The organism is Pedobacter sp. NEAU-ZC8 (assembly GCF_059278965.1).
In genome coordinates this window covers 1-57671 of sequence record NZ_JCAJXC010000018.1, presented here as the reverse complement: position 1 = coordinate 57671, position 57671 = coordinate 1, and the positions used below count along the sequence as shown (strand labels likewise).

The following is a 57671-nucleotide window of genomic DNA, read 5'->3' as shown; positions in this document are numbered from 1 at the left end:
TCTCGGGCCTGCATGGGATCGCCCCGAAAAGAGAACGCCTCATCCGCCCCTTACTGTTCCTCAGCAGGGAAGATATCGAAACCTTGATCGAGAAAGAAAACATCGACTACGTCGAAGATAGCTCGAACCTTTCGGATCATTATGCCCGGAATAAGATCCGGCTGCATGTTATCCCGCAGCTAAAAGCCATTAACCCAGGGCTGGAACAAACCTTCGCACAGAACATCCAACGCTTCCAGGAAGCAGAAATGATCATCCAGCAAACCGTGCTTTCGCTCAGGAGCATGTTGCTTGAAGAAACCCCAATCGGCCTTTCCATACAAATCGATGCCATCAGAACCCTGAATCCACAAAAGCTGCTTTGTTACGAGCTGTTGAAGCCCTACAACTTCAACGAGTCCTTAACGTTGGAACTACTTGCCGCCCTGGATAAACAAACCGGTACTTCTTTTTACAGCAGTACCCACCGGATCACGCTGGACCGACATCGATTGATCATCACGCCGATAGCGGCGAAACAAACAGGCTCGGAAGGGGAACAAGGATCCGGCATCAACCAGATCATCCACCCGGCAAGCCGGCAAATTGACCTGCCCAATCATGTACTGAACATCCGCTATGCGGAGGGGAACAGCTACAACATCGACGGCAATGCCTATGTAGATCATGAGCTGCTGATCTATCCCCTGATACTCCGAACCCGCCATCCAGGGGATGTATTCGTCCCACTCGGTATGAAAACCCATAAAAAGCTGAGCGACTTTTTCATCGATGAGAAGGTGCCTTTGCCGGAGAAAGACAAGATCCCGCTGCTGATCAATGGTAATGGCGACATCATTTGGGTGGCTGGCATGCGACAGGACAATAGATATAAAGTCACTGCGACAACAAAAAAAGTCGCTATATTCGAACTGAAATTAAAGTAATGAGTAACCAAAAATACGCTTATCTAGAGAAACAGTATATCGGCAGAGATTACATCCGGATCTGTATCCGCCTGCTACTTGCCGCATTTTGTTTCGCGGCATACGTTTACGAGCGTGACCGCGACAATACGCAGGATCTCTTTCTGGTGGTTGGTTTTGGTATCATCGGGATCTCTATCCTCTTGCTGTTCTTAATTCATTACAAGACCATCATCGTTAATAAAAGCCTCATCCTGGACGGCTTATGGACCGCCAAAATGGTCAAGATCGATCTCAACAGCATCGTAAGTGTTCGCAAAGACCAGTACAACAATTTCTTCTTCAACAATCCGGTGTACAACCTGCATCGCAAAGGCAGCATTCGCTTTTATTCTTCCGGCCGCGATGCCGTAGTACTTACCGATCGTGACGGGCTGGAATACTACATCGGTACCCAGCGCCCCAATGAAATGTACCTCGTCATCAAAGACGAGATGAGCAAGTAGGCGCAACAAAAAGAAATTGCATTTGTTTAACACTATAATCACTTTAAGTCGTGTTCTTTGCGCCACATAAAAATCATTAATGAACCTTCATGAGTATGCTGCTTAATGCGATACATACGCTCCAGATCGTGTCATTATATAATACAAATATTCGCTAATGAAAATAGGTATTGTTTGTTACCCAACCTTTGGTGGGAGTGGCGTCGTTGCCACAGAACTCGGTAAAGCGCTTGCCGATGAGGGCCATCAAGTTCACTTTATCACATACAGTCAGCCAGCAAGGCTTGATTTCTTTTCCGCCAACCTTTTCTATCATGAAGTATCTGTAAGGGATTACCCGCTGTTCGACTATGCGCCTTATGAATCTGCGCTTGCAAGCAAGTTGGTGGATGTGGTGCGTTTTGAAAAACTCGACCTGCTGCATGTACATTATGCCATTCCGCATGCTTCGGCAGCTTTTATGGCCAAGCAGATCCTGGCAAGTTATGGCATTGCCATTCCAGTGGTTACTACGCTGCACGGTACCGATATCACGCTGGTGGGTAAAGACCCAACCTATAAACCAGTGGTTACCTTCTCCATTAACCAATCTGATGGAATCACTACCGTGTCGCAGGACCTTAAAGAGGATACTTTAAAACACTTTGACATCAAAAAGGAAATCAAGGTTATTCCCAACTTCATCGATTTCAACCGCTTCAGTTTAAAGCCTAAAGATCACTTCAAAAAGGCAATTGCGCCAAACAATGAGCGCATCCTGATCCATACTTCAAACTTCCGAAAAGTAAAACGGACCTTTGACGTAATCAAGATGTTCCATAAAATCCAGCAGACCATTCCTTCAAAGTTACTGATGGTGGGTGACGGACCGGAACGTGCTTACAATGAGCAATTATGCCGTGATCTGGGCATTACCGAACATGTACGTTTTCTCGGAAAGCAGGATGCGGTAGAGGAAATCCTTGCCGTATCAGACCTGTTCCTCATGCCTTCAGAGTCGGAAAGCTTCGGACTGGCAGCACTAGAGGCCATGGCTTGTGGCGTACCGATCATTACCACCAATGCAGGCGGTTTGCCGGAACTTAACGTAAACGGTTTCTGCGGTTACATGAGTAACGTTGGTGATGTGGAAGATATGGCGGCGAATGCGATAAAGATCCTCGAAGATGATGCCGTACTGCAAAGCTTTAAAGAAAACGCGTACAAACGTGCGCATGACTTCGATCTGAAGAAAGTCCTGCCAATATACATTGGTTATTATACCGATGTAATTCAGAAGGCATAATAAATTAAATTGGCTTATTTAACAGGCGCGAATACCAGGCATACTGGCGCGCCTAATTCAATCCGTTTACCGGTGTCTGTCAAGGCACCGGTTTCTTTGTTGATCTTAAAGATCACCACGTCATTGGTGTATTGATGTGCAACAAGCAGGAAATTGCCGGAAGGGTCGATGGCAAAGTTCCGTGGACCTTTGCCCAGTGTCGGTACTTCTGTTTTCTTGACCAGCTTACCGTTCGATTGTACCGCAAACCTGGTGATGCTATTCGCGTTTCCACGGTTCGTCGCATACAAGAACTTGCCATCAGGCGTCAAGTGGATGTCTGCAGCGCCGCTTTGCTCTTTAAAGTCCTTGCCAAAAATTGCAGTCTCCTGTAGCAGGGTAAGCTTACCATCGTTATAGCTGTAAGCATAAACCAGGCCGCCCATCTCTGTCAGCAGGTAGGCGAACTTACCATCCTTACTAAACGTAATGTGTCTGGGGCCGGTTCCAGCCTTAACGGCTACGCTGTCATGTGCAACAAGCACGTTACTGCCTTCAGTAGGTTGATATTTGTAAATGTAAATTTTATCGGTGCCCAGGTCGTTGGAGATGATGTATTTCTTATCCGGGCTAAACCGGACCTGATGTACATGCGGACCTTCTTGCCGGCTCTTGTCTACGCTGCCACCGCTATGCTGGATGATCTGCTTAGGCCCGCTCACGGCACCTGAACTGTCCAGCCCGAAAACGGAGATACTTCCCCCCGAATAATTCGCGGTAAGTACATTTACATCATCTGCAATAACAAAGCAAGGATCTGCACCCTTGGTAGCAAGCTTATTCAACGGTTCCAGGCTGCCTTTTACCGGGTCAAAGCTAAAAGCACTAACACTGCTGTTTGCGCCATCCTCATTCACTGCATAAACAAAGGCGTTGTCTTTGCTTACCGCCAGGTAACTTGGATTGATCACATTCTTGGTGATGCTTTTAGCTCTGAATGCCGCGGTTTTAGTATTAAAGTCGTAAACATAGATCCCTTCACTCTTACCGGTATTGGTGTATGTGCCAATCAATAGATTATATTCCGTGCTTTGTGCTTTTGAATGCAGGCTGCAGAATAAAAACGGCAGGAGGAAAAGACTTTTTTTCATGTTACTATTTTATTAAATGTTTGATCTGGATCAGCTCATGCTCTTCCAGGTAGCGCCATCTGCCACGCGGAAGGTCTTTCTTGGTCAAGTTGCCATAAACCACACGGTCTAATTTAACAACTTCATAACCCAGATGTTCAAAAATTCTTCTTACAATGCGATTTTTTCCGCTGTGTATCTGAATTCCAACCTCACGTTTTGAGCCGCCAGTTACGTAAGATACGTTATCTGGTTTAATCAATCCATCTTCAAGCTCTAATCCAAACTGAATTTTGTTCAGGTCACCCTGACTTAAACTCTTGTCTAGTTCTACATGGTAGATTTTGGTGATGCCGTTTCTTGGATGCGAAAGTTTATCGGCAAGATCACCATCGTTGGTCATCAGCAATAGACCTGTCGTATTACGATCCAATCGGCCAACCGGGTAGATGCGCTCACGACTTGCTTTTTCAACAAGCTGCATTACGGTCTTGCGTTCCTGTGGATCATCTGTTGTGGTGATGTAGTCTTTTGGTTTATTCAACAATACGTAAGTTTTCTTCTCACGTTTCAGTAATTCACCGTTGTATCTTACTTCATCCTTTGCTGGATCGATCTTGTGGCCAAGTTCTGAAATGGCAACACCATTGACCGAAACTACGCCTGCAGCGATCAGCTCATCCGCTTTACGACGGGAGCAAATGCCAGAGTTGGCGATGTAACGGTTTAAACGGATCAATCCATCATCTGCTTTCTTCGGCTGATCTTTCCTTACACGCATCACCGGGCGATCTGAAGAGAAGCTTGGCCTGTATTCGCCAGCCTCTGAATCACGCTTACGGAATGGTCTGTTGTCGGTGGTTCTTGAAGCGCCACCTTTGCGGTCTTCAAATTTTCTTGCCGGCTGATCGCCTTTAGCACCGAACTGATCTTTTTTGATATAGCTGCGGCCCTTGCTTTCGCCAGCATCTCTACCTTCTTTGTTTTCGAAAGGTCTTTTGCCTTTATAACCTGTACCAGTTTCCGGGCGACTAGCACCTGGTCTTCCAGCACCGCTAAATTTATTTTCTCTTGGTTCTCTATCCCCGAATGATCTCGGTTCTTTATCTTCGAAATTACGTTTTCCTTTGTAAGTGCTACCAGCTTCCGGGCGACTCGCTCCACGGTATGTTCCGGTATTTTCCGCACGACCCGTAGAATTACGGCCTGCTCCACTAAACTTGTCAGCTCTTGCTTCTTTATCGGCGAAAGGTTTTTTGCCTTGATATCCGCCTTCTTTTCCTTCTTTGTCGGCAAAAGTCCGTTTGCCTTTGTAGGTACTTTCAGTTCCGGCGGGGCGCCTGTTCGAACTGTTCCGGTTACCTGGGGTGGACTTGTCATCCCGACTGTTCCTGTTGTTGTTTTTCATCATAAGACTGTGTTAACTGCATATTTAATGCGAGCGCAAATTTAAGAAAAATCGCCGATTCTAGCTTGCTTATTTTCAGCCGGATGAAGATATTTAAAATCGTATCTGATGGCCGTTTAAAGCCCGCTTTTGGAAGGTAATTCTGTAAAAGCTTGATAATTAGATCAATATAACTTATATTTGTCGCCGCTCTTATTTGTTAACCTAAAAAAGGAGGAAAATGATAAGGAAACACATAATAACATGTACGGTAATTTTAACATTACTGGTTATGGCAAAAGTGTTAGTTCTCAAACTGCCCCAGACAAAAAAAACGAGTGCTGAAGAAGCACAAACATTAGCGAAAAATACGGTAGTAGCACCGGTTGTTACACCAGTTCTTAAAGAAGAAAAGCCTTTAAAACCGAAGGCGAAACTAAACTTTGCAAAGGAAACACTTCCAGTGGCGGATGCCCGGGTGAAGCGGAAAATGAAACGTTACCTTGCATCTTACAGTTATGGGAAAACGCAGACCAATCGTCTGCATAGAAAGGCTGCCGAATGGTTCCCGGTGATCGAGCCGATCTTGAAAGCTCATGGCATTCCAAATGATTTCAAATACATGCCCCTGGTAGAGTCCGGATTCAGGGACGGGACCTCTCCAAAAGGTGCTTCAGGCTACTGGCAGTTCATGCCTGGTACGGCAAGAAGTTATGGCCTGAAGGTAAACGGTAGGATCGATGAGCGTAAGAACCTACGTAAATCAACCATCGCCGCATGTAAATACCTCAATGATCTTTATGATGTATTCGGCAGCTGGACCCTTGTTGCTGCAGCATACAATGTTGGTGACAACCACATGAAAAAACAGATCAACCGGCAGAAACAGGATAACTATTATAAAATGAAACTGAACCGTGAAACCGGCAGTTACGTTTATAAACTGATTTCTATGAAGGAGATCGTTAAAAATCCTTCCAAGCACGGATACAAAGAATCCAAGACATTACTTGCTTACAACGCGGAGTAAGCGGAATCAAGCTGCAACAACACGAGTTTGCATTGATTTACCTTAAATTTGCCGGATTTATCCGGCTTTTTTGTGGCTGCAAATTTGCTAAACCTACATAAAGGCTCTACTAGCGCTTAATTTTGAATATGAGTAAAAACAATGTTGATCTCGGCGAACAAAAAGATGTTGAAGTTTACGGCGCCCGGGTACATAATCTAAAAGATATAGACGTTTCCTTCCCAAGGAATAAGATGGTGGTAATCACCGGTTTAAGTGGGAGTGGGAAGTCGTCCCTGGCATTCGATACCATCTATGCTGAAGGTCAGCGCCGATATATGGAAACATTCACCGCTTATTCCCGCCAGTTTATGGGGGGTATGGAGCGCCCGGATGTGGACAAAGTGTCAGGGCTGAGCCCTGTAATTGCGATCGAGCAAAAGACCACCAGTAAAAATCCTAGATCTACCGTCGGTACCATCACCGAAATATACGATTTCATGCGTCTGCTTTTTGCCCGTGCGGCAGAAGCGTTCTCCTACAATACTGGTGAACGGATGGAGCGCATGACCGACGATCAGATCCTCAATGCCATATATAATAAGTACACCGATATTCCGGTGAACATCCTTGCGCCAGTAGTGAAAGGTCGTAAGGGGCATTACCGCGAACTCTTCGAGCAGATCCGTAAACAAGGTTATACGAAGGTGCGCGTAGATGGCGAGATCAAGGACATCGGATTGAAGATGCAGGTAGACCGCTACAAGATCCACGACATTGAGGTCGTGATCGACAGGCTGATCGTAGACCGCAAGGATCAGAAGCGTCTGCAGGATTCTATCGCTACAGCGATGAAGATGGGCAAGGGGGTGATCAAGATCAGCGACAAGGACGACAATGTATCGCATTTCAGTAAGTTCCTGATGTGTCCGACTACAGGCATCTCTTACGATGAACCACAGCCAAACAGTTTCTCTTTCAACTCGCCATATGGTGCCTGTGAGCGTTGCGACGGGCTTGGTTACATCTTTATCGTAGATAAGGAATCGGTGATGCCGAATCCGAAGCTGAGCATCATCAACGGTGGACTGGCGCCGCTTGGAGAGTACCGCGACATCTGGATGTTCCAGGTGCTTAAGGCACTGGCCAAGAAGTATAGCTTTTCGCTGTCTACACCAATTGAAAAGCTGAGTGAAGAAGCGATAAACCTAATCTTAAACGGTACACCGGAATTGCTTTCCGTAGCCGTAGAATATAATAAGTGGAATGTTCAGAATTATCAGGTAACGTTTGATGGTATCATCAAGCTACTTGAAGAGCAGCAGGAGAAAAAATCTGCCGGCTCCACAGATGATCTGGAAGCATTCCGCAAGCTGCATACCTGTCCTGTTTGTAACGGCGCGAGGCTGAAAAAAGAAAGCCTGCATTTTAAGATTGACGGCAAGAACATTTTTGAGCTTTCCGAGATGGATATCCTCAGCTTACGGGGCTGGTATGAAGATCTGGAAAGTCGCTTAAACGAGCGTCAGAATACCATTGCACGCGAGATCTTGAAGGAGATCCGTGCAAGACTGGGCTTTTTAAGTGATGTAGGTTTAAACTACCTTTCCCTGGATCGTACTGCAAGAACCCTGTCCGGGGGAGAAGCGCAGCGGATCCGTTTGGCCACACAAATTGGATCACAGCTGATGAATGTCATGTACATTCTGGATGAGCCAAGTATTGGCCTGCACCAACGTGACAACGAGCGGCTGATCAATGCACTTAAGAACCTTCGTGACCTGGGCAATACTGTATTGGTTGTAGAACATGATAAAGACATGATCCTGGAAGCGGACCACGTGATCGACGTTGGCCCGGCTGCCGGTTTACATGGCGGGCGGATCGTTGCCGAGGGTACACCTGCGGAGATCCTGAAATCAGACACTTTAACCGCTGCCTACCTGAACGGTCGCAAAGCGATCGAGGTTCCTAAGAAAAGACGGAAAGGGAATGGGCACAAAGTTTCCATCATCAAAGCAAGCGGTCATAACCTGAAAGATGTTTCTGTAGACTTCCCATTGGGTAAGCTGATTGCCGTAACCGGCGTATCCGGGAGTGGTAAATCCAGTTTAATCACGGAGACTTTATACCCGATCTTAAATCATCATTTCTTCCGCGCCAAGAAACATCCACTGCCATACGAGAAAATTACCGGCTTAAAGGACATTGATAAGGTAATTGAGATTGATCAGGCGCCAATCGGGCGTACGCCGCGTTCTAATCCCTCAACTTATACCGGTGTGTTTTCAGACATCCGCAACCTGTACGTACAGCTGCCGGAAGCAAAGATCCGCGGTTATAAACCCGGACGGTTCTCCTTCAACGTTAAAGGCGGTCGTTGTGAGACCTGTCAGGGTGCAGGTATGAAAGTCATTGAGATGAACTTTTTGCCTGATGTATCTGTTCCATGTGAAGAATGTGGTGGTAGAAGGTACAACCGCGAAACGCTGGAAGTGCGCTACCGAGGAAAGTCCATCAGTGATGTGCTTGATATGAGCATCGAGGATGCCTGTACTTTCTTCGAAAACATGCCTGCGATCTACCGTAAGATCAAAACCTTGAAAGATGTTGGCTTAGGCTACATCACCCTGGGACAATCCTCAACGACTTTATCCGGAGGAGAGGCACAAAGGGTGAAGCTGGCGACAGAACTTTCTAAGAAAGATACTGGCAGTACGTTTTACATTCTTGATGAGCCGACTACAGGTCTGCATTTTGAAGATATCAACGTATTGTTGGGCGTATTACAAGAACTGGTGGATAAAGGCAATACGGTGCTGGTTATTGAACATAACCTGGACGTGGTGAAAGTTGCCGACTGGGTGATTGACCTAGGAGAAGAAGGTGGTGCAGGTGGCGGTCGGATCCTCTTTGAGGGCACACCAGAAGGACTGATTCAAAATCCAATAAGTTTAACAGGTAAATTCCTAAAAAAAGAAATGGAGGGCTAACATGTACCACAAGATCCTGAGCAATTATCTCCCTGATACCTCCGCACCAGCTGCGGTAACCGTAGGGGAAGGGCTGACCAGCACAGCCGTATACAAGTTAGTGACTGTTCAGGATGTAAAAAGGTTACTGAAACCCCGGAAATCCTTTAGTCACAAAGGCAGCTATGGCCATGCACTACTCATTGCCGGGCAGGAGCAGACCATGGGCGCTGCATTGCTCTGCGCTACAGGATGTTTATATGCTGGCGCAGGACTAACTACTGCGTCTATTCCTGCTTCGGGTTTAACGGCGCTGAATACCGCTTTACCCGAAGTCATGTATTTAAGTCGTGAAGCCCTGGAAGACGCCTCCAAGCTGGAAAAGTTCAACAGCATTGCGGTAGGGCCAGGGCTTGGCAAAGATGAACCTGTTGCGGCCTTACTGGAAGCAGCGTTTGCCAGGAACAAACCCCTGGTGATTGATGCGGATGCCATCAATTTGATCGCAAAAGATCCCGAGCAACTGAGCAGTGTTCCTGCAGGTTCCGTGCTTACACCACATGTAAAGGAATTTGATGGCTTGTTCGGGGAACATCACACCTGGTTCCATCGGATACAAACCGGCAGGGAGATGGCTAAAAAGCACCAGATCGTGATTGTGCTCAAAAACGAGTATACCTTTATTATAGATCAGCGTTCCAATGTGTTCATTAATCAAACCGGAAATTCGGCGATGGCGCAAGGCGGTATGGGAGATGTATTAACGGGTGTTATCGCTGCCTTAATTGCACAAGGTTATTCCAGTGCAGATGCTGCGGTGTTAGCCGTAAATGTGCATGGCAGTTCAGGAGATGCGCTTGCGGCAACACGTTTTGTGGTCACCGCTAGCCAGGTCGCGAAACATATCCCGGAAATAATAAAGAACCTGCTTAAATAGATACCCCGGCAAATACAACCATGTTTTCCATGGTTGGGTTCACACTGCCACCACGTTTTTCAAGGGTTACGGCAAAGGCCTCTGCTTTGCCGACTTCTTTCATTTTAAGCAGCAGTTGTGCACTGTCGGTCTTCATGTCAAAAACGCCCAGATCTACAGGCTTTCCAGCCACTATCGCCCATAATTGGTATTGATGCGCCTGATCGTGTTCCGGCAGCTTCATCCTGGATTTATCAAGCACAACATCCTGACTCTTTTTATTCCAGTACACCATCATTTTCGAAGCAGGGGAGGTCTTGGTGCCAGCAAGTGGAACAATAGCCCAGTTGGGATCGTCGACCATATCTGCCACAGTTTTTAGTTCGGCATTGGTCTGCTTCATCACATTCATGCTGGAGGCATAGCGGTCCTTTTCCGTCCTCAAGGCGATGATTTGTTGCTCAGCCTGGTTCAGCTTGGAATGCGCGTTGATTAGAGCAATTCCACTGACAACAAGGAGGGCCACACATGCCGCTAGGGCATACTGTAGCGGTTTGTTGGATTGCTTTACCACAGCGACCGGAGCTGGGGGCTGGATGGTAAAAGAAGTTTGTTGTACAGGGTTCAGTTTAGTTTCGAGCGCTGCATACAAGTCCTGGCGCGGTTCAACAGCATTATCCAGCGCATAACGTTCCAGTGCGATCTCAATCGCCTCCAACTCCCGCCTGATCTCAGGGGAAGCCGCAGCCCGCCTCTCAACTTCCAGCATTTCAGGTGCAGAGAGCTGCCCCAGAACGTAGAGTTCAAGGATTCCGGATTCGATATATGCGCTACTGTCTTCCAAAATTAAACTGCTTTCTTAATTCTATAATTGCCATTCTGATCCTGGTCTTCACCGTACCCAGCGGGAGGTTTAAGGCCTCTGCCGCTTCGGCATGGGTAAATCCACTATAATACACCATCTCCAGCACGCTGGAAAGTTCAGGTTTTAGGCCTGATACCAGATCGCGCAATCCCAATAGTTCAATGTTAATGATTTGTTTTTTTTGATTGTCAATAACAGCTACGTTATTTTCAATGTCCTGGTTTTTTCCTTCATTTTTAAAATCTTTGGAACGTAGCTTATCAATAGCCAGGTTCCGGGCAATGTTCATCATCCAGGTAAACAGACGCCCTTTCGTAGCATCATATTTATCGGAAGCATGCCAGATCTTAAGGAAGGTTTCTTGCAGCAGGTCTTCTGCCAACTCCGTATGTTGGGTAATTCTTAGGATAACACCAAGCAAGGCAGCACCATACATATCGTACAAAGCACGCATGGCAATGATGTCACGGCGCTTCAGGGCCTCAACAAGTGCTTCTTCTGATAGTTTAAGTTTCTGTGGAGTTGTCAAGGTTGCTTGGAATACCTGATCAACAACAAGAAGGTTAAGCTTTTGTTTTAAAAGTCAAACAGGTGTTTTTCTGCATGATAAGAAGAACGTACCAATGGTCCGCTTTCCACATACTTCAGGCCTTTTGCCAATCCTACCTCTTTATATTTCGCAAACTGGTCCGGGTGGATCCAATCTACCACTGGGTGGTGATTTCTGGTTGGTTGTAAATACTGACCCAAAGTAAGGATGTGTACGCCGTTAGCAACAAGATCATCCATCGCTTCATAGATGTCTTCCTCAGTTTCGCCAAGACCCAGCATGATACCGGTTTTGGTTCTTAACCCGAATTCGGAGATTCTGCGTAAACATTCCAGGCTTCTGTCGTATTTGGCCTGGATGCGAACTTGTTTAGTTAACCTTCTAACGGTTTCCACGTTGTGCGACATCACTTCCGGGCGTTCTTCAAGCACACGGTACAGGTTGTCCCAAATGCCTCTGAAATCAGGAATTAAGGTTTCTAAGGTGGTCTGTGGACTTTCCCTGCGGATGGCTTTCAATGTTTCTGCCCAGATGATGGAACCACCATCTTTTAGGTCGTCACGGTCTACGGAGGTGATTACGCAGTGTTTTACCTGCATCAGCTTCACGGATTCCGCTACGCGATCTGGTTCGCCAAGATCTACGGCCAATGGACGGCCTGTAGCAACGGCACAGAAAGAGCATGATCTGGTACAGATATTACCCAGGATCATGAAGGTTGCAGTTCCGGCACCCCAGCACTCACCCATATTAGGGCAATTTCCACTCTCACAAATGGTATGTAGCTTATGTGTGTCAACCAGACTGCGGACTTGCGCATATTCTTTACCTACTGGAAGTTTAACTCTTAGCCAGTCAGGTTTACGTTGTACGGGATTCGCTGAAACAACCGGAAGTTCAATCATAATACAAAGTTAAGCAATAGGTTTGAATAGTTATATAAGTGGAGATTTTGAATGTAATTGGAGCGTAATAAGAATGAAGGAGGGCTTTAACCTTAAAGGCCTTTAAACCGGGTCTTAGACGTGTATTGTTCGCCTCGAGCCGAACAATAGGCGAACAATAGGCGGTCAAGAGGCGAAGAAGAGCCGGTGAAGATCAGAAATCAATAGCGACATGATCTCACCGCCGATCAATAGTAAGCGGGTACCGCCGCCCCCGCCAGCTGAGCCTGCACCAAGCTCGGAGCTCAGGTTTCCACCGCCCATTGTGAAGCCAAACAAGAAAGAAGTTCCGCCTCCACCACCAACCTGTTGAGCCAAGTACCGCACTGCCGGCTTCAAAGCAAGCGGAGCAAGGCTAATGCTGAAGTATTAAGTAAGATGATTTTTGACTGATGATATTTGCCATACTGGAGTTATAATAATTTTTTAACAGCTACCTTCGTGATAGCAGGATCAAGCTTGCTATACCGGTAAATCAATCATTATACGCATAACATTATACAAATAGCATCAACATGAATTTTCTTAAAAGCCTAATACTGAATACCATGCTTCTGCTATGTTTTGGTACAGCAGCCATTGCACAGCAGCAAGCCTCATCAACCTCTTTTATCATACCTGACCGACGTGACGTATCCTTGTATCAGGTTAATACACGCGCCTTCAGTGCAGCGGGTGACCTCAAAAGTGTAACTGCCAGACTTGACTCCATAAAGAACCTTGGAATAAATGTAATTTACCTGATGCCATTGTATCCAGTGGGTAGAGAGAATTCGGTAAATTCTCCTTACTGCATCCGCGATTACACCGCTATTGCGGAAGAATTCGGAAATATAGAAGATCTGAAGACCTTAGTTAACACAGCACATCAAAAGCAGATCGGTGTACTTATGGACTGGGTTGCCAATCATACTGCCTTTGATCATGCCTGGACAAAAAACAAATCCTGGTACAAGCAGGATTCCACTGGTAAAATTATTAGCCCTCCGGGAACGGGTTGGAATGATGTAGCCCAACTTAACTTCGACAATAAAGACATGAGAGTAGCAATGATAGCGTCTATGAAATTCTGGCTTAACAATGCCAATATAGATGGATTCAGGTGTGATTATTCCGATGGTCCACCATATGACTTCTGGAAGGAGGCTGTTGGAAGTCTAAGAGCTGCTGCTGGAAAAAGAAAGCTCTTGATGTTGTCTGAAGGTACGCGTACAGACCATTTTAAAGCAGGGTTTGATTACAACTTTGGTTTTCGCTTCTTCGAAAATCTTAAGAATATTTACGAGCATGGCAAGTCGGTACGCTCTATCGATAGCTTGAACGCTGCAGATCTAAAAGATGCATTACCGGGACAACAGTATGTAAGGTACACCAGCAATCATGATGTAAACAGTTCCGATGGTACCTCCTTGGAGCTTTTCGGTGGCAGGGATGGAGAATTGGCTGCATTCGTGGTGGCTTCCTGCATGCAAAGTATTCCGATGCTCTATAATGGACAGGAAGTTGGAACACCAAAACGTATCTCTTTTCCATTCACAACGAGTAAAATTGACTGGAACATCAATCCGGAACATACATCTGCATATAAGAAGATTATTAATTTTAGAAATAGTAATGAGATCATTAGACGCGGACAGCTAAAATCGTTTAGTGATAAGGACGTCTGTGTGTTTACTAAGCAACTTTATGGCAAAACGGTACTCGTGATTGCCAATTTAAGAAACAAAGCACTTAGCTATAGCCTTCAACCTGTTTTAGCCAAGCACTGGAAAGATGCATTCAGCGGGAAGAAGCAAACGCTCGCCACATCAGTTTCACTTGCTCCATACCAGTATATGATTCTTACAAGCCTATAGTCTGAAGCCCCACAAAACTTCAGCAAACAGCCTTACCACTATTTAGCCAAATTAGTTGCTTAGCGATAATTGCTTCTATTTAAGTCTATTCGAAATCTCATCCAAGTTAACGAGATCCAGATATTGATCTGGCAATATTGAACTTGAGGAATACGTAATTGTAGTAATCAGATTGCCATCTAGATCACAAAAGACTTCAACAAAAAACTGATCCACTAAAAATAGTATAGCAGTTTCTTCCTCGCTAGTGGCAATGTAATAAGCAGTCGATAATAGTTTAATCCTATCCTGCTCGGGTAAAGCTATAAATTCAAAATCTGTCATTGGTTTGAAAATCTATTGCAATGCAAGTTACTGGTAGATAGCTTTTTACACAAGCGTTCATCTTCCTGTTTAATTAATATAGATACTAGAATTCCATTTAATGTACAGGTAGTTTACGTCAGTAAATCTTCTAAAATCATGAGGTTATTACTTCTGCTCTGGTACTTTCACAACAAATATCTCAGCAGGCAGGTCGGTATCTACGGGAAATTTCAAAAATGGTAAGGTCGTGGAAACCAGGTCAACAGGCGACTGTTAGATTCGTATATAACTTGAAGAAAATGATTGAAGAGCATAAGATTTCCAGACGAAAAGCGATTACCGGACTGGGCGCTGGTATTGCAGTGGCAGCGGTTTCACCTGCCTTGGCTGTTAATGGTAGTTCAGCAGCGCGGTCTTTCAGCTTGACACTTGATGATCCTCGCGGCAAATATCCAAAGCCTCCGTTCAAAGCGCAGTTACAACCCTGGCCAGGGCTTGCCAGTAAAATGGACCCTGTACCCGACCATGGGGAAAAAACCTACCAAGGATCAGGAAGATTAAAGGGTAGAAAAGCACTGATTACCGGGGGCGATTCTGGCATGGGCCGGGCGACAGCAATCGCTTATGCAAGGGAAGGTGCCGACGTGGCAATAAACTATTTGCCTGACGAAGAACCCGATGCAAAGGAAGTTATAGCCTTAATCAAGGCCGAGGGAAGAAAAGCGATAGCTATCCCTGGAGATCTGCGGGAGGAGGCATTCTGCGAGCGACTGGTCTCTGAAGCAGTAAAGGGCTTGGGTGGATTAGACATCCTGGTGAGTAATGCGGCACGGCAGCAAAGTCGACCTTCGATCCTGGACATTTCCACCGAAGAGTTTGATTGGACCATTAAGACGAACATTTATGCGCCATTTTGGATCATTAAGGCAGCATTGCCTCACCTGCAACCGGGATCAGCGATCATTGCAACCACCTCTGTACAGGCTCAGGATCCATCTGCAGATCTCTACGATTATGCCCAGACCAAAGCGGCCACAACTAGCTTTGTAAGATCACTCGCTAAACAGCTTGCTTCAAAGGGCATTCGTGTAAATGGTGTTGCCCCCGGGCCAATATGGACGCCCTTGCAGGTAAGTGGAGGTGCAACGCAGGAAAAACTTAAAAGCTTTGGTGGAGATGCCCCTCTTGGAAGACCAGGTCAGCCGGCAGAACTGGGATCAATTTATGTACAACTTGCTGCAGCTGATGCCAGCTATGCTACTGGTCAGATCTATGGGGCAGCGGGTGGAGGCGGCCAGCCTTAAAATAAATAGCGATGGAAAATCAACAAGCCCTCAACTTACAACGCCACATTTTGCTGTTCGCCATATGTATACTCGCGGTGATCTTTTTTTTCATTTTATGGCTGCGGTTGAAAAACTGGAGCGCTGGAGAGCAGCTTTTAACTTGGTCGGATTCATCTTTACGATACGCACGCTGAAGCAGTCTAGCTATGGCGGTTAGAAATGATAGCGCAGGGTTTTTTGCCGATCAAAAAACAATGCATAAAAGATATTTTGGGATATCACGAATGAAAAACAGGTATTGACTCTTGCCTGCAATATGCGGAAGTATGTAATCACTGTGCAAGTTCCTGGAACAACAAGATATTAGGATGATGGCAAAGTGCATAGAAATGTATATGCAATGTGCAGCAATCAGCTGAGCATGCGCCTAGTTGATGCGATTAAAAGGCGACGATGCTAAAGTTATTAAATTTATGCTTAACGCTCTCTGCCCTATTTTTGAAAGTGCTCCGGAGATATCGTTAGCTACCTCCTCTGCGGCTTAAACAGAACCATTAACCCGTTAAAATACATTGATTTTGATGGATATCTAAACTGAACGCTACTTTATGCGTGCATATCTGTGTTGATAAGAGAAATCCTCATGAGAAAGCGTTGATTTTTCCTAGCTTTACTATTGAATAGTTAAATTATCTCAATGAAGGAGTTAGAACGATTAAAAGCTGTAAATAGGTTAATATCTGTGAAAAGAATAGAAGTACGCTCACCCGTATGACTTTGAATGAGTTAGAAAAGAAACTACCCGAACAAGACTTTTTGAGAGTTCACAAATCCTATGTGATTGCCTAGCCAAAATTGAGAAAGACCGAATAATGATTGACCGAGTTAAAATTCTTTTGTCAAGACTATACAGGGAAGTTTTACTTAAAGTCTGTACCAAGTAGCTAACGATTAATAACCAGGTTGTTTGTTGAAATCAAACAACCTGGCATACTTGAGATTCCGAGATATGTAAAATTGAATTTGATCAATAAAACCAAAATTTACTGCAATAGAATTTAGCGATTCTCATATGCCGCCGCAGCGTAACTATTTACCACCCGCTGTGTCGGTACCCCTGGTCTTAAGTAGGGATAAGATGATACTGATGGCGATGATAAGCCCTATCGTAATCAAAGAAATGAACGTCGGGATTTTGAATATATCCACCAGGACCATTTTCAACCCCACAAACAGGAGTATAGCGGCCAATCCGGTAGAAAGATATATAAAGCGGTGAACGACGTGCGCAAGGGCGAAATAAAGAGATCGAAGGCCCAGAATAGCAAAAACGTTTGAAGTATAAACAATAAAGTGATCTTGTGTAATGGCCAATATTGCTGGAATACTGTCGACAGCAAAAATCAGGTCCGTAGTCTCAATAACGATCAGTACTAGAAAGAGCGGCGTGGCAGAGCGCTTTCCATTATTCCTGACGAAAAACTTGCCGCCCTCCATATGATTCGTTATTGGCATTACCTTCCGGACATATTTTATCAGCGGGTTATTTTCCGGCTCCATTTGTTTGTCCTTTTCAGTCAACATTTTGTACCCGGTGTATATTAGAAAAATGCCAAAAACATAGATCGTCCAATGAAACTTCTCGATCATTGCCACTCCTGCAAAAATGAAAATGACACGCATGACCAGGGCGCCCAGAATACCCCAGAACAGCACTTTATGCTGGTATATCGATGGCACCTTAAAATAGCCAAATACCAGTACGAAGACAAAAATGTTATCTATACTTAGTGATTTTTCTATAACGTAGCCAGTCAGGAATTCTATTGCTTTAGGTTCACCAAACCAGTAATAAATAAGGCAATTGAAAATCAGTGCAAGGCAGATCCAAACACCTGACCATATTAATGCCTCTTTTACGGACACGACATGCGCCTTCCGGTTAAAAACACCTAAGTCGAGGGCCAACATGAGGAGAACGAAAACATTAAAACCTATCCAAAATGTGATGCTAACTTCCATAATTACAATGTCTATAGTAAAAACAATGCCGTGTTTTTTTGTGCAATATTAAATCGCAAGTTATTAATTTATTACGGCACCTTTCTTCAAATACTTCTGACTTACCCCTTTGAGCAAGTATCTAAATTGCTAAATATGTACTATGATGCCTTAAATGAAAGAGAATTTTCTTTTTGAAGGGTGTTTATTGTAGAACCAGTATATGTTAGGAAGTGTTCTGTGCGACAATCAGTTAGTACGACTCAGATAATCAATCATAGGTTACATCATGATGTCAGGAGAAAAAGAGTATAGTATATTTAATCTGGGATTGGAATATTAACCTACTGAGAGGAGGTTATTCATTCAGGTGATGATTTTCTAATCATACAAGATGAAAGTACGGCGATATTCGCGAAAAAAGGATAACTAGCTCAGCTCAGAAGGCGCCTTACCAAATTTAACTTTGAAGGAATGGGAGAAGTGCGCCAAGCTTTCAAATCCCAGATCTAGATAGATTGCCGAGGGTTTTTGGTGCTTGGTTTCGATAAGATGCCGTGCTACTTTCAGCCGCTTGTCCTGTAGCCAACGCCGTGGCGGTGAACCAAAGGTCTTCTAAAAGTCTCGTTTGAAACTCGCCAGGCTTCGGCCAGTCAGCTGTGCAAATTTCTCGACGGGGATGTTGAAATGAAAATTACTGAGCATGAACTTTTCCAAGTCAATTTTGTAGGGCTCTGAAAAGTCGAATAAGAAGTTACGCAATTCTGGGACAGCATGAAGGAGTAGTTTAACGCCTTCTTTAACTTTCAGGATGCCCATTTCGTCTGTCATTTCAGCGCCCGATTTACGTGCGTAAGGAACAATGGATTGAAAGTACCCCCGCAGGAACTCGTTGGATGGAATCAGCATATTTGGCGGACCGACATACTTCCGGTCCGCTTCAAGTTTTTCTTCTAACACGATCTTGCGCAGGAGTTCCTCCTGCAGGGATATCACAATGGTCTCATAATGTCCGCCAGGGACCGGTGTTTTCCTGAGCGTACCTACCTGGTTTTTCCCGACCAACAGCATGTCTCCGGCCGTCATCGACAGTGTTTGCTCAAAGGTTTCGATGGTAAATTGTCCGGATACCTGTAAGATCAACGTGGGGTCTTTCCAAAAGCATACTTTCTCCCTTCGCTCGGCAGAAAGGTAGGAATAGAAGATTACGCCTGGAAGGATTTCCTGTGGACTGTTCATTTAGCGTTGTAAGTAGGTTCCGCCTAATATAGCACCTGAAGCAAAAGTAGTATTTAGCAAGCTCATTTCTTCCGGTGTAAATACGATTTCCATCGCCTGGATGTTTTCTGGTAAACGTGACCTGCGGCTCATGCTTACTAATGGCATAATCTGATCACCTTGTTCTTTTACCCAGGCAATTGCGAGCTGCGTAGGCGTATAACCTTTATTGATTGCTATTTGCTTTAACACTTCAACCTTTTCCAAATTATGAACCAGGTTCTCTCCTTGAAAGCGGGAGAAATGATTCCGGTAATCGTTTTCTGCAAGTGGTGCTTTCAGCTCGCCGGTTAACAACCCTTCGGCGGTATTCGCAAAAGCAACAATGCCAATCCCTAGTTCTTTTGCCGTCGGCTGTAACTCGCTTTCAATTTGACGCTCGGCTAGTGAATAGCCAATCTCTAATGCGCTTATAGGATGCACTTCATTAGCCCGGCGAAGTTGCTGGGCAGTTATTTCCGACACCCCGATGTAGCGCAGTTTTCCTTCCTTTTTCAGATCAGCGATGGTTCCAATAATGTCTTCTATGGGCACACTGTTATCCATCCGGCTGGGTTGGTAGAGGTCGAGTGTCTCAATCCCCAGACGGGTTAGGGAGTAGTTAATGAAATTCTTAATGGCAACAGGGCGCAGATCCAATCCAATCCACTGCCCGTTGTGAAAGATGGCGCCAAACTTTACGCTGATGAAAGCATCGTCACGCCTTTCTTTGATTGCTTTGCCAATCATCATTTCATTATGACCAGCACCGTAAAAGTCTCCGGTGTTCAAAAAATTGATCCCGTTGTCTAAGGCTTCATGGATGGTTGCGATACTTTCGGCTTCATCAGGCGTAGAACCGCCCCAGATTGAAGACATCCGCATACAGCCCAAACCTAGTTTGGAAACGGAGGGGCCATTCTGGCCCAACTGAATTTTATCTATTGTTTTCATATCATAAAGATCACGATTGCAATAGGGCAGGGGTTTCCTCAGCGGCTCAGAAAATTTGCTTGTACGGCTCAACTTTAATAATGTCAGCTGCAATGCTGGAACGCAAAGCCTTTAAGTTAATACAGACTGTAGGTCTACTTAATATGTCTTGGTTAGTATTGTCGGAAACAGCCAAACCATTTTCAGACATCAAATAAATGAAAAAAAAACTACCATTTATGAATTGCTATGCCATACTTCATGTGGGCATGATCCCAATACTATTACTCACAGGAACAAACTCCGCAAGTTCCCACCCCATGCGGCTAAACGCCTCGATAGTATCATCCAATATGAGGCTGGTGCAGGTTAGCGGAACGGTAAGCGATAAAAACGGCCAACCTATACCAGGTGTTTCTATCCGCGTGAAAGGTGGAACCGGTGGTGCCGTAACAGATGTAAACGGACGTTTTACGCTCAATGTTTCCGATAAGAATGTTGTGCTTCTGGTTAGCTATGTTGGTTATAAAACTGAAGAAGTTTCTTTGAATGGAAGAGAAAATGTGAGGATTACACTTGGAGAAGAGGATAATCAGTTAACTGAAGTTGTCGTTACCGCACTAGGCATTTCTCGTGAAAAGAAATCGCTTGGATATGCTGCTCAGGAGATTAAAGGTGATGAGCTCGACAAAGTACGGGAAACGAACTTTTCCAGCGGACTCGCGGGTAAGATTGCAGGTTTGACTGTAATGGCCAGTCCCTCTGGCGTGGGAGGTTCAGCTCGAGTAACCATCCGGGGAGATAAATCTTTAAACATCAATAACAATCAGCCGCTTTATGTAATTGATGGAATTCCGATCAGTAACGAAAATTATGGATCTTCTGGTAACAGTTACCAGGAAGTTGATTACGGAAATGGGGCTTCGTTGGTGAATCCCGATGATGTGGAGTCTGTTAACGTTTTAAAAGGTGCTAATGCGGCAGCATTATACGGATCGAGGGCTGCGAACGGCGTTATACTGATTACCACCAAGAGTGGTAAAGCCTCCAAAGGTGTAGGCGTTAGTGTAAACTCAGGTTTTAGCATGGAATCTCCTTTGGTCTTACCGAAATTTCAAAAAAAATATGGACAGGGGAATGATGGTGAGTTTGCATTTGTTGACGGACTAGGCTCCGGACTGAGGGACGGTGTGGATGAAAGCTGGGGACCGGCCTTCAACGGGCAGCTTATCCCACAATTTGATTCGCCTACTACTAATGGCTTTCGAGGTGGCGATATTTATTTGATCAATGATGGAACACCAGGATCTGCAGCAAACATGGCGGCTCGTGGTGAGATTATTCCTACAACCTGGACCAATAAATTCGACCTGCGGGATTTTTATGAAACTGGCATTACCTTGAATAATAATATAGCGCTAACTGGGGCAAATGATAAAGGAAACTTTAGACTTTCTTACACGAATTTATATCAAACTGGGATAGTACCCAACACGGATCTGAAGCGCAATACCATTGCATTGAATTCTGATTACAAACTGACACCGAAACTTAGTGTAAAGGCTGGTGTGAATTACATTCTGAACGATAGTGACAATAGGCCGAGCATTAGTTATGGTACGGAGAACATCATCTATTTGCTTAATAACTGGATGGGCCAGCAGGTAGACCTAAAATCCCTTAAGAACTACTGGATGAGTGGCATGGAGAACAGACAGCAGTATAATTATAATTACAATTATCACGATAATCCTTATTTCAACCTTAATGAGAATACGAATTCTCAGCATTCACACCGGGTAATTGGAAATGTAGCACTGAAATACGATGTAACTGGATGGTTGAATTTGCTACTTCGTGCAGGAACCGACTATGGAAATGAACTCCGGGAGCGGCAGCGGGCTTTTAGTACACAGCGATACCCAAGAGGTGCCTACCGTGAAGAGCGCATCGAGAATGTCGAAACCAATCTTGATTTTCTCATTAGTACAAATCACAAATTAACCGAAAACTTTCGACTATCATTAAATGCCGGTGGAAACATGCGTATTAACGATAATGATCAGATTTCCACTTTCACCACAGAGTTGCTTACCCCAGGTATTTACAACCTGAACAATTCTTCGATTCCGCTGGTAACCGAGATTTTTAATCCAAGAAAGAAAGTAAACAGTCTTTATGGTTTTGGTCAGATTGCTTTTCGTGATTATCTCTATCTCGATATAACTGCCCGAAATGACTGGTCCAGTGCGCTTACTTTACCAGTAAATAATGCAACACTTGGGATCACTGACAATTCTTATTTCTATCCTTCGGCCTCATTGAGTGCTCTTGTTAGTGAGATGTTTACTTTGCCAGCATGGATAAACTTTGCAAAGGTGCGTCTTAGTGCAGCCAAAGGTGGAAATGACACCAGTCCTTATGCTTTTACACAAGCTTATAATAAGCAGAACCCAATTGCTGGAAATCCGGTATTCAGTACTTCCGGAGTGCTGCGCAATTACAACATAAAGCCCGAAATCAGCACCTCACTGGAAGGTGGTTTGGAATGGAAATTCCTAAACAACAGACTGGGTTTTGACTTCAGTTATTATCACATGGTAACTAAGAACCAGATTCTAAATAACGTGCCTGTTTCTATTGCAAGTGGTTGGGATACTCAAATCCTTAATGCCGGAGAAATCAGGAACTCCGGAGTGGAGCTGTCGGTTAATTCAACACCAGTAAAAAGCAACTTCCGCTGGGACCTGGATTTAAATTTTTCTAAGAATAATAGTGAAGTGGTTAAGCTTACAGACGATATCAATGTTTATCAAATGGCAAGTAAAGATGCTATATCTATTGAGGCACGCGTTGGGAACCGCATGGGTGATATGTACGGACTTGTCTACAAAAGGGTGAGCGATCCCTCCAGTCCTTACTTTGGACAGGTTATCAATAATGAAAATGGACGGCCACTTGCTTCTGACACTCGTGAACGCCTGGGGAATTACAATCCGGACTGGCTTGCTGGAGTTCGTAACACTTTTACGTATAAGGGCGTAAATCTTAGCGTGCTGTTCGACTTCAGGCATGGCGGAAAAGTTTATTCGCTTACACAGGTTGTAGGCAGAGAGGCCGGTCAGCTTGAGGAAACGCTTTATGGACGTGAAAACGGCTATGATCTATCCTTGCCGGGAAATGGTGTGATAAGTGCCGGGGTGATTCAAAATGCTGATGGCAGCTTCCGCCCGAATGATGTCGTATTAACAGCAAGAGCATGGAATTCCGCATTCACAAATGGCAGATCAATAGCGGAGCCAGCGGTGTTTGATGCCTCATTTATTAAATTGCGAGAGCTTGCGCTCGGATACAACATCCCTTCAGCTTTCTTAAAAAAGTACAAGATTTCCAACATGGCCATTTCTTTGGTTGGCAGAAATCTTTGGCTACACACCAAAGTGCCGCATGTTGATCCTGAACAAATTGCAATGGATGGGGGTACGTACATTCCAGGTGTCGAATCGGCATCCATTCCGACCACACGGTCCATCGGTATGAACCTTAGATTTAATTTTTAAGTCTCCAATTACATTAACATGAAAAACAACATACTTAAATCTGTACTTAGTGCAGCAATCTGCCTTGCCCTTCTCGGAAGCTGTAGCAAGGACTTTGAAAATATCAATCAGGATCCAAATGCAATTACCACCATCACCCCAGATCTTCTATTACCTTCTATCATCCGGTCGTCAATAAATACCCAATTGGGTGAAGCCTGGGGAATAGGGACGTTAGTAGTACAGCAAACAGCGAAATATCAGTTTGTAGATGATGATCGATACTTATGGGATGATAAGGATAATGTATGGAACGCCTACTATACTTACCTCAGGGATGTTAAGAAGCTCTCTGAACTCGCTGTTTCGTCTGGGCAACCTGCGTATAATGGTGTTGCACTGATCCTGAAGTCATGGATGTTTTCAGTGCTGACCGATACTTACGGAGATGTGCCCTATACTGAAGCAACCTCGGCTGACGTGGAAATCTTTAAGCCTAAGTATGATTCGCAAGAAGAGATCTATACAGGCATATTGAAAGACTTAGAAGAAGCGAATACCGTTTTATCAACTGCGACATCAACCATCAAAGGAGATTTAATTTATCAAGGAGACCTTGTGAAATGGAGAAAGCTTGCGAACAGCCTACGCGTAAGATACCTGATGAGAATGTCGGCGAAAAAGGACGTTACAGCAGCTTTGCAGGCAGTCATATCGAATCCTGCGCAAAACCCGGTATTTGTAAGCACAGCCGATGACGCTGATTACAGCTACTATGCTGAAGCCCCCAATCAATTTCCGAACTATACCAACCGTATAGGAGGCTTCGATGAATACCGTTTAAGTAAAACCTTTGGTGACGTTCTACAAAGTTTTAATGATCCACGTTTGGCCATATTTGCCCGGCCCACATCTGCATCAGTAACTGCAGGTAAGCCGCAGTATGTAGGTATGCCAAATGGATTGAATGACACGGAAGCACTGAATTACAATGGTGGATCCAACAACATCAGCCGCATTGGCAGCTTCTATTACGAAAATGCCATTAGTCCAGCAGGTCTTCAAGTTGCAAAGGGGTACATTATGAGCTTTCATGAACTACAGTTCTTGCTTGCAGAGGCACGTCTTAAAAACCTGATTTCGGTGGGAAGCTCTGCTCAGACCTATTACGACGGCGGAATTCAGGCTGCTTTTGCTTATCTTGCTGTAACGATGCCAGCAGATTATCTATCCCGGCCAGGTGTTCGCTTCGCGGAAGCGGATGGCATGAACCAGATCATGACTCAAAAATGGATCTCTCTGTTTTATACGGGTCTTGAAAACTGGTTCGAGTGGCGACGAACAGGTTTTCCAGTATTGAAAGCCGGACCTGATAATCAAAATGGTGGAAGAATTCCAAGGCGGTTAAAATATCCTTTGAACGAGCAGCTACAAAATCCACAATCTCTGCAAGACGCCGTCAACAGACAAGGTGCGGACAACATCAATACGCGTGTTTGGTGGGACAAATAAGATAATGATTCATGAACGATAGCAGAAGAGCATTCCTTAAAAAAGCAAGTTTACTTAGTGGCGCAGCAGGCCTGTTCAGCGTTTTCCCGGAAGCAATTCAGCGAGCGCTGGCCATTGATGCTCAAGCGGGCAGTACCTATATGGATGCGGAACATGTGGTCTTTCTGATGCAGGAGAACCGGTCTTTCGACCATTGTTTCGGTACTCTAAAAGGCGTGCGCGGGTTTAATGACCCAAGAGCGATGAAGCTGGTCAACAACAATCCGGTTTGGCTGCAAAGTAATGCTGCGGGAAAAACATACGCACCTTTCCGGCTCAACTTAAAAGATACGAGATCGACCTGGATGAGTTCACTACCACACTCCTGGGAAAATCAGGTGGATGCCCTAAACGCTGGTAAAAATGACAATTGGCTTGACGCAAAGAAATCCGGGAACAGGGATTTTGCGGATATGCCGCTAACCATGGGCTACTATAACCGTGAAGATCTGCCCTTTTACTACGCATTGGCGGATGCATTTACCGTCTGCGATCAGCATTTCTGTTCTTCGCTTACCGGTACCAGTCCCAACCGATTGTTCTTCTGGAGCGGCACCATTCGCGCGGAGCAGGATGAACAATCGAAAGCCCATGTCTGGAACGACGAGATCGACCATAAAGATATCCATTGGACCACCTTCCCGGAGCGGCTGGAAGAACTTGGTGTCTCCTGGAAGACCTACCAGAACGAGCTGAGCATTCCGGTAGGCTTCGAAGGGGAGGAGGCCGACTGGTTAGCCAACTTCACCGATAATGATCTGGAATTTTTTAAGCAGTTCAATGTTCGGCTGCATCCACAGCATCTGGCATTTCTGGAGCAACAGGCTAACACCCTTCCGCAAGAGATTGAAAAGCTGAAAAGCCAGCTTAAGCAAAATGCGCAGGATGAGAAAGCAGCAGCGCTGCTGAAGAAGAAAGAAGCCAGCCTGGTTAAGGTTTTAGCGGACCGGAAGATCTGGACACAGGCGCGTTATAATGGATTATCTGCCAGGGAGAAAAGCATTCATCAAAAGGCTTTTGTAACCAATGTGAATGATCCGGATTACCACAAGCTGGTGGATATGCCTTACGAGGAAGATGGTGTTGCACGCAACATGAAGATTCCGAAAGGGGATGTGCTTTACCAGTTTCGTAAGGATGTTGCGGAAGGGAACTTGCCAACGGTGTCCTGGTTGGTGCCGCCTTGCAACTTCTCGGATCATCCTGGTGCACCCTGGTATGGCGCCTGGTACATTTCTGAGGTGCTGGATATCCTCACCAAAAACGAAGAGGTTTTTAAAAAGACGATCTTCATTTTAACCTATGATGAAAATGATGGCTACTTTGATCATGTGCCGCCGTTCCTGCCACCACATACCGGGAAGCCTGAAACGGGCAAAGCTTCTGAAGGTATGGATACCCGCGTAGAGTTTGTTTCTATGGTGCAGGAGCAGCAGCGGGGCTTCAAGGAAAAGCGCGAAAGTGCTATTGGACTTGGATTTCGGGTACCAATGCTGGTGGTGTCACCATGGACCAAGGGCGGATATGTGAACTCCCAGGTTTTTGATCATACCTCCAACCTGCAGTTTCTGGAACATTTCTTATCTGCCAAAACGGGTAAGCAGGTGGAACAGCCGCAGATCAGCGACTGGCGCCGGACAGTATGCGGGGACCTGAGTTCTGTTTTCCGCGTTGCGGATGATAAGCCCTCTGCAATGCCGGCAGCGCTGAAGAAAGAGGCTTTCATTCAAAGTATCCATAATGCAAAGTTCAAAGCACTGCCTTCCGGGTTCAACACTCAACATGTGCCGATGCAGGAAAAAGGGATACGCCCTTCGAATGCATTGCCTTATCAACTGGAGGTAAATGCCCGCTATAACCAACTGAACAAAACGCTGGAACTTACATTCGCATCTATAAATGAGGTTTTCGGCAGGCAGACTGCCGGTGCGGCATTCATCGTCTATTTCCCGGGGAATACAAGTAGCCCATCTGACGAAGGCAAACAGCGCTGGTCAAAGATGAACAACAGGCATTATGCCGTAAAAGCCGGGGACCGGGTCATTGACGAGTACCCGTTATCAATGTTTGAAAAGGAGCAGTACCATGTGGAAGTGTATGGGCCCAATGGATTTTACCGGGTTTTCAAAGGCGGACACAACAGTCCTCAACTGGAAGTAGCCTGCGAAAGTCAGCTGGACAGGCTTGACCCGAAAAAACTATCCGGCAATGTGGTGTTGAAGATCCATGGAAAGCTCAATGCCGCGATCACCATTACGGATCATGCCTATAAGCAGCCAGGAAAGAAGATGAATTTAAAAGGTGGTAGTGCTTCAACCGTGCTGGACCTGAGCAAGAGCCATCGTTGGTATGATTTCAGTATAGCTGTTGAAGGTTTTCCGGATTACCAGCAGCGATTTGCTGGTCGGATAGAAACCGGTGCAGCTGGCTTTAGTGACCCATTAATGGGTGGAATAGTATAAATGAAAAGGTATAAAAAAAGGGATGCTTTTGGCATCCCTTTTTATTATCAGATTAAGCTGATTATTTCTTCGCCCACCATAACGGTGTTAAAACTTCATCCTTGCCGCCAAGATCAGACAGTGCTTGTCCGTAACCGGCAGCATTGGTGTTCTTTAGGTTAGATGGATATCTAAGTCGCTGCGGGAAGAATTGTACTTTACTGGTCATGTAAGTCGCATCTGTGAGCGCTGGCAATGTTTGAATTGGAATTTCAATCGCTGGATTTTCAAAGAAAGGTAAACCTGTTCTTCTATGATCACTCCAGGTTTCCAGGGGTAACCACGGCGTTTGTGCGATGAATTTTTGTGTAATAATCTTGGTTAAATGGTCGTTATTTACGGTTCCGTTTTTATAAAGATCATTTTTAGGGTAAGCTACAGTGGCAGATCCTTTGGTACCCGTAAATCCGTCTTCAAACTCCATTATGCGGCTTGTAGGTTCTGTGGTATGGTTCCATGCAACAGAAGTACCCACACGGTTATAGCTTTCTGAAGTCAGGTAAGAACCAACTTGGGTACCATTGTGCTCGAAGCTTTTCTGAATAGCCGTTTCATAAGCTGCCTGTCCGCTCATTGGTGTGTTCCAGCCACGAACTGCGGCTTCAGCGATCAGAAAGTAAGTTTCCCAAGGACCAAAGAATACACGCTTGTTGGTGCTGGTACGGAACTGCATGTTGATACGAGGCATTGCTCCGGCGAAATTATAAACCAAGTTCATACCTGTTTTAGTGCCCCAAGCACCATTAATCCTCGCGTTCCAGCTATACTTTGCGTCGATGGATTTAATATCCTCTCCAGCTGCATTTCTAAGGGGTCTGACTGTGATGAGGTCGTTCGCATTCTGATCTGGAAAATTAGGGTTCTCCACGTCTCCTGGAATACTAAATAGCACGTATGCACGTGGATCCATGATTTCTGGTAGTCCATTAAACCAGTAACCTGCGCCTGGCGCATTGGTTTTAGTTGCGAAGTGATTCGGGTAGCTTTGTCCAAGCCAGTTTGCCGGCTTGATAAAAGGCTGGAATTTAGCATCAAGTAGATCTGCACTTTTAATTCCACCCAATCCAATCATCAGGTTGTTGATGGTTGCCGAGATAGGCTGTGCATTCCAAGAACGACTCATTACACCGGTTAGATCACTCCAGCCATCCTTTTCCTGAACCTGGAAAGTCTCATTCATGTTGGTGATGAAATCATTGGTAGCACCTGCAGTTGCCATTACAGCTTCAAATTCAGACTGTGCTTTTGCTGGGTCTACCTCAGATAAGCGCATGGCTAAACGCATGCGAAGCGAGTTCGCATATTTACGCCATTTTGCATAGTCATAACCATATGCAGGATCTTGCTTGTCTAAACCTGATGGATTTTTAACCGCGAGGTCAAGTTTCTGGCTTGCATCTGCAAGTTCTTCAAGGATGTGGTAGTAAACAGTTTTAACATCATTAAACTCAGGGTTGGTACCATTAAATGCATTCACTGGGATTGGACCAAAGTTGTCAGACATTTCGCTCATTAGATAAGCTCTCCAGATACGTGCAACCTGTATCAGGTTAGGTATATGTGGCTTTGCTAGTCCTGCTGCGGTTTGCTTTTCTGCCAACTGAATACCAGTGTTCGCTGAATTTAACCAGTTTGAAATCTGGTCGTAATAAGCGCCTGTCCACTGGTCATTGTAGTTACCTACAGTAATTGTACCACCTTCCGACATCTGACGACCTGCTGCTTTCCAGTATAATACAAAGGAGCGTTCTGCTACGTCAGGGTTCATTTGGGCTCCAATGATGGAGCCATTGATAAAGTATTCTACCTGTGCCTGCTCATCATTCGCCGCAACAGGATTTACATTGATGTCTTCAAATTTCTTGCATGATGCCAGCACCAGGGTTGCTGCAACAAGCATACATGATTTTTTTATGATTTGTTTCATGATCTCTAGTGGATAGATTAGAATCCTAATGTTAAATTAAAGGAGAATGAACGGCTTGTTGGTGCAGCACCATTTTCAAATCCAGTTGCATTGGTGTTGGTTGCAAATACGGACTCTGGATCCAATCCATTCATGTGGCTGGTTATTAACCAAACGTTGTTACAGGAAACACCCAGTTTTGCACGCTGAATAAATGTTTTTTCCAGCATTTTAGGCGAAAAGTTGTAAGCAAGGTTGATGTTTCTGATGCGGATATTAGAAGCGTCATATAAGTTTGCTTCGGTGATACCCAAGTTACCTACACCTGCTACTGCAGCCCAGTATTGTTGTGGCGTAACAGCCTTTGTGTTTTGCTCGAACTGGTTGGTAGTTGTGTTTAAAATCGCACCTGATGTTACGATATTGTCACGCATTCCGTTTACAACGGTTTTGTCAGAAGTACCATTACGTTGCATTTGCGCTAAGGTAGAAGAGAAGATCTTACCACCGAAACGACCATCGATTAAGAACGACAAGTTAAAGCCTTTGTAAGAGAAAGTATTTGTGATACCAAGCAATGCATCAGCTTGTTGGTTACCCAATCGCACGTTCTGATCTCCAACCTGCGGTAATCCATTCGCATCAAGTAAAAGCTGCCCGTAAAATGGACTTGCATTATCTTCAACTCTTCTGAATGTACTTCCATAGATTTCACCATACTTAGCACCAGCTTTTGCAAACACTCCAACGTCATCAAAGCCTCCTAAACGGTAAAGTTCAATATCGTCTTTGATCGACACAACGGTGTTCTTATTACGGGAAAAGTTAACGCCCATGTTCCAGTTTAGGCCATTTTCACTTTCTAGTATGCGTCCATCAAGGGTGATTTCAATACCCGTATTCTGGATGTCACCGCTATTTATTTTCATAAACCTGTAACCACTAAGCGGATCCAATGGTAAGTTCAGCAACTGGTTAGTTGCATTAGATTTATAGATGGAGAAGTCTAAACCTAAGCGGCTTTTGAACAAACGTAATTCCGCACCAGCCTCGTAAGATTTGATCAACTCATTTTTCACGTAAGGATCAAAAAGGATCTCATTCCTTGAACCGGTCGTATTTCCATTTGGATCCTTACCAATGTTGTAAGTGTTATACAACTGGTATGGCGGCAAGTCGTTACCTACGGAAGCTGCAGAACCTCTAATTTTCGCATAAGTAATCCATTCAGGAACCGTTGTACCTAATTTGGACAACATCTCTGTAACAACAAGGGATAGGTTAAGTGATGGATAAAAGAAAGAGCGGTTATCTGGGTGTAAAGTAGAGGTCCAGTCGTTACGGAATGTTCCATCTAAGAACAAATAACCATCCCAGTTTACACCTAAAGTTCCATACAGGGAATTAATGCGTTTCTCATTGTAAAGTTGCTCAACCGTAGGGTTGTTGATACCATTGTTCAATGAGAACAGGTTTGGTACATTCAGTTGTCCTGAATTGCCATTTAATGCACTGTTTTTTTGTGACATCAAGTTACCACCAATAGTAAAGTTACCACCTAGGCGATCAATCAAATTATCTTTTTGTCCGGATAGCAAGAAGCTGAAGTTGGTTTCAGTAAAGGTTTGTTTGCCTAAGCTGTACAAACCACCGGCGTTTGAAGGGCTGCCTCCATATAATTTACCTTCTGTAGTTGTGCTGAACTTATCTGCACCTGCTTTAATTTCCGCATTTAACCAGCTATTTACCTGATATTTCAATGATCCATTTAATAAATAACGATCACGGACATCCTGGTTCAAGTTGTAATCTTTTGCCCAGTATGGGTTAAGTGCTGGTCCTGTATTGTACCAGATCATCTGTTTCGTAACTGGATCAACCGCGGGATTTAACTGACGGATGTCCAATGATCTTGGGAACTGATACAGGGTTGCGAAAACGTTGTTCGGGTTTGCACCGCTGGCAGGTCTGTTTTGCGCATCTGAGTTGCTGTACTGCACTTTAGTGTCTACAGTCCATTTGTCGTCTTCACCGAACTTGCTGATTGCTCTTGCAAGTAAATTGGTACGCTGCAATTTAGCACCTGGAATCATACTTCTGTCATCTAAACGGTTGAATGAAGTATAAACAGACGTTGATTTATATTGCTGTTGAAGCGATACACTTTGGTTAGAGCTGAAACCCTGATCGGCATAGTTGCCAAGGTTATCATGCGCACTTAGAACTTCCTGCTCACCTCTCCAGTTGGTAACGGTCTGACCAGTGATTTTTGGTCCCCAACTTGTACTCAACATTGGATCGAATCCATTCTGATCTCCTTGAGCATAGTCATTTTGCATTTTTGGACGGGTGAAGATATCTTCAATTCCGAAAGTAGAAGAAACCGCAATACCCAGGCCTTTTTGAATACGGCCACTTTTGGTCGTAATTAAGATAACACCATTACCTGCTCTTGAACCATATAATGCAGATGCAGATGGGCCTTTAAGCACAGATACACTTTCGATATCTTCAGAGTTAATGTCCGAAAGTCCGTTACCGTAGTCAATCGAAGGATTGTAGTAATCGTTGTTTGTTGCACCAGTGAAGTTGTTTACCGGTACACCGTCAATCACAATAAGTGGCTGGTTGTCTCCGGTTAGGGAGTTGTTACCCCTCAAGGTGATTTTAGATGATCCTGCAGGGCCATTGCTTGAACGGGTTACCTGTAAACCGGATACTTTTCCGGATAAGGTGTTCACCACGTTTGGCTCACGTGCTTCTACAAGCGACTCACCTTTTACTTCTTGTACGGCGTAACCAAGAGATTTTTTCTCTCTCTGGATACCCAAAGCCGTAACAACAACTTCATTGAGGTTGTTACTTTCGTCTGCAAGGACCACATTGATGGTGTTTGAGGTGCCTACAGTTACTTCCTGGGTTTGAAAGCCAATGTAGCGGAAAATTAAAACGCTGCCTTGTGCGGCGGCGATTCTAAACTTTCCTTCAGCATCGGAGCTCACACCTTGGGTGCTGCCTTTTACTAAGATGCTGACAGCAGGAATAGCTTCTCCCTTGGCGTCCTTTACCGTACCCGTAACGGTATTTTGTGCGTAAGCGGCTATCGTGAACAAAGTCAGCAATAACATACTTAAGCATCGGGCATAGATTTGTTTCATAGTCTAAGTACTAAGGATTAATAAATTGGTGTTTACTGTTTAATTGTTTTGTGAATTGTTTCTGGTTTGTTTTAGTTGTTAATTGTGGCTGTGTTAATGAGGGGTTTTATGGTGAATGTTGTTGTTTATTTAAAAGCTACATTTTCCATCACCAGGCTCGCTGCGGCAAGCAGTTCAGCATTCTCCGCAAGCTCAGATTGGACGATGTTTGTTTGATTGGCAATCCTGGGGATACAAAATTCGTTGAGTGCCTGCTGGATTGGTGGCAGCAACACTTTGCCAGCTACCGCAGCACGACCGCTTAATACGATACACTCCGGATTCATAATATGGATGAGCGTTGCTAGACCTTTACCGATCATGAAAGCCGCTTCAGACAAGATGGAAACCGCCAATGGGTCGTGTTCCTTCGCTGCTTCCAGGAAGATCTGCTCTATGTTTTTGCCTTTATCTTCTGCGAGTTTGCGCATGCTGGTTGCAGCACCAGAGGCAATGGCTGCTGTGGCACGCTCGGTCATGACCGAAAGGGAAGTTTCGACCTCCAGGCAGCCCCGTTTTCCACAAGAGCAGAGGTTGTCTGACTTGGAGAGTGGTATATGGCTGAATTCACCTGCATAACCACTACTGCCGCGGTAGAGCTGGCCATTTACAATCATACCCAGTCCGGTACCCCAGCCGATATTCGCCACCATGACGTTACGCTTTCCAACGGCTGCACCATAACGCAGTTCAGCCAATGCAATCAGGCTGGAGTCGTTATCAAGAAAAACAGGCAACTCCAGCTGCGTAGCGAGGTAGGTTGCCAAAGGACTGCCATCGCGGGTTGGGAGGTAGGAGTGGCTGATGCCCAGCTCAGCGTTTACGAAGCCCGGTATACCAATGCCTACACCCAGAAGTTGTGCTTTAGGAATGCCAGAGGTTTTAAGCTTGCTTGCAATGAAATTTGCCAGTTGATCCGTAGCCTCCGGATTATTCATCAGTGGCAGTTCCAGGCTGGAAATTTCAAAACGGCTGGTGTTTTTGAGATCGCAGATCATCATCCGGGTAATGAACTGATCCATGGCTACGGAGACCATGAACTTCTGCTTGTCTGCATTCAGCAGAAATAAGGAAGCTCTTCTGCCGCCTGTAGATGGCCCTAGTCCCTGTTCTACGATGTAGCCTTCAGCAACGAGTTGCTGCACAACTTTAGTGACCAGCGGCAGACTTTTATTGGTCAATTTGCTGATCTCAGTTAAGGATAAGGGGTGCTTGTAGTAGAGCTGCTTAATGATTTCATTTCTAAGCAGCTGGCTCTTTTCTTCTATGGCGTTCATTCCCAGTTTCAATACATCAAACTTAATAAGTATTTGCACTAAATGTTAAATACTTATTAAATTATTTTTAAAGTATTTGAAACTTATCTTTTAAATGAACTATTTGGCTGATTTTAAAGTGTATACATAAAGAGGCTAGATGTTAGGCTTTGTAGATTATTATACTTTCTACAACCAAAGCACAAGAATATTATAACGTGAAAAGATCAAATAGGAGAATTTCAGGCTAGTGCGATACAAATTTCAGCCCAACTACCGAACCAATGAGGGTAGTGATAAAGAAAATGCGCCAGAAGCTGGCAGGGTCTTTAAACACCAGAATGCCGATGATGGCTGTACCCACAGCGCCGATGCCGGTCCATACGGCATAAGCGGTGCCAATTGGAAGCGTTTCTGTCGCTTTGATCAATAAGGTCATGCTTATGGTCAGGGATACCAAGAATCCTGCAAACCACCAGTACATTTCGCTGCCGCTGGTTTCTTTTACTTTCCCAAGGCAGGAAGCAAAGGCGACTTCAAATAGACCTGCAATAACCAATATAATCCAATTCATAGCTTGTTCTTTGCCGCAAAGGTCTGCATTTTGTATTGAAGTTCGCAGGCTCAGTTTATAATTGGAGTGTAACATCTGCTCCTGCTGCGGCATTCCGGAAATGGCTGATGGGCTAAATGCAAAAGCGGTTGATTACTTGTGAATCAAGGTGCTGACCTGTTGTTTCAGCTCCGGCAACACTCTTTCCGCAAACCAAGGGTTTACTTTAAGCCAGTTCTGGTTTCTTGGAGAAGGGTGTGGTAGTGGAAAGTAGGCAGGTAAGTATTCCGGATAGCTTGCAACCGTTTCTGTCAGGTTGCCTTTGTATCTGGTATTCAGGTAGTGCCGTTGTGCATACTGTCCGATGAGCAGGCTGAGTGGCTTACTTTCGAATGCTTCTAGAAGCCTGGTATGCCATAGCCTGGCACAGGCAGGTAGCGGGGGCAGATCACCGGATTTCCCTTTTCCAGGGTAACAAAATCCCATTGGGATGATGGAGAAAAGTTCAGGGTTGTAGAACTCGTCCTTGGAAACGCCGAGCCAGTCGCGCAGTTTATTGCCACTCGGATCATTCCATGGGATGCCTGTTTCATGTACCCGTCGTCCCGGAGCCTGACCTACGATAAGGATCTTTGCATTTTTGCCGAACTGAATCACGGGTCTCGGCTGGTGTGGCAGCACGCCTGCGCAGAAAGTACAGCTTAAGATTTCATCAAGGAGTTCCGTCATCTGGCTCAAAGTTAAGATGCTGCGGGGAAATGCCCCGCAGCATCCAGCTGTTATTACAATGCCGTTACTTCTCTAATGAACTTACCGCTTCAATCCGGTACTGGCGGATGCCGTTGTCCATTTCCCAGGAAAGTTCCGTGCCTTCGGCATAGCCGATGAGTGCTAGCCCGATTGGTGAAAGGATAGAAGTGGTGTTGTGCTTCGGCTTGGCCTTTTCAGGTGCCACAAAACTGTAGTTGTAAGTTTCACCGGATTCCACATCAGCCAGACGAACCTTTCTGTTGATGTCTACAACGTTATCCGGCAGGTCTTTTCGTAAAACCTGCTTGGCGTTTTTCAGTTGTTCAATGAGGTTAGCTTCATTTAAATTGGAAAGTTTCTTCCTTCTGATCTGGTCTTTTAACAGGTCGAACATGCCAGTGGTAAGGATGATGGATTGTTGTTCTTCAGTTTTTATTGCTGTGGTATTCATGATTTTCTTTTAAGATGTAATAGAATTTGATACTTGTTCCAGCGGTGTTGCCGGTTGTTCCATGTTGTTTTTGTTCCGCGCCATTTCCGAACACGCTGACGCAAGCAAGCTGCCCTAACCCGGCTCTTGAATTCGCCTGAATTATGCTCTGATTGCTCCGATAAGAAAGATGCTGTTAACTGTAAGAAATGGATGTTGTAATCCCAGACCTGCGGTTTTTAGGCCCGGGCGGAAGTGTTGAAATCCTTAAAAGATGAAAAGATATACCGTTTGCTGTAAAGCAGATTGGTAAGCACAAACCCAGACTTTTGATGGATCGGCTGAAGCATAGCAGTGCCTGTATGGGCATTGTTGCCATCAACGATTCGGGTGATATGTGCACTTGAATGTTTCAATGTTCTCAAACATAGCCAATATAAACCTGGTTGTCAAGTATTTCAGTCATCACACGGTCCTTATCGTCGATCCAATTAAGGTCTCTGTCGATGTTAGAGATCTTGACCCCTAAACCTGTTCTACCGTAACAAAATTGAAATATTGGCTCGCAGTCTTCTTATTTACCCGATTTCTTTACAACTTGAATATCCCTTCTAACCAAATATAATCCAGTGGTTTAGCCTTCATTGGTTAAAATACCTCATGTATGCTGGAATTTCTGGTAGGTGGCAATTTTAAAATCCTCAGTTATGCAAGAGCATTCAAGAAGACATTTCATCAGAACATTGGGCATTGGAACTGCTGCACTTGCGGTGGGCGACCAGGTTTTTGGAGGCACGGCAACAGGCTTTAGTGCGAAGAGCTACCGCAACATCATGGGCGCCAATGAACGGGTAAATATCGCCGTTATAGGACTAAATGGCCGCGGCGACAGTGTAAGCGGAACCATCGCCAGGCTCAAGGATGCGCAGATTGTTTCCATCTGTGATGTCGATAAAAGAACTTTCGCCAAGGTGCAGAACACCATCGCAAAGGCAGGACATAGCGGGCAACCCAAGACTGAAGCTGACCTGCGCAGGGTGCTCGAAGATAAGCATGTGGATGCCATTTATACGGCTACACCAGACCATTGGCATGCACCGCTGACGATCATGGGCTGCCAGGCCGGCAAACATGTGTATGTCGAAAAACCGCTGAGCCATAATCCACATGAAGGAGAGCTGGCAATTGCTGCAGCAAGGAAATATAACCGCGTGGTGCAAATGGGTGCGCAGCGCCGCTCTGCACCTATACTAACCAAGGGTATTCAATTGCTACATGAAGGTGTGATCGGGAAGGTCTATTTGGCCAAAACCTGGTACACTAATGCCCGAAAGACGACTCTGCTGAAACCAGGAAGTGTACCGGACTGGCTGGACTATGACCTTTGGCAGGGCCCCGCGCCGCGCATGGCCTACAAAGAAGGGCTAATCCACTATGACTGGCACTGGTTCTGGCACTGGGGTACAGGTGAAGCGCTGAACAATGGTACCCACGAGGTCGACGTGGCCCGTTGGGGCTTGGGGGTGGATTACCCGGTACGTATAAGCTCCAGCGGAGGACGCTTCGCCTACCAGGACGACTGGGAAACCCCAGATACGCAAGTGGTGAACATCGAATATCCGGATGGAAGGACCATCATCTGGGAAGGCAGAAGCCGTAATGGCCGCAAAGTGGAGACGCTGGACCGTGGCATCATTTTCTACGGCGAGAAGGGTAGTCTGGACACCGGAGAAGATGCATACAAGATCTATGACCTCAACGGTAAACTCATCCGTGAAGAAAAGCAGCAGGGTAATACTGAAGCGATGGCGGGCCGCAATACGGCAAGTCCGAGCCTAGGACTCGATACGCTGCACATGGTAGATTTCCTTGATGCCATCCGGAAAAACAGAAAGCCTAACTGTGACGTGGAGATTGGACATAAGAGTACCGTTGCCATGCAGCTGGGGAATATCTCCTGGCGTGTGGGCCGCGATATCCATGTGAATCCAGCCAATGGCCACATTAAAAACGACAAGGATGCCCAGAAGCTTTGGAAACGCGAATATCATAAAGGCTGGGAGCCCAAGGTCTGAGGTCCATCAAACCAGGTTTATTTCCCCTGGTGTTTTTTCTTGAATTCACTAGGGCTGCACTCGTACTTTCCTTTAAAAACCGTTGCGAAATAATTAGGTGTAGAGAAACCTACCATATAGGTAATTTCGGAAATAGAATATCCTTCATTGATTAAAAGGTATCTCGCCTTTTTCAACCTTCTGCTTAAGATGTACTCTGTAATTGTACAGTTTAATAGCGCTTTTACTTTACGGTATAGTTGTACCCGTGAAATCCCGATCTCTTTGCAAATATCATCAACATTAAAGTGCTCATTGGCGAGGTTTTGTGCCACTATTGCCGCCAGATCATTCACGAACTTCCGATCTAGAGCATTGTAGGTCTGAGACTGCTTAGCTGTGCTTACGTCACTGGTATAATGCTCTTTCAGAAGCACGCGGTTTTTTAGTAGATTGTTGACCTTGGCTAATAGCACATCTGAGTCGAATGGTTTCACAATATAGGCATCTGCCATACTATCCAGTCCTTGTATTTGTTGTTCATTGCTACCCCGGGCTGTTAATAGAATAATTGGAATATGGCTGGTTCGTATGTCTGACTTCAGCTTTTGTGTTAGTTCTTTACCCGTTATGCCTGGCATCACAACATCTGAGATGATCAGGTCAGGTACATGTTCATAGGCTGCAGCTAAGCCATCAGTGCCGGTATGCGCGGCGAAGATTTCGTACTGCTTACTAAATCTTTCCTGCAGGTAGTTTAGCAAGTCTAAATTGTCCTCTACAATCAGAATCGATTGATCGTGCACCCTAGGCTCAATATTAGAGGTAATTTCAAGTGATGGTAAGTCTATCTCAGAGGTGTAAATACGTGCGGTTTCGCCTAGGTCGGCTTTATTTAATTCAACATTTGATTTTTCCGCCTCGCTAAAATGGCTAGATCCGCTTAAAAGTGTTAGGGTGAAAGTTGTTCCATGCTGCTTGGTACTTTGAACTTCGATACTACCATGGTGTATTTGCATAATTTCCTTCGATAAGGATAAGCCTAAGCCTGATCCCTTGGTTGAATTGGTGTCTACCTGATAGAAGTGATCAAATATATGTTCACTCTCTTCTTTGCTCATGCCGATTCCATTGTCCTGGACCCTAACCATAATGGACTCGTCTTTACTTTCTACAGATACCGAGATTGTTCCATTTCGTGGCGTAAACTTAAAGGCATTAGAGAGTAAGTTAAATATGACTTTGTCCAACATGTTTGCATCAAACCACACCAAAATTTCCTGCTGAGATGCTGTAAACTTCAAGTTGATGTTTAACTGCTGTGCATTGAATTTAAAGCTTTCCAGAATATCCCTGATGAATTCAACGATGTTATTCGGTGTTGCATGTATTTTCACATTTTCGTATTCGATCTTCCTATACGTTATCAACTGATTTACCAATCGGAGCAGACGATAAACATTTTTGTGAATGTGGTTTAGATTAGTCCCGCCCAAGTGCCTTACTTTTTCATTATTCAATAGGTCTTGGAGTGGTGAGAGGATGAGTGTTAATGGCGTTCTGAACTCATGGGATATGTTTGTAAAGAAGTTAAGTTTAGCCTCCGTAGCAAGTTCTGCCTTTGCAGACATTTCGATCAACTGATTTCGCTGATCTAGAATTTCCGCATTCTTCAGGTTTAGTCTTTTATTTATTTTCCTATTCTCTAAAAGCGAATAGAAGGCCAAGCCACCGAATACAACCGCAAGGACCAGTGCGATCACCGTTATATTAAGCACCGTTTGCTGATTACTGAATAGAACCTCCTGTTCTGCCAACAAGACCTGCTGGCGTTCAATATCCCTATACTGACTCCTTACTTTATCGCCTTGTAGCTTCATCAATTCTACGTTAGTGGAGTCGATGACGATCGATTGCAGGATGTTTTCCTTGGCGAAAGGTTCCTTTTTCAAGATCTTAAAAGCAGTTGAAATGGCTTCTTTTCCTCCTGTTGGATAGAGTAAGCTTGCATCAAGAACCTTGTCGGAGACCAGCTGCAGTCCGCCACCCGCACCTGGTAGCGCATCAATACCAAATACCTTTATCGGCCGGGTAAGGTTAAGTTGTTTTATGACTTCTCTGGCCCCACTTGCCATAACATCATTGTGAGCAAAGATACCGTCGATATCAATAAAGGTGGTTTTAAGACTTTTTAGTTGTTGTTCCGCATTCCGCTTCAACCAATCCCCATAAAGTTGATGTTTGATGGTAATGCCAGGAAACTGCTTCAGGCCCTCTGAAAATCCTCGTTGTCGCTCAATGGCAGGAGATGAGCCCGGTAGGCCCATGATTTCTATGATATTGCCTTCGCCATGCAGTGCGCTGCCCACATAGGCAGCAGCGGTTTTTCCAATTTGGAAATTATCGGCACCTACATATGCGGTATAGGCATTTGAAGCGGTTTTACGATCTATGACGATCACCGGGATACCCTTCTTGTACGCCAGCTCGACCACAGGCGTGAGTGGCTGTGCTTCATTCGGTGAGATGATGAGTAGATCAATGTTTTGTTTCAACATCCATTTTACCTGTTCTACCTGCTTATCACTGTCACCGTCTGCATCAGTATAAATGAGTTTAGCTCCAGGATGAAGCGAAAGCTCCATTTTCATTTCTGCAGACATGGTCTTACGCCAGAGATCCGCCCCGGTGCATTGCGAAAAGCCAATGAGATATTCTGGATTCGTTTTTTTGGAACTACATCCCTGAAAAATGATGACGATAAAGATCAAGATAAAAAGCTGAACTAAGATCGATGATAATCGCTCCCAAGCCTTTTTTTGGTTATTCATTAGAAGTCTTTTATTGAAAATATAGATAGAGTTTTTCTACAAACTCATTTAAAGATATGAAAAATTCAGTTCGCAGTGAGTTAATAGACTTCAGTTCAAATGCGCTGGCTTGTAACCATGAAATAATTTTGAAGATTACCTGTAATAAAACTGTAAGTGTGTCTAAGATTTACAAAGGTAAGAATTCTAAATTACTGATATTCAAGTGATTACATTTTTTATGCTTTTCGAATCTATTTGAAACAAATGCACAGGTTGATAGGCAAACTGCTGCATACTTTGCAGATGCTAACCAATATATATACATATGAAAAATCAATCCGTCCTGGCCTGGTCCATGGTCGTCGCCCTTGGAGGCTTTTTGTTTGGGTTTGATACTGCTGTAATTTCCGGCGCAGAAAAGGCCATTCAGCAACACTGGAATCTTTCGGTATTTGAACATGGCTTCACGATATCCATAGCCTTAATTGGTACTGTAATTGGATCATTAATTGGCTCTCGTCCTTCCGATCATTTCGGACGCAAAAACACACTATATTTTGTCGCTATTGCATATTTGCTTTCATCACTCGGAACAGCACTAGCCAACGATTGGTCGGTTTTCCTGATCTTCAGATTTTTAGGCGGCCTTGGTGTCGGCATTTCTTCCGTAACCGCACCGATATACATATCTGAGGTGTCACCAGCGGACCGTCGCGGGCGATTAGTGGGATTGTTTCAATTTAATGTTGTACTCGGAATCTTAATATCTTACCTATCTAACTATTTAATTAGTCAAGGAGGAGAGGCATCCTGGCGCTGGATGCTCGGCGTGCAGGCATTTCCCTCTGTTCTGTTCTTAGTGTTAATCTACTTTATTCCTGAAAGTCCGAGATGGTTGATCCTTAAGAAAGGCCACGACAAGGCAGCCCTGGAAATACTGCGAATTATCAATCCGCTTAATTGTGAGGAGGAGTTGCAAGCGATAAAGAATTCAAAGGCCATTCCGACAGATAAAAAAGGGATGACTGAGGTTTTATTCTCTAGAAAATACAAAACGCCGGTAATACTAGCGATGTTGTTTGCTTTTTTTAACCAGGTATCGGGAATCAATGCCATCATATATTACGCGCCGCGCATTTTTGAAATGGCGGGTCTGGGTGCACACTCCTCTTTATTATCAACGGTTGGTATTGGTGTGATCAACTTCTCTTTTACGCTGCTCGCGATAAATGTTATTGACAAGGTTGGAAGGAAGGTTTTAATGCTTGTTGGATCGATAGGCTTGATTGTTTCGCTTTCATTGGTAAGTTATACCTTTTACCGTGGTGATCTGAGTGGTTTTTCCATACCGATTTACATGATGATATTCATCGCCTTTTTTGCTTTCTCCCAAGGCGCGGTGATCTGGGTTTTTATCTCTGAAATCTTCCCTAATGAGGTGCGCGCAAAAGGCCAGACACTTGGGAGTTCTACCCACTGGGTCATGGCATCTTTAATCGCCTTTAGCTTTCCATATTTCGCAGAAAATCTCGGCGGTGGAACCACATTCCTATTCTTTGCAAGCATGATGGTACTACAGTTGATTTTTGTATGGCGACTGATGCCTGAAACTAAGGGACGCTCTCTGGAACAAATAGGAACAAACATAGTAATGCATTAAGCTGCAGGCAGCAATAAAAACTTAGATATTGATGAAAACAAATCGATCACAAACAGCAGTAGTGTGTTTTGGTGAAATTCTTTGGGATAATCTGCCAGGTGGAAGAAGGCCTGGCGGAGCCCCGATGAATGTGGCTTACCATCTGCATAGACTGGGCTTGGAAAGCAAACTGGTTAGCAGCGTAGGACATGATCAGGCTGGCAAGGAGTTAATTGATTTTTTGAAAGCGATGGGCCTTGAAACTTCCTACGTTCAGGTCAATCCCGAACAAAAAACAAGTGAGGTGCAGGCGACGGTAAATCCAGACAACCATGAGGTGACTTACGAGATATTAGCGCCGGTAGCATGGGACTTTATTCGTCTGGATGAAGCATTAACCTCCGTTGTGGAAGATGCTCAGGCATTTGTATACGGCACGTTAAGTGCGCGGAATATCGTTTCAAGATCTACCCTAAACCTGTTATTGGAAAAGTCCCCTTACCGGATATTCGATGTTAACCTGCGAGTTCCGCATTATACAAAAGAAACCATTGAGCAATTACTACGGCCAGCACACCTTGCTAAGCTAAATAAAAGTGAGTTAACATTACTTGCGGGTTGGTATAATCCTAACTGCCGTAGAGAAGCGGAATGTGTTGAAGTTCTATTGAACAAGTTCAAGATTCAAGAAATAATAGTCACTAAAGGTGGGGATGGCGCATCTTACTATAGTCATACGCTGCGATATGATTATCCGTCTTATACAATTGATGTGAATGACACCATTGGCAGCGGGGATTCATTTCTTGCTGCATTTTTAGCCATGAAACTTAGGAATGAACCTCTAGAGCTAGTCATGGACTATTCAGCTGCAATGGGTGCTTTTATCACATCTCAGGCAGGTGCATGTCCGCCTTATTCAAAATCTGATCTGGAAAGATTTATATGGAAGAAAAAGTTAGGCATCATGTAAACACCCCTTATTAGATCGAACCATTAAAAACCAAATATTTAACCTTAATAAAAATTGTATGAAAAGAATTTTTCTTTTCTTCGTCCTGTTGCTAAGTGCAATAGGATGGAGCTTCGGGCAAGTCAGGCAGCTGACCGGCACCGTGACGGACAAGGATGCTGGTCCACTTGAAGGCGTAACTGTAAACGTGGTCGGCACAAAAACCACAACAATGACTGATCCCAATGGACGCTTCAGCGTCCAAGCCTCAGCTGGTCAGACGCTCAAATTTTTCTATGTTGGCGCAGAGCCTGCTACTTTCCTGATTAATGCGAGTACTACGATTGTTAATATACAACTGGATATATCCTCCAACAAATTGGAAGAAGTTGTTGTAACAGGATATCAAACCGAACGGAAGAAAGATATCACTGGTGCGGTGAACGTGGTAGACGTCGCCGAAATCAAAGACATTCCAAGTGGAAATCCAATTAAGTCATTACAAGGTCGTGTTCCTGGCGTTCTTATTACAACCGATGGCGCCCCAACTGGAGGTGCAACCGTCCGGATCCGTGGTATTGGTACCCTTGGAAACAACGACCCTTTATATGTCATTGATGGTGTGCCAACGAAAAGTGGATTAGAGCAGCTCAATCAAAATGATATTGAGTCCATTCAGGTGCTGAAAGATGCTTCATCGGCTACTATCTACGGTTCCAGAGCTGCCAATGGTGTAATCATCATCACCACCAAGAAAGCAAAGAATGGCTTTTCGAAAGTAGATGTTAATGCCAGTACATCGATACAAAATTACGCTACAAAGTTAAAGACGCTTAATGCGGAAGAACGTGGACGGGCTTATTGGCTTGCTGCAGTAAATGACGGTGCTAATCCGAATAACAACCAAATTTACCAATACGATTGGAATAATGATTTTAGCAACCCGGTGCTTAACAGGGTGGTGTTGCCGGAGTTTATTGACGCCGCAGGAACTATGCGCCCGGCAGATACCTATTGGTATGATGAGGTTTCTCAGCAATCCATCATCCAGTCTTATGATTTAGCCCTGTCAAATGGTGGTGAAAAAGGTAATTCACTATTCTCCCTAGGCTACTATGATAACAAGGGGATCGTTAAGGAGTCCCATAGTCAGAAGTACACGGCCAGGTTTAATTCCGATTATAAGATGCTGAATAACAGGCTTACCATAGGAGAGAATTTTTCCGCGAGCTATATAAAAAATGCACTTATTCCGGCGAGTGACATCTTATTTGCTTCTCTTGTGCAGCAACCTATCGTTCCAGTTCATACCATCGATGGTGGCTGGGGTGGTCCGGCGGCAGGTATGACAGACAGACAAAATCCGGTTCGGTTAATTGAGGACAATCGCGATAACAAATCCTACTTCTATCGTCTTTTTGGAAATGCCTTCGCCAACTATGATGTGCTACCCAATTTAACCTTTAGAACAAGTTTCGGTATCGACTACAATGGAACTTACCAAAGGACACTTAAGAAGTCATACACCTCTGGATTTCTTGCCGATCCTGCAAATCAGGTCTTCAATGCGCAGGTGTATCAAGGAAACATCATCTGGCAGAATACCTTAAACTATAAAGTTGAAAAGGGGAAACATAATCTGGAGTTTCTTGCTGGACATGAATATATAAGAAATATCAATCAGGAGTTCTCTGCAAGCAGACAAGGCCTGGCTTTGGAAAACATCAACTATGCCTACCTGAATGCGGGATCAACAAACACCCTAAATGGAGGCTCCGGAGCTGCTTACGCACTGCTTTCCTTTTTTGGTAAGGTCAATTATGTATTGGATGATAAGTATATAGCATCTGTAACCCTGAGACGGGATGGCTCATCCAGATTCGGAGCCGAAAACCGTTATGGAACCTTCCCTGCCTTTTCCTTGGGTTGGAGGCTGAGTGAAGAAACCTTCATTAAGCGTTTAAACTTTATCTCCGATCTGAAATTAAGGTATGGTTGGGGTAAGTCAGGCAACCAGGATATTCCGGATAACGCCAGCCTGTCACTATATTCTGCGATCTATGGCGTTGATCCGACCTGGGATTTTGACCGAGGCAGTGCATACGATATCAATGGGGGTGGAACGGGTCAGTTACCTTCGGGTTTTACAATGATCCAACAAGGAAATGCTGCACTCAAATGGGAGTCTTTACAGGAGTCGAATTTTGGTGTTGATTTTGGCTTGTTTAACAACAAAGTAACTGGGTCATTCGACTACTTTATCAAAAAAACATCAGATATTTTGATCAGCCCTGCTTACCTGGCAGTATTAGGCGAAGGTGGAAACAGCTTTATCAATGGCGCTTCGTTGCAAAACAAAGGCTTGGATGCAATTTTATCTTATGATACAAAGCTTAGCGAAGACCTGTCTATAAATCTTACAGGAAATTTCTCTCTATACAGGAATAAAGTTACCTATCTACCGAAGGAAGTCTTAGCCTCGTATCCTGGAAATGGAACGGACAAGACGATTTTAGGAAGACCGGTAAATTCCTATTTCGGATATATGGCAGATGGCCTGTTTACATCTCAAGCTGAGGTGGATGCCGCTGCGGACCAGCCTGGTAAGGGCCTAGGGAGGATAAAATATCGAGATTTAAATGCTGATGGTGTAATCAACGATCAAGATCGTGATTTCATTGGAAATAACAGTCCCCGCTACTCCGCGGGACTTAATGTTTCCTTGAATTATAAAAATTTCGATTTAAGTTTCTTTCTGCAAGGTATCAAAGTAGACGTGGTAAATGACTTTAAAACCTATACGGATTTCTCATCCTTGTGGACTGGTACAAACTGGGGCTCCAGAACGTTAGATGCATGGTCACCTACCAATACCAGTTCCAGTATCCCTGCCCTGACTTTGGTGGACAGGAACAATGAAGGCAGGTTCTCCACTTATTTCATTGAAAATGGCTCTTATCTAAAGCTCAGGAACTTACAAGTAGGTTACAACTTTAAAAAAGCTTTCAATCTGAAGATTCAAAATGCCCGGATATTCTTACAGGGAAGTAATCTTTTTACCATCAAAAGTAAATCTTTTACTGGTCCGGACCCGGAAATTCCCAATTATGGGTTTCCAGTGCCTGTCGTGGGTACAATCGGTATAAATGTTACGCTATAATTAAATCTGTTAACATGAAAAATTTAAAATACATATTCTTGATGATGTTCACCATACTGATTTCATGTAAAAAAGTATTGGATGAACCTGCACAAGGCGTCGTGTCCTCAGAGGACCTTGGTACACCTGAAAATGTCGATAAAATGGTCATTGCTGCTTATTCTGCATTAGGTAATGATCATTATACTTCACCCTATTCCAGCATGTGGCCATATGGCAGTGTTAGGGGTGGAGACACCTACAAAGGTGGTGATGGACCGGGAGATTTGTCGGAGTTTCACCTTTTTGAAACTTTTTCATTAAACCGTGTAGATAACCCATTACTTGATCAGGTCTGGTTTAGACTATATGTTGGAATTGGTAGAGCAAACGACGCCTTGAAACGTGTCAACGAAATTTCCGATGCGGATTATCCGAAGAAAGCAGAGCGACAAGCAGAACTCCGGTTCCTACGCGGTCACTTTTACTTCCTGGCTAAGATTCTGTTTAAGTATGTTCCCTATCTGGATGAGAACACAGAGAAAACGGCATACAACACCATCTCCAATCGAGCACTATCTGATGCAGAACTCTGGGCTAAAATCACGGACGACTTCAGAGCAGCTGCAGATGTACTACCCGAAAGTCAGGCAGAAATAGGTAGAGCAAGCAAGTTTGCTGCAAAAGCATATCTGGCAAAAGTGTTGTTGTATCAGGCCTATGAACAAGGTGAAGATCATCAGATTACGTCCATCAATGCCGCTAAATTAGAGGAAGTAAACGCGCTTGCAGATGAGATCATTGCTTCGGGAAAATACAGTTTGACGACGGATTATGCGAACAACTTCCTGGCAACAACGCAAAATGGCCCGGAGTCCATCTTTGCCATCCAATACTCAAAAGATGATGGCACACCAAAAGGCCGACTGGATTATGGCCATGCACTTAACTATCCAATGAATCAGGAATACGGTTGCTGTGGCTTTAATGTACCCAGTCATGATTTAATTAATGCTTACAAGACAGACCAGGATGGATTGCCGCAGTTTACAACTTATAACAATACTGACGTGGCAGCAACGCTGGACTTCAAATCGGCAACCTTTGATCCACGACTGGACCATACGGTCGCAAAACCAGGCGCCCCATATAAATACAAAAGCAACTTCATCTATCAGCGTTCGTGGTCCAGAGCACCTGCAATCTACGATGCATTTGCAAGTATGAAGGAAGCGGTACTGCCGGATGATCCATCATTTCAAAAGGTTCCGCCATTCATCGGCAGTTCTAAAAATTGGGAGATTATACGTTATGCTGATGTGTTACTTTGGAAAGCAGAGGCCTTAATTGAACTAAACAGATCGCTAGAAGCTGTTCCGCTGATTAATCAGATTCGCGCGAGAGCAAACAACAGCAAAAATCTTTTGAAAATGGCCGATGGAAGCGCTATATCAAATTATAATGTTCAATTATATCAACCTGGGGTAAACAGTAACTGGACACAAGCATATGCAAGGGAAGCATTGCGATTTGAACGCAGGCTGGAGTTTGCAACTGAAGGCTATCATTTCTTTGATCTTGTAAGATGGGGCATTGCTGCACAAACCATGAATGCTTATTTTGATATCGAAAGACGAAGGGTAGCTCACTTGAACGATGCACGTTTTACTAGGGGACGCGATGAGTATTTTCCAATTCCACTAAATCAAATCAACTTCAGCTCCGGTCTCTATAAACAAAATAACGGCTGGTAACGCAGCCATTGCGAATTTAAAAAATACGATTATGAGAAAACTATCTAGCTTCATTGTACTTTTCTGCTTGGCTTTGAGTATCAATACTTTTGCGCAGCAGACCTTCAAAGAGCAGCATCGCCCACAGTACCATTTTTCGCCACCAGCCAATTGGATGAATGATCCAAATGGCATGGTGTACCATAAAGGGGTGTATCACTTTTTTTACCAGTATTTTCCGGATGGTACGACTTGGGGGCCAATGCACTGGGGGCATGCCGTCAGCAAAGATCTTGTGAAATGGCAGCACAAGCCCACAGCATTGTTCCCCGACAGCCTTGGATACATCTTCTCTGGCAGTGCTGTGGTGGATGTTAACAATACTGCTGGCTTCGCAAAGGCGGGCCAAACAGCCTTGGTTGCAATATTTACACACCATAATGCCAAACTGGAGCAGAACAAGGCCAACAATTACCAGAATCAGAGTCTTGCCTACAGTTTGGATGATGGCGAAACCTGGACTAAATATGAGGGAAATCCTGTATTGAAGAATCCTGGCATAGTGGATTTTCGGGATCCAAAGGTGATGTGGTATGAGCCGCAGAAGAAATGGATCATGACGTTGGCCACCAAAGACCGAATAACTTTTTATAGTTCACCGGACTTAAAAGAATGGACAAAAGAAAGTGAATTTGGCGCCCAGATCGGTGCTCATGGTGGCGTGTGGGAGTGTCCGGATTTATTTCCAATCATGCACAAAGGCAAACAAGTATGGGTACTTTTGGTCAGCATTAATCCAGGTGGGCCAAACGGTGGTTCCGCAACGCAGTATTTCACTGGATCTTTTGATGGTAAGACCTTTGTTCCAGAAGTGGAAAAGACTAAATTCATTGATTACGGAACAGACAACTATGCCGGCGTAACCTGGTCCAACACAGGCGAACGAAAGATTTTTATTGGCTGGATGAACAACTGGCAGTATGCCAATGTGGTGCCTACCCAAGGCTGGCGTGGCGCTGCAACAATTCCAAGAGATCTGGATATTACTGAAGTTAATGGTGAACATTTCTTAATCTCCCAGCCATCAAAAGAGCTAGCGACCATACAGAAAGATAGTTTCAAAAAGTCTTCATTAGGCTTTACGAAGGAGCTTGATCTAAGTAATCACATCAAGGACGCTGGGGGCCTATTTAAAATCGATATGACCCTAGATGCAAGCAATGACTTCCATATTGTTCTAAGTAATAAGCTTGGACAGGAACTCACTATAGGCTATGACAGTGAAGAACGCGCGTATTACATTGATAGAACAAAGTCTGGAAAGTCGGACTTTGAGGCTGGCTTTGCTAAAAAACATACCGCCCCAAGGATTAGCACAAGTAAAGAGATCAAGCTGAGTCTGTTCGCAGATGTTGCATCTGTGGAACTCTTCGCTGATGAGGGATTATCGGTGATGACGGATGTGTTTTTCCCTGATGAAACGATTAGTAATCTTAAAGTAGTTAGTGCTAAAACCAAGTCGCTTAAGAATGTACGTATAGCAAACCTTCAATCCATTCACTAAGCTATATCGCGTCAAATATCCTCTATACATTCCGGTGATGTCTGTTTAAATGCCACTTCCTATTTGGCACTTTGAACAGGCATCACTTGTTTAATGGTTTTTTTAATACCTCAGGAATGCTAACTTGCCTTCACAAAATTGTATAAAATGGCAACTTCAAAGATTACTTATAACGGTGGCTTAAGAACCACTTCTGTTCACTTACAATCGGGTACGGAGATCATTACCGACGCACCGGTAGACAACAAGGGCAAGGGAGAAGCTTTTTCACCAACAGACCTGCTGGCAACTTCTTTAGGCAACTGTATGTTGACCATTATCGGCATTGCTGCCGGAGAACATGGCTTCAACATTGATGGCACCACCTGCGAAATCACCAAGATCATGGCTAAGGAAGGACCAAGAAGGGTGGCGGAAATCGTGGTAGACTTTCAGTTTCCAGCGAATGACTATTCCGATAAAGTGAAAGCCATCATTGAACGCTCCGCCCATACCTGTCCGGTTGCATATAGCATACACCCGGACATTAAGAAAACGGTGACTTTTAACTATTAATCACTTCAGCGACTTCATCCGCGGAGATGTCCCCATGGGAAGCATCCAGGATGCAGTCGCCATTTTTGATCAACAGGATCTGTGGTGATTCATGGTGCACCTGAAAGGTCTCGGCGATATGCGCAGAAACCGGGCGGTAGGCAATCAGGTCCAGGAAATGAAGGGAAACTTCCGAAGGGATCACATCCCAGTCCATCTCAAATCTTCGCTTTGCCATCGCACTAACCGGGCAACGGGTACTGTGTTTAAAAATGAGGCTATAGCCTTCCTTCGCTTTGATATCCTTCACCTGAGCGATATCTGTTAATATGTTCCACTGCATCAATAAACGTGTTTAATTTAAAATGGAAGAGGTTATCCTCTTCTTTTTTTGCCTTCCTTATAGGAGCTGTAGGCTGGGCATATCTTGTTTGAACATGCCTGTAACATAACGGTTGCAAAAAACACGCCAAGCAAGAGTGTAGCAATTTTCTTCATTAGGAGCTGATTAATAATTTATAAACATTTAAACTACAGCGTAGCAGCCATGTGCGCCATTTTGATGGCTGTAATAGCAGCTTCATCGCCTTTATTACCATGTTTACCACCTGCACGGTCGATCGCCTGTTGCTGGTCGTCTGTAGTCAGAACACCAAAGATTACAGGTTTAGCATGTTTTATGCCAACTTGTGTCACGCCATTCGCAACAGCGTCACAGATGAAATCAAAATGGCGGGTTTCACCCTGGATCACACAACCCAGACAGATCACTGCATCAAGTTCAGGGTGTTTGTTTAACAGGATCTCTGCGGCTCCGCTCAGTTCGAAACTTCCTGGAACAGCTACGGAAAGGATATTGTCTTCCTGAGCACCATAAGCAAGAAGCTTTTCCAGTGCACCCTTGTACAGGCTGCCGGTGATTTCGGCATTCCATTCTGCAACAGCAATAGCAAATTTATAAGGACTGGCATCAGGCACAGTAGTGTGGGAAAAGTCTGACAGGTTTTTTAATTGTGTAGCCATGGGATAAAGATAAGTATTGCCTATAAAAAAAGGCTAGCATCTTCATGCTAACCTTCAATATTGTTGATTAAGTACGTTTATTTTACTTGTGCATGAGCACGTGCAATGTAAGAATCGATCATTGCAGCTTCCTCACTTGCAGGATATTCTGTTTTGATTTTAGTGTAAGCATCTTCAGCAGCTTTGAAATCTTTCAATTGCTCCTGTACCAATCCAAGCTTTTTAAGGAACATTGGAGAAGTGAAATTGTTACCGGTTTTGTCAGCGGCTTTCTTGTAGTAAGTAGCAGCTTGTTTGTAATCTTTCAACTCGCTATAAGCATCACCCAATAAACCTAGGGCTAGAGGATCTGCTACCGGGCTACCAGTTTCTGCGTATTTACCCAAAGCTTCAGTTGCTTTTTTGTATTCACCTTTACGTAAATAGATACCACCAAGGTATAAGTTTGCAAGGTTAGCAGATTTGGTGTTTTCGTACTCATCAGCAATCTTTTCAAATCCTGGGTAACCTGAATCACCTTTGATGGCTTTGTTTGCCAGTGAATCTACACCGATATACTGTTCTGCCTTGTACATTTTTGCAGAAGCCTCTTCCGCTCTGTTCTTTAAGTATACATTCTGATACCAGATATAGATTGCAATTAGAACAACTACGGCACCAGCAATGAACAACAAGCTTTTGGAGTTTTCAATAAAAAATGATCCTTTTTTAACTTGAGGATTTATTTCGTTTTGTGTTGTAGACATTTTAGTTTATAAAAAATTAAGGATTGCAAAAATACATTTTTCGATTAAAGTATCAACCCTTTTGCGGTATTTACACAAACTTTAACCATCTGAAACTGAACTATCCACAAAATAGTTTTGAAAAGTATCAAAAACCCAGAGAAAAACCATATTGATAATTTAAGAACGGCAATAAAATCTTATTGGTAACTTTGAACAATCTATGTGGTTAAAAAACATTACCCTCCTGAACTTCAAAAATTATCCGGATGCCGCAGTTAGTTTTTCAAAGACCGTCAATGCGTTTGTAGGCAACAATGGCGCGGGTAAAACCAACCTGCTTGATGCCATACATTACCTCTGTCTTTGCAAGAGCTATTTCAACCCCATAGATACACAGCAAATTAAAACGGGACAGGATCTGTTCATGATCCAGGGCGACTTCGATCTTAAAGAAAAAAACGAGAAGATCAGTTGTGGGGTAAAGCGCAATCAGAAGAAGCAATTTAAGCGCAACAAGAAGGAATACGACAAACTCGCAGACCACATCGGACTTTTCCCTCTGGTGATGATCTCGCCATACGACTCCAGCATTATCATGGAGGGCAGTGAAGAGCGGCGCAGGTTTATGGACAATGTCATCTCACAAACGAATGCGCAGTACCTGGACGAACTGATCAGCTACAACAAGCAATTACAAAGTCGTAATGCCTTTCTAAAACAAGTAGCTTCCACCAGGCGCTTTGATCCATCCCTGCTCGAGATCTATGATGAACAGCTCGCCTTTACAGGGAAGAAGATCTTTGAGAAACGTAAAGAATTCATGCTCGACTTCATCCCTCTGTTCAATCAGCACTACCACTATCTTACCGATGATAAGGAGCAGGTACGTCTGGAGTATGCTTCTCAGCTCAACGAAACACCGTTTGAAGAATTACTGATCCAGTCGCTGGAGAAAGATAAAGTGCTCGAACGTACAACCACGGGCATCCACAAAGACGATCTGCTGTTTACCATTAGTGATATGCCGCTGAAGAAGTTCGGCTCACAGGGCCAGCAGAAGTCCTTCCTCATTGCACTGAAGCTCGCGCAATACAGTTACCTGCAAAAATACAAGGGTTTCAAACCGTTGTTGTTACTGGATGATATTTTCGATAAACTGGATGATAGCCGTATGCAGAAGCTGATGGAAATGGTATCACATCATGACTTCGGGCAGATCTTCATCACCGATACGGGAAAAGAAAGGGTTACAAATATTTTCAACAAGATCAATGTTCCTGTAACTTTGTTCGACGTAGATAACGGACAGATCAACCATGCGTAAGCCCAACGACATTACCCTGAAAGAGGGGATAGACAAAATGCTAAAAGTTTACCGCTTAAAATCTAAGCTGGATGAGACTTCTGTCGTGGCCTTTTGGCCGGAAGTTATGGGGAAAGCGGTTTCCAATCGTACCACTCAGATCTATATTGCCCATAAGAAGCTGTTCGTGCGGATTGAATCCTCAGTGGTGAAGAATGATCTTTTGATGATCAGAACCGGCATCATTCAACGGTTAAATGAACGCGCCGGCTCTGAAGTGATCACAGAAATTGTATTCCTTTAATTTCTGCTGCCGCCACCAAATATCTTTCTGATTACCCAGATAATCAACGCAAGTACGACAACAACCATAATAACGCCGGCCCACATGCCTGCTTTAAATATACCTTCAATGGCCGAGCAGCTTGCTAAGGTTGTAGTGAGGAGCGCTACGAGTGCTAGGGGGAAATATCTTTTCGTCATCATAATGTTTGTTTTTATCTACTAACAACACATGATAAAAATGGTTTCCCCGCTAAAAGGGATTATTTAACCTTTACCAGCTCCACTTCAAAAATCAGGGTGCTGTAAGGCATGATGTTCTGACCAGCGCCACGTTCTCCGTAAGCCAGCTCAGAAGGGATAAAAAACCGGTAGGTAGAGCCTTCATTCATCAGCTGTAAACCTTCGGTCCAGCCCTGAATCACCCCACCTACATTAAGTTCTACCGGATCACGGCCTTCATTGCTGTCGAACTGCTTTCCATTCAACAATCGACCCTTGTAATTCACCAGCACGGTGGCATCTGCCGAAGGCCTGGGCCCATTTCCAGCCTTTACCACAAAGTACTGCAGTCCGCTAGCGGTTGTTTTTACGCCATCTACTTTTTTGTTGTTCTCCAGGAAAGCTCGGCCTTCCTCAATAACTGCGGCGAATTTTGCCTTGCTCTTTGCCATAAATAGGTTATTGATCGCTTCCTGTGCCTGCGTACGGTCAAGCATCAGGTCTTTATCCCCAAAAGCATCTTTAAGGCCTTTCAACAGCAGGTCATAGTTTAGTGTAGTAATGCCGTTCGATTTTAAACCTGTACCCATAGAGCTTCCGAAACTGTAGCTTGCAGAATCCAGGGTGTTCTTCATGCTTAGCGCCGGGGCTGCAGGTTTGGCTGCAACTTTTGTCGCCGGTTTCTTTGCGACGGCTGTTTTTTTAGTTTGGGCAGTGGCGCCAAAGGCTGCAAGGCAGCAGGCCAGTGCGATAGATGTTTTTTTCATTGTAATACTTTTGGTTAGGATAATGATCAAGATACATGTACCCGGCGGTCTCCATCACCACAGTTCTAATACTTGTAACCCTTCAAAAATCCCGGTTAAAAAATAAGCACCCTGTAGAGGTGCTTTATTTTATATTCTATGTGCTTATCGGCGATTAGAAACGCTCGTCAGCTGTAAAAAAGAAGTTACCTTCAATTTCAGCGTTTTCATCAGAATCTGAACCATGAACAGCATTTGCATCAATTGATTTTGCATATTTCTGACGGATAGTACCTGCTTCAGCTTTAGATGGATCAGTAGCACCGATCAATTTTCTAAATTCTTCAACAGCATTATCTTTTTCCAGGATCGCAGCAACGATTGGTCCTGAAGACATGAAACCTACCAGATCATTGTAAAAAGGACGTTCTTTGTGTACTTCATAGAAAGCACCTGCTTTTTCTGGAGTAAGTTTGGTGTATTTCAAAGCAACGATTTTAAATCCTGCAGTAGTGATGTCATTGATAATAGCACCGATATGTCCGTTTGCTACTGCATCAGGCTTAATCATTGTAAATGTTCTGTTTGTACTCATGGGTTTTGTATTTTTTTCCAAAATTACGTTTTAAACAGTAAATATTATAGCTTCAAAATAAATCGACATCAATTCATCTATTTAATTATTAGCTTTGCAGCTTTAAAATATGCTATCTCTTTCAGAATTAACCGATTTATTGGCTACGCCACAAAAGATTGTCATCACTACACATCATAAACCTGATGGTGATGCCATGGGTTCTTCACTTGGTTTGTATGCCTATCTGATTCAGAAAGGTCACCATGTTAAAGTGATCACCCCCACAGATTACCCTTATTTTCTGCACTGGCTGCCCAACAATTCCGATGTCATCATTTACACCGAAAACCAGCAGGATGCCGAGGTTTATGTTGCTGAAGCTGCATTGATCTTCTGCCTCGACTTTAACACCCTGAGCCGTATCAATGAACTTGGCGAACTGATCCGCGCAGCTGATGGGTATAAAGTGATGATTGATCACCACCTGGAGCCGGAAGATTTTGATGATTTTCGTCACTGGAACATCAATGCCTGTGCTGCAGCACAATTGGTGTACGACTTCATCGTTAATGTGCTGAATGATGGTGCATCTATGACCAAAGACATTGCAACCTGCCTCTATACCGGTATCATGACGGATTCAGGATCCTTCCGGTTCCCATCCGCGACCTCAACAGTTTACCGGATTGCTGCAGATCTTATTGATCTGGGTGCAGAACACTGGAGAATTCACCAGCAGGTCTATGATAACGCTACCGAAAGCCGCTTGCGATTTTTAGGCCATTGCTTAACCAACAAGCTGGAGGTTCTAAGGGAGTTTAACACCGCAATTATCACCGTAAACGCAGAAGAGCTGAAACAGTTTAACATCGTTACTGGAGATACCGAAGGCATTGTGAACTATGCACTTTCCGTAAACGGCATTAAGCTGGCAGCATTCATCATTGAACGTACCGACCGGGTGAAACTTTCACTACGTTCCACTGGAGAGTTTCCCGCAAATGAGATCTGCAAGAAGTACTTTAATGGTGGCGGACACCGGAATGCTGCAGGCGGTGCTTCAGACAAGAGCCTGGCAGAAACCGTGCAGATCTTCAAAGGCTTGCTGAAGGACTACGAACAGCAATTATTAGCTTAACTATTTAATAACCGAATATAAAACATGATGGCGTGCCGAACTGCCGCTTATCAACCACAAATCAAATAACAATATTGAAACCATTATAAGCAAACAGCTTACAAATGCAACCGAGATAGGCTTATAATAGCTTCATAACATTTAAAAATCAATTTATACTAATGAAAAAAAGTTTAGTAATTCTTTGTGCAGCCGCTCTTGGATTGGGTGCATGTAACAACTACAAAGATGCGCCAGGAGGTACCAAGTACATCGTCCACAAATCCGAAGGTAAAGAGAAAATCAAAGTAGGTGATATCGTAAAATTGAACTTCATCCGCAAAAGCGAGAAAGATTCAATTATGAGCAGCACCTACGACGTAGAGCAGCCACAAATCTTCCCGGTAGCGGAAAAAATGTATGCCGGTGATATGAACGATATCCTCACCATGTTTGGAGAAGGCGATAGTGCTACTTTCAAATTGAACCTGGATACCATGGCAACCAGATCTGGTCAACCTAAACCTCCGGGCACCAAAGATACTTACATGTTGTTCACCATCAAGGTGGAGAAGGTATTGTCGAAGCCTAAGAACGAACCAGACAGCGTGTTCCTTAAGAAAGCACAAGAGTTCTTCGAAAAAGATTACCAGGCTTCTGTTGCACAACGCAAATCTGCTGAAGAAGGTAAAATCAAAAAGTACATCGCAGACAACAACCTGAAAGTGAAAACCACTGCTTCTGGTTTACAGTATGTGATCACGGCACCTGGTGATGCACAACGTGCACAACCCACAGATACCATGATGATCAACTATACTGGTCGATTTACCAACAAGAAAACAGATGGTAAAGACAATGTTTTTGATACAAGCGTGAAAGCTGATGCAGAAGCTGCCGGTAAACCATCTATGCCAGGCATGGAATATGGTCCACGTCCTTTCCAGTTGGGTAAAGCAATCCCAGGATTTGATGAAGGTTTGAAAATGTTAGGTAAAGGTGGAAAAGCAACTTTCATCATCCCTTCAAGATTAGCTTACGGCGAAGCAGGTATGCAAGGTGGTATCCCTCCATATACACCATTGGTGTTTGATGTGGAAATGGTCGATATCAAAAAGCCGATGTAATACACACCTGTTTCAGGTAATGAACATAAAAAAAGGGCGTCCATTGGATGCCCTTTTTTGTGTGTGCGCCCGGCACGGGCGCAAACTATAGGGTGAAAGTCCCGAACGCGCCTTGATAGTGGGAAGCGTTAACCTAAGGCAAGGGTGTCCTTCGCGAGGAGGAATCTGAAGGAAGCCGGCGGTAAATCTCTGGCCTGACGAACAGGAAGCGAATCAGGCAGTTGGATGTGGGTGAGTTTGCACAACAAAATAAAGCCCAAAACTATCCGAAACATCCCGCTGTATATTCGACAGGTATATGGAGAGAAAGTTTGCGTTCTTACCCGGGGAGATCTGATAAACTGCTGC

At 44.3% G+C, this 57671-nt stretch carries 45 protein-coding genes and 1 pseudogene (1 of these 46 running past the window's edge); 23 read left to right on the top strand and 23 right to left on the bottom strand.

Translation table 11 applies throughout. The features are described 5' to 3' along the window. The 3 genes from tilS to bshA all read left to right on the top strand — a co-directional run. Window positions 1–926: the 3' portion of a tRNA lysidine(34) synthetase TilS gene (gene tilS, locus AC5WJX_RS14380; protein ID WP_494485068.1), read on the top strand. 430 nt of this gene lie to the left of the window's left edge; the window shows 926 of its 1356 coding nt (coding positions 431–1356); its start codon lies beyond the left edge, outside the window; the stop codon is at window positions 924–926. Further along, window positions 926–1411 (top strand): hypothetical protein, encoded by a 486-nt coding sequence (locus AC5WJX_RS14375; protein WP_440428187.1) that lies wholly within the window; start codon window positions 926–928, stop codon window positions 1409–1411. The genes tilS and AC5WJX_RS14375 overlap by 1 nt, the downstream gene beginning before the upstream one ends. Before the next feature lie 157 nt (window positions 1412–1568). Further along, complete coding sequence (gene bshA, locus AC5WJX_RS14370; protein WP_494485067.1) at window positions 1569–2696, top strand: N-acetyl-alpha-D-glucosaminyl L-malate synthase BshA; 1128 nt, start codon at window positions 1569–1571, stop codon at window positions 2694–2696. Window positions 2697–2710: 14 nt separating this feature from the next. Here bshA and AC5WJX_RS14365 read toward each other — a convergent pair whose 3' ends face one another. Both AC5WJX_RS14365 and AC5WJX_RS14360 read right to left on the bottom strand, forming a co-directional pair. Further along, on the bottom strand, window positions 2711–3826 hold the full coding sequence (locus AC5WJX_RS14365) for a lactonase family protein (protein WP_494485066.1): 1116 nt from the start codon (window positions 3824–3826) through the stop codon (window positions 2711–2713). A 4-nt stretch (window positions 3827–3830) separates the two neighbouring features. Continuing rightward, on the bottom strand, window positions 3831–5216 hold the full coding sequence (locus tag AC5WJX_RS14360; RefSeq protein ID WP_494485065.1) for a pseudouridine synthase: 1386 nt from the start codon (window positions 5214–5216) through the stop codon (window positions 3831–3833). A gap of 268 nt (window positions 5217–5484) precedes the next feature. Between AC5WJX_RS14360 and AC5WJX_RS14355 the strand changes: the two genes are divergently transcribed. The 3 genes from AC5WJX_RS14355 to AC5WJX_RS14345 all read left to right on the top strand — a co-directional run bounded on the left by AC5WJX_RS14355 (window position 5485) and on the right by AC5WJX_RS14345 (window position 10110). Further along, window positions 5485–6222 (top strand): lytic transglycosylase domain-containing protein, encoded by a 738-nt coding sequence (locus tag AC5WJX_RS14355; RefSeq protein ID WP_494485064.1) that lies wholly within the window; start codon window positions 5485–5487, stop codon window positions 6220–6222. A 128-nt stretch (window positions 6223–6350) separates the two neighbouring features. Further along, entirely contained in the window at window positions 6351–9194 is a 2844-nt protein-coding gene (uvrA, locus tag AC5WJX_RS14350; RefSeq protein WP_494485063.1) for an excinuclease ABC subunit UvrA, read from the top strand. A gap of 1 nt (window position 9195) precedes the next feature. Further along, window positions 9196–10110, top strand: coding sequence for an NAD(P)H-hydrate dehydratase (locus tag AC5WJX_RS14345; protein WP_494485062.1), 915 nt, complete (start codon window positions 9196–9198; stop codon window positions 10108–10110). Here the strand turns inward: AC5WJX_RS14345 and AC5WJX_RS14340 are convergent. From AC5WJX_RS14340 to AC5WJX_RS14325, 4 genes are all read right to left on the bottom strand, one after another. Continuing rightward, the gene (locus tag AC5WJX_RS14340) at window positions 10103–10933 is read right to left on the bottom strand and encodes an anti-sigma factor (RefSeq protein WP_494485061.1); all 831 of its coding nucleotides are present in this window, start codon (window positions 10931–10933) and stop codon (window positions 10103–10105) included. The genes AC5WJX_RS14345 and AC5WJX_RS14340 overlap by 8 nt on opposite strands. Then, window positions 10920–11483: an RNA polymerase sigma factor gene (locus AC5WJX_RS14335; protein WP_440428179.1), complete on the bottom strand. Its 564-nt coding sequence runs from the start codon at window positions 11481–11483 to the stop codon at window positions 10920–10922. Before AC5WJX_RS14335 ends, AC5WJX_RS14340 begins: the two co-directional genes overlap by 14 nt. A gap of 47 nt (window positions 11484–11530) precedes the next feature. Further along, window positions 11531–12409 carry a lipoyl synthase gene (lipA, locus tag AC5WJX_RS14330; protein ID WP_440428178.1) on the bottom strand — a complete coding sequence of 293 codons (879 nt, stop codon included), beginning with the start codon at window positions 12407–12409 and terminating at the stop codon, window positions 11531–11533. Window positions 12410–12574: 165 nt separating this feature from the next. Beyond that, entirely contained in the window at window positions 12575–12766 is a 192-nt protein-coding gene (locus AC5WJX_RS14325; RefSeq protein WP_494485060.1) for a hypothetical protein, read from the bottom strand. 197 nt (window positions 12767–12963) lie between these two features. On the opposite strand from AC5WJX_RS14325, the gene AC5WJX_RS14320 reads away from it, so the two are divergent. The 3 genes from AC5WJX_RS14320 (at window position 12964) to AC5WJX_RS14310 (ending at window position 16745) form a co-directional block, all read left to right on the top strand. Next, window positions 12964–14304, top strand: coding sequence for an alpha-amylase family glycosyl hydrolase (locus tag AC5WJX_RS14320; RefSeq protein ID WP_494485059.1), 1341 nt, complete (start codon window positions 12964–12966; stop codon window positions 14302–14304). A 605-nt stretch (window positions 14305–14909) separates the two neighbouring features. Continuing rightward, window positions 14910–15914, top strand: coding sequence for an SDR family oxidoreductase (locus AC5WJX_RS14315; RefSeq protein ID WP_494485093.1), 1005 nt, complete (start codon window positions 14910–14912; stop codon window positions 15912–15914). Window positions 15915–16634: 720 nt separating this feature from the next. Then, complete coding sequence (locus AC5WJX_RS14310; protein ID WP_494485092.1) at window positions 16635–16745, top strand: LytTR family transcriptional regulator DNA-binding domain-containing protein; 111 nt, start codon at window positions 16635–16637, stop codon at window positions 16743–16745. Window positions 16746–16985: 240 nt separating this feature from the next. Here the strand turns inward: AC5WJX_RS14310 and AC5WJX_RS14305 are convergent, their stop codons facing one another. The 4 genes and pseudogenes from AC5WJX_RS14305 to AC5WJX_RS14290 form a co-directional block, all read right to left on the bottom strand. Continuing rightward, complete coding sequence (locus tag AC5WJX_RS14305; protein ID WP_494485058.1) at window positions 16986–17918, bottom strand: TerC family protein; 933 nt, start codon at window positions 17916–17918, stop codon at window positions 16986–16988. A gap of 408 nt (window positions 17919–18326) precedes the next feature. Next, a pseudogene (locus AC5WJX_RS14300) lies at window positions 18327–18497 on the bottom strand (helix-turn-helix domain-containing protein); the annotation flags it as partial. A gap of 15 nt (window positions 18498–18512) precedes the next feature. Further along, a complete protein-coding gene (locus AC5WJX_RS14295) occupies window positions 18513–19136 on the bottom strand; it encodes an AraC family transcriptional regulator (protein ID WP_494485057.1) in 624 nt (207 codons plus the stop codon). Next, window positions 19137–20108: an aldo/keto reductase gene (locus AC5WJX_RS14290; RefSeq protein WP_494485056.1), complete on the bottom strand. Its 972-nt coding sequence runs from the start codon at window positions 20106–20108 to the stop codon at window positions 19137–19139. It abuts the gene before it with no gap. A gap of 197 nt (window positions 20109–20305) precedes the next feature. Between AC5WJX_RS14290 and AC5WJX_RS14285 the strand changes: the two genes are divergently transcribed. Genes AC5WJX_RS14285 through AC5WJX_RS14275 form a run of 3 tightly spaced genes read left to right on the top strand, consistent with a single transcriptional unit; the run spans window position 20306 to window position 27639 of the window. Continuing rightward, window positions 20306–23647, top strand: coding sequence for a SusC/RagA family TonB-linked outer membrane protein (locus AC5WJX_RS14285; RefSeq protein ID WP_494485055.1), 3342 nt, complete (start codon window positions 20306–20308; stop codon window positions 23645–23647). A gap of 18 nt (window positions 23648–23665) precedes the next feature. Then, window positions 23666–25138, top strand: coding sequence for a SusD/RagB family nutrient-binding outer membrane lipoprotein (locus AC5WJX_RS14280; protein ID WP_494485054.1), 1473 nt, complete (start codon window positions 23666–23668; stop codon window positions 25136–25138). An 11-nt stretch (window positions 25139–25149) separates the two neighbouring features. Beyond that, window positions 25150–27639, top strand: coding sequence for a phosphocholine-specific phospholipase C (locus AC5WJX_RS14275; RefSeq protein ID WP_494485053.1), 2490 nt, complete (start codon window positions 25150–25152; stop codon window positions 27637–27639). Between the two features lie 61 nt (window positions 27640–27700). Here the strand turns inward: AC5WJX_RS14275 and AC5WJX_RS14270 are convergent, their stop codons facing one another. From AC5WJX_RS14270 to AC5WJX_RS14245, 6 genes are all read right to left on the bottom strand, one after another. Continuing rightward, window positions 27701–29605 (bottom strand): SusD/RagB family nutrient-binding outer membrane lipoprotein, encoded by a 1905-nt coding sequence (locus AC5WJX_RS14270; RefSeq protein WP_494485052.1) that lies wholly within the window; start codon window positions 29603–29605, stop codon window positions 27701–27703. 17 nt (window positions 29606–29622) lie between these two features. Then, window positions 29623–32742, bottom strand: coding sequence for a SusC/RagA family TonB-linked outer membrane protein (locus AC5WJX_RS14265; protein WP_494485051.1), 3120 nt, complete (start codon window positions 32740–32742; stop codon window positions 29623–29625). 125 nt (window positions 32743–32867) lie between these two features. Further along, window positions 32868–34097, bottom strand: a complete 1230-nt coding sequence (locus AC5WJX_RS14260; RefSeq protein ID WP_494485050.1) for an ROK family protein — start codon at window positions 34095–34097, stop codon at window positions 32868–32870. Window positions 34098–34284: 187 nt separating this feature from the next. Then, the gene (locus AC5WJX_RS14255) at window positions 34285–34611 is read right to left on the bottom strand and encodes a DMT family transporter (RefSeq protein ID WP_440428164.1); all 327 of its coding nucleotides are present in this window, start codon (window positions 34609–34611) and stop codon (window positions 34285–34287) included. A 132-nt stretch (window positions 34612–34743) separates the two neighbouring features. Further along, on the bottom strand, window positions 34744–35319 hold the full coding sequence (locus AC5WJX_RS14250; protein WP_494485049.1) for a uracil-DNA glycosylase family protein: 576 nt from the start codon (window positions 35317–35319) through the stop codon (window positions 34744–34746). A 64-nt stretch (window positions 35320–35383) separates the two neighbouring features. Then, window positions 35384–35791 carry a GreA/GreB family elongation factor gene (locus AC5WJX_RS14245; RefSeq protein WP_494485048.1) on the bottom strand — a complete coding sequence of 136 codons (408 nt, stop codon included), beginning with the start codon at window positions 35789–35791 and terminating at the stop codon, window positions 35384–35386. A gap of 686 nt (window positions 35792–36477) precedes the next feature. Here AC5WJX_RS14245 and AC5WJX_RS14240 point away from each other — a divergent pair. Beyond that, window positions 36478–37845 carry a Gfo/Idh/MocA family protein gene (locus AC5WJX_RS14240; RefSeq protein ID WP_494485047.1) on the top strand — a complete coding sequence of 456 codons (1368 nt, stop codon included), beginning with the start codon at window positions 36478–36480 and terminating at the stop codon, window positions 37843–37845. Window positions 37846–37862: 17 nt separating this feature from the next. Here the strand turns inward: AC5WJX_RS14240 and AC5WJX_RS14235 are convergent, their stop codons facing one another. Beyond that, on the bottom strand, window positions 37863–40655 hold the full coding sequence (locus AC5WJX_RS14235) for a substrate-binding domain-containing protein (RefSeq protein ID WP_494485046.1): 2793 nt from the start codon (window positions 40653–40655) through the stop codon (window positions 37863–37865). Window positions 40656–40962: 307 nt separating this feature from the next. Here AC5WJX_RS14235 and AC5WJX_RS14230 point away from each other — a divergent pair, with 307 nt between their 5' ends. The 6 genes from AC5WJX_RS14230 to AC5WJX_RS14205 all read left to right on the top strand — a co-directional run bounded on the left by AC5WJX_RS14230 (window position 40963) and on the right by AC5WJX_RS14205 (window position 50219). Next, window positions 40963–42297 (top strand): sugar porter family MFS transporter, encoded by a 1335-nt coding sequence (locus AC5WJX_RS14230; protein ID WP_494485045.1) that lies wholly within the window; start codon window positions 40963–40965, stop codon window positions 42295–42297. A 31-nt stretch (window positions 42298–42328) separates the two neighbouring features. After that, window positions 42329–43249, top strand: a complete 921-nt coding sequence (locus AC5WJX_RS14225) for a carbohydrate kinase family protein (RefSeq protein ID WP_494485044.1) — start codon at window positions 42329–42331, stop codon at window positions 43247–43249. Window positions 43250–43307: 58 nt separating this feature from the next. After that, window positions 43308–46388 carry a SusC/RagA family TonB-linked outer membrane protein gene (locus AC5WJX_RS14220; protein WP_494485043.1) on the top strand — a complete coding sequence of 1027 codons (3081 nt, stop codon included), beginning with the start codon at window positions 43308–43310 and terminating at the stop codon, window positions 46386–46388. 14 nt (window positions 46389–46402) lie between these two features. Next, on the top strand, window positions 46403–48121 hold the full coding sequence (locus tag AC5WJX_RS14215) for a RagB/SusD family nutrient uptake outer membrane protein (protein WP_494485042.1): 1719 nt from the start codon (window positions 46403–46405) through the stop codon (window positions 48119–48121). A gap of 31 nt (window positions 48122–48152) precedes the next feature. Beyond that, a complete protein-coding gene (locus AC5WJX_RS14210) occupies window positions 48153–49664 on the top strand; it encodes a glycoside hydrolase family 32 protein (RefSeq protein ID WP_494485041.1) in 1512 nt (503 codons plus the stop codon). Between the two features lie 147 nt (window positions 49665–49811). Beyond that, window positions 49812–50219 carry an OsmC family protein gene (locus AC5WJX_RS14205; RefSeq protein ID WP_494485040.1) on the top strand — a complete coding sequence of 136 codons (408 nt, stop codon included), beginning with the start codon at window positions 49812–49814 and terminating at the stop codon, window positions 50217–50219. On the opposite strand, the gene ytxJ is transcribed toward AC5WJX_RS14205, so the two are convergent. The 3 genes from ytxJ to AC5WJX_RS14190 all read right to left on the bottom strand — a co-directional run bounded on the left by ytxJ (window position 50209) and on the right by AC5WJX_RS14190 (window position 51967). Further along, window positions 50209–50541: a bacillithiol system redox-active protein YtxJ gene (ytxJ, locus tag AC5WJX_RS14200; protein ID WP_494485039.1), complete on the bottom strand. Its 333-nt coding sequence runs from the start codon at window positions 50539–50541 to the stop codon at window positions 50209–50211. The genes AC5WJX_RS14205 and ytxJ overlap by 11 nt on opposite strands. Before the next feature lie 188 nt (window positions 50542–50729). Continuing rightward, window positions 50730–51221: a 6,7-dimethyl-8-ribityllumazine synthase gene (gene ribH / locus AC5WJX_RS14195; protein ID WP_440428152.1), complete on the bottom strand. Its 492-nt coding sequence runs from the start codon at window positions 51219–51221 to the stop codon at window positions 50730–50732. 77 nt (window positions 51222–51298) lie between these two features. Next, window positions 51299–51967 carry a tetratricopeptide repeat protein gene (locus AC5WJX_RS14190; protein WP_494485038.1) on the bottom strand — a complete coding sequence of 223 codons (669 nt, stop codon included), beginning with the start codon at window positions 51965–51967 and terminating at the stop codon, window positions 51299–51301. A 202-nt stretch (window positions 51968–52169) separates the two neighbouring features. Between AC5WJX_RS14190 and recF the strand changes: the two genes are divergently transcribed. After that, the gene (gene recF, locus AC5WJX_RS14185) at window positions 52170–53273 is read left to right on the top strand and encodes a DNA replication/repair protein RecF (RefSeq protein ID WP_494485037.1); all 1104 of its coding nucleotides are present in this window, start codon (window positions 52170–52172) and stop codon (window positions 53271–53273) included. Then, complete coding sequence (locus tag AC5WJX_RS14180) at window positions 53266–53556, top strand: DciA family protein (protein WP_494485036.1); 291 nt, start codon at window positions 53266–53268, stop codon at window positions 53554–53556. Before recF ends, AC5WJX_RS14180 begins: the two co-directional genes overlap by 8 nt. Here AC5WJX_RS14180 and AC5WJX_RS14175 read toward each other — a convergent pair. From AC5WJX_RS14175 to AC5WJX_RS14165, 3 genes are all read right to left on the bottom strand, one after another. Beyond that, window positions 53553–53738 carry a hypothetical protein gene (locus tag AC5WJX_RS14175; protein WP_440428148.1) on the bottom strand — a complete coding sequence of 62 codons (186 nt, stop codon included), beginning with the start codon at window positions 53736–53738 and terminating at the stop codon, window positions 53553–53555. The two genes, AC5WJX_RS14180 and AC5WJX_RS14175, sit on opposite strands and share 4 nt — an antisense overlap. 59 nt (window positions 53739–53797) lie before the next feature. Further along, on the bottom strand, window positions 53798–54523 hold the full coding sequence (locus tag AC5WJX_RS14170) for an FKBP-type peptidyl-prolyl cis-trans isomerase (protein ID WP_494485035.1): 726 nt from the start codon (window positions 54521–54523) through the stop codon (window positions 53798–53800). A 154-nt stretch (window positions 54524–54677) separates the two neighbouring features. Then, window positions 54678–55097, bottom strand: coding sequence for a nucleoside-diphosphate kinase (locus AC5WJX_RS14165; RefSeq protein ID WP_440428146.1), 420 nt, complete (start codon window positions 55095–55097; stop codon window positions 54678–54680). Between the two features lie 109 nt (window positions 55098–55206). Here AC5WJX_RS14165 and AC5WJX_RS14160 point away from each other — a divergent pair, with 109 nt between their 5' ends. Further along, the gene (locus tag AC5WJX_RS14160; RefSeq protein ID WP_494485034.1) at window positions 55207–56217 is read left to right on the top strand and encodes a DHH family phosphoesterase; all 1011 of its coding nucleotides are present in this window, start codon (window positions 55207–55209) and stop codon (window positions 56215–56217) included. 161 nt (window positions 56218–56378) lie between these two features. Beyond that, window positions 56379–57323 carry an FKBP-type peptidyl-prolyl cis-trans isomerase gene (locus AC5WJX_RS14155; protein WP_494485033.1) on the top strand — a complete coding sequence of 315 codons (945 nt, stop codon included), beginning with the start codon at window positions 56379–56381 and terminating at the stop codon, window positions 57321–57323. Window positions 57324–57671: the final 348 nt, after the last annotated feature.

Excerpts from the sequence above, each read along its gene's own strand:
- AC5WJX_RS14375 (WP_440428187.1), top strand. The coding sequence starts at position 926 with ATGAGTAACCAAAAATACGCTTATCTAGAGAAACAGTATATCGGCAGA.
- bshA (WP_494485067.1), top strand. The coding sequence starts at position 1,569 with ATGAAAATAGGTATTGTTTGTTACCCAACCTTTGGTGGGAGTGGCGTC.
- AC5WJX_RS14365 (WP_494485066.1), bottom strand. The coding sequence starts at position 3,826 with ATGAAAAAAAGTCTTTTCCTCCTGCCGTTTTTATTCTGCAGCCTGCAT.
- AC5WJX_RS14360 (WP_494485065.1), bottom strand. The coding sequence starts at position 5,216 with ATGATGAAAAACAACAACAGGAACAGTCGGGATGACAAGTCCACCCCA.
- AC5WJX_RS14355 (WP_494485064.1), top strand. The coding sequence starts at position 5,485 with ATGGCAAAAGTGTTAGTTCTCAAACTGCCCCAGACAAAAAAAACGAGT.
- uvrA (WP_494485063.1), top strand. The coding sequence starts at position 6,351 with ATGAGTAAAAACAATGTTGATCTCGGCGAACAAAAAGATGTTGAAGTT.
- AC5WJX_RS14345 (WP_494485062.1), top strand. The coding sequence starts at position 9,196 with ATGTACCACAAGATCCTGAGCAATTATCTCCCTGATACCTCCGCACCA.
- lipA (WP_440428178.1), bottom strand. The coding sequence starts at position 12,409 with ATGATTGAACTTCCGGTTGTTTCAGCGAATCCCGTACAACGTAAACCT.
- AC5WJX_RS14320 (WP_494485059.1), top strand. The coding sequence starts at position 12,964 with ATGAATTTTCTTAAAAGCCTAATACTGAATACCATGCTTCTGCTATGT.
- AC5WJX_RS14315 (WP_494485093.1), top strand. The coding sequence starts at position 14,910 with ATGATTGAAGAGCATAAGATTTCCAGACGAAAAGCGATTACCGGACTG.
- AC5WJX_RS14305 (WP_494485058.1), bottom strand. The coding sequence starts at position 17,918 with ATGGAAGTTAGCATCACATTTTGGATAGGTTTTAATGTTTTCGTTCTC.
- AC5WJX_RS14295 (WP_494485057.1), bottom strand. The coding sequence starts at position 19,136 with ATGAACAGTCCACAGGAAATCCTTCCAGGCGTAATCTTCTATTCCTAC.
- AC5WJX_RS14290 (WP_494485056.1), bottom strand. The coding sequence starts at position 20,108 with ATGAAAACAATAGATAAAATTCAGTTGGGCCAGAATGGCCCCTCCGTT.
- AC5WJX_RS14285 (WP_494485055.1), top strand. The coding sequence starts at position 20,306 with ATGAAAAAAAAACTACCATTTATGAATTGCTATGCCATACTTCATGTG.
- AC5WJX_RS14280 (WP_494485054.1), top strand. The coding sequence starts at position 23,666 with ATGAAAAACAACATACTTAAATCTGTACTTAGTGCAGCAATCTGCCTT.
- AC5WJX_RS14275 (WP_494485053.1), top strand. The coding sequence starts at position 25,150 with ATGAACGATAGCAGAAGAGCATTCCTTAAAAAAGCAAGTTTACTTAGT.
- AC5WJX_RS14270 (WP_494485052.1), bottom strand. The coding sequence starts at position 29,605 with ATGAAACAAATCATAAAAAAATCATGTATGCTTGTTGCAGCAACCCTG.
- AC5WJX_RS14265 (WP_494485051.1), bottom strand. The coding sequence starts at position 32,742 with ATGAAACAAATCTATGCCCGATGCTTAAGTATGTTATTGCTGACTTTG.
- AC5WJX_RS14255 (WP_440428164.1), bottom strand. The coding sequence starts at position 34,611 with ATGAATTGGATTATATTGGTTATTGCAGGTCTATTTGAAGTCGCCTTT.
- AC5WJX_RS14250 (WP_494485049.1), bottom strand. The coding sequence starts at position 35,319 with ATGACGGAACTCCTTGATGAAATCTTAAGCTGTACTTTCTGCGCAGGC.
- AC5WJX_RS14245 (WP_494485048.1), bottom strand. The coding sequence starts at position 35,791 with ATGAATACCACAGCAATAAAAACTGAAGAACAACAATCCATCATCCTT.
- AC5WJX_RS14240 (WP_494485047.1), top strand. The coding sequence starts at position 36,478 with ATGCAAGAGCATTCAAGAAGACATTTCATCAGAACATTGGGCATTGGA.
- AC5WJX_RS14235 (WP_494485046.1), bottom strand. The coding sequence starts at position 40,655 with ATGAATAACCAAAAAAAGGCTTGGGAGCGATTATCATCGATCTTAGTT.
- AC5WJX_RS14230 (WP_494485045.1), top strand. The coding sequence starts at position 40,963 with ATGAAAAATCAATCCGTCCTGGCCTGGTCCATGGTCGTCGCCCTTGGA.
- AC5WJX_RS14225 (WP_494485044.1), top strand. The coding sequence starts at position 42,329 with ATGAAAACAAATCGATCACAAACAGCAGTAGTGTGTTTTGGTGAAATT.
- AC5WJX_RS14220 (WP_494485043.1), top strand. The coding sequence starts at position 43,308 with ATGAAAAGAATTTTTCTTTTCTTCGTCCTGTTGCTAAGTGCAATAGGA.
- AC5WJX_RS14215 (WP_494485042.1), top strand. The coding sequence starts at position 46,403 with ATGAAAAATTTAAAATACATATTCTTGATGATGTTCACCATACTGATT.
- AC5WJX_RS14210 (WP_494485041.1), top strand. The coding sequence starts at position 48,153 with ATGAGAAAACTATCTAGCTTCATTGTACTTTTCTGCTTGGCTTTGAGT.
- AC5WJX_RS14205 (WP_494485040.1), top strand. The coding sequence starts at position 49,812 with ATGGCAACTTCAAAGATTACTTATAACGGTGGCTTAAGAACCACTTCT.
- ytxJ (WP_494485039.1), bottom strand. The coding sequence starts at position 50,541 with ATGCAGTGGAACATATTAACAGATATCGCTCAGGTGAAGGATATCAAA.
- ribH (WP_440428152.1), bottom strand. The coding sequence starts at position 51,221 with ATGGCTACACAATTAAAAAACCTGTCAGACTTTTCCCACACTACTGTG.
- AC5WJX_RS14190 (WP_494485038.1), bottom strand. The coding sequence starts at position 51,967 with ATGTCTACAACACAAAACGAAATAAATCCTCAAGTTAAAAAAGGATCA.
- recF (WP_494485037.1), top strand. The coding sequence starts at position 52,170 with ATGTGGTTAAAAAACATTACCCTCCTGAACTTCAAAAATTATCCGGAT.
- AC5WJX_RS14180 (WP_494485036.1), top strand. The coding sequence starts at position 53,266 with ATGCGTAAGCCCAACGACATTACCCTGAAAGAGGGGATAGACAAAATG.
- AC5WJX_RS14175 (WP_440428148.1), bottom strand. The coding sequence starts at position 53,738 with ATGATGACGAAAAGATATTTCCCCCTAGCACTCGTAGCGCTCCTCACT.
- AC5WJX_RS14170 (WP_494485035.1), bottom strand. The coding sequence starts at position 54,523 with ATGAAAAAAACATCTATCGCACTGGCCTGCTGCCTTGCAGCCTTTGGC.
- AC5WJX_RS14165 (WP_440428146.1), bottom strand. The coding sequence starts at position 55,097 with ATGAGTACAAACAGAACATTTACAATGATTAAGCCTGATGCAGTAGCA.
- AC5WJX_RS14160 (WP_494485034.1), top strand. The coding sequence starts at position 55,207 with ATGCTATCTCTTTCAGAATTAACCGATTTATTGGCTACGCCACAAAAG.
- AC5WJX_RS14155 (WP_494485033.1), top strand. The coding sequence starts at position 56,379 with ATGAAAAAAAGTTTAGTAATTCTTTGTGCAGCCGCTCTTGGATTGGGT.